47 protein-coding genes and 1 pseudogene (1 of these 48 only partly in view) are annotated in these 56,481 nt (G+C 66.8%); 29 read left to right on the top strand and 19 right to left on the bottom strand.

Annotation, left to right across the window (positions count from 1 at the left end; translation table 11 throughout):
* On the bottom strand, positions 1 to 402 hold the 5' portion of the coding sequence (locus tag ACR9ZH_RS04855; RefSeq protein WP_481289623.1) for a hypothetical protein. The gene continues 117 nt to the left of window position 1, outside the view; 402 of the gene's 519 nt are visible here — the first part of the coding sequence; the start codon lies at positions 400 to 402; its stop codon lies beyond the left edge, outside the window.
* A gap of 167 nt (positions 403 to 569) precedes the next feature.
* Between ACR9ZH_RS04855 and ACR9ZH_RS04850 the strand changes: the two genes are divergently transcribed.
* Positions 570 to 1,343, top strand: a complete 774-nt coding sequence (locus tag ACR9ZH_RS04850; RefSeq protein WP_481289622.1) for a GIN domain-containing protein — start codon at positions 570 to 572, stop codon at positions 1,341 to 1,343.
* 148 nt (positions 1,344 to 1,491) lie between these two features.
* On the top strand, positions 1,492 to 2,595 hold the full coding sequence (locus ACR9ZH_RS04845; protein ID WP_481289621.1) for an SLC13 family permease: 1,104 nt from the start codon (positions 1,492 to 1,494) through the stop codon (positions 2,593 to 2,595).
* Positions 2,596 to 2,723: 128 nt separating this feature from the next.
* On the opposite strand, the gene ACR9ZH_RS04840 is transcribed toward ACR9ZH_RS04845, so the two are convergent.
* The 5 genes from ACR9ZH_RS04840 to ACR9ZH_RS04820 form a co-directional block, all read right to left on the bottom strand.
* Entirely contained in the window at positions 2,724 to 4,007 is a 1,284-nt protein-coding gene (locus ACR9ZH_RS04840; protein WP_481289620.1) for a polyhydroxyalkanoate depolymerase, read from the bottom strand.
* A gap of 83 nt (positions 4,008 to 4,090) precedes the next feature.
* The gene (locus ACR9ZH_RS04835) at positions 4,091 to 4,855 is read right to left on the bottom strand and encodes a class I SAM-dependent methyltransferase (protein WP_481289619.1); all 765 of its coding nucleotides are present in this window, start codon (positions 4,853 to 4,855) and stop codon (positions 4,091 to 4,093) included.
* A gap of 26 nt (positions 4,856 to 4,881) precedes the next feature.
* Positions 4,882 to 7,158 carry a xanthine dehydrogenase family protein molybdopterin-binding subunit gene (locus ACR9ZH_RS04830; RefSeq protein ID WP_481289618.1) on the bottom strand — a complete coding sequence of 759 codons (2,277 nt, stop codon included), beginning with the start codon at positions 7,156 to 7,158 and terminating at the stop codon, positions 4,882 to 4,884.
* The gene (locus tag ACR9ZH_RS04825; protein WP_481289617.1) at positions 7,155 to 7,706 is read right to left on the bottom strand and encodes a (2Fe-2S)-binding protein; all 552 of its coding nucleotides are present in this window, start codon (positions 7,704 to 7,706) and stop codon (positions 7,155 to 7,157) included. The genes ACR9ZH_RS04830 and ACR9ZH_RS04825 overlap by 4 nt, the downstream gene beginning before the upstream one ends.
* Positions 7,707 to 7,753: 47 nt before the next feature.
* Positions 7,754 to 9,067: an APC family permease gene (locus ACR9ZH_RS04820; protein ID WP_481289616.1), complete on the bottom strand. Its 1,314-nt coding sequence runs from the start codon at positions 9,065 to 9,067 to the stop codon at positions 7,754 to 7,756.
* 149 nt (positions 9,068 to 9,216) lie between these two features.
* On the opposite strand from ACR9ZH_RS04820, the gene ACR9ZH_RS04815 reads away from it, so the two are divergent.
* The 3 genes from ACR9ZH_RS04815 to murD are packed head-to-tail and all read left to right on the top strand — an operon-like array spanning position 9,217 to position 14,463.
* On the top strand, positions 9,217 to 11,778 hold the full coding sequence (locus tag ACR9ZH_RS04815) for a bifunctional aspartate kinase/diaminopimelate decarboxylase (RefSeq protein WP_481289675.1): 2,562 nt from the start codon (positions 9,217 to 9,219) through the stop codon (positions 11,776 to 11,778).
* A complete protein-coding gene (gene murL, locus ACR9ZH_RS04810; protein WP_481289615.1) occupies positions 11,775 to 13,124 on the top strand; it encodes a UDP-N-acetyl-alpha-D-muramoyl-L-alanyl-L-glutamate epimerase in 1,350 nt (449 codons plus the stop codon). Before ACR9ZH_RS04815 ends, murL begins: the two co-directional genes overlap by 4 nt.
* Entirely contained in the window at positions 13,111 to 14,463 is a 1,353-nt protein-coding gene (gene murD / locus ACR9ZH_RS04805; protein WP_481289614.1) for a UDP-N-acetylmuramoyl-L-alanine--D-glutamate ligase, read from the top strand. Before murL ends, murD begins: the two co-directional genes overlap by 14 nt.
* A 410-nt stretch (positions 14,464 to 14,873) precedes the next feature.
* Here the strand turns inward: murD and ACR9ZH_RS04800 are convergent, their stop codons facing one another.
* Together ACR9ZH_RS04800 and fliK are read right to left on the bottom strand one after the other, a co-directional pair.
* A complete protein-coding gene (locus tag ACR9ZH_RS04800) occupies positions 14,874 to 15,137 on the bottom strand; it encodes a flagellar biosynthesis protein (protein WP_481289613.1) in 264 nt (87 codons plus the stop codon).
* Positions 15,134 to 16,291 (bottom strand): flagellar hook-length control protein FliK, encoded by a 1,158-nt coding sequence (fliK, locus tag ACR9ZH_RS04795; RefSeq protein ID WP_481289612.1) that lies wholly within the window; start codon positions 16,289 to 16,291, stop codon positions 15,134 to 15,136. The genes ACR9ZH_RS04800 and fliK overlap by 4 nt, the downstream gene beginning before the upstream one ends.
* Positions 16,292 to 16,476: 185 nt before the next feature.
* Here fliK and tgt point away from each other — a divergent pair, with 185 nt between their 5' ends.
* The 5 genes from tgt to ACR9ZH_RS04770 all read left to right on the top strand — a co-directional run bounded on the left by tgt (position 16,477) and on the right by ACR9ZH_RS04770 (position 22,418).
* The gene (gene tgt / locus ACR9ZH_RS04790; RefSeq protein ID WP_481289611.1) at positions 16,477 to 17,607 is read left to right on the top strand and encodes a tRNA guanosine(34) transglycosylase Tgt; all 1,131 of its coding nucleotides are present in this window, start codon (positions 16,477 to 16,479) and stop codon (positions 17,605 to 17,607) included.
* Between the two features lie 222 nt (positions 17,608 to 17,829).
* Positions 17,830 to 18,177 (top strand): preprotein translocase subunit YajC, encoded by a 348-nt coding sequence (yajC, locus tag ACR9ZH_RS04785; protein ID WP_481289610.1) that lies wholly within the window; start codon positions 17,830 to 17,832, stop codon positions 18,175 to 18,177.
* A gap of 63 nt (positions 18,178 to 18,240) precedes the next feature.
* Positions 18,241 to 20,115: a protein translocase subunit SecD gene (gene secD, locus ACR9ZH_RS04780; protein WP_481289609.1), complete on the top strand. Its 1,875-nt coding sequence runs from the start codon at positions 18,241 to 18,243 to the stop codon at positions 20,113 to 20,115.
* Positions 20,116 to 20,128: 13 nt separating this feature from the next.
* A complete protein-coding gene (gene secF / locus ACR9ZH_RS04775) occupies positions 20,129 to 21,094 on the top strand; it encodes a protein translocase subunit SecF (protein ID WP_481289608.1) in 966 nt (321 codons plus the stop codon).
* Between the two features lie 1,057 nt (positions 21,095 to 22,151).
* A complete protein-coding gene (locus ACR9ZH_RS04770; RefSeq protein WP_481289607.1) occupies positions 22,152 to 22,418 on the top strand; it encodes a hypothetical protein in 267 nt (88 codons plus the stop codon).
* Positions 22,419 to 22,938: 520 nt separating this feature from the next.
* Here ACR9ZH_RS04770 and ACR9ZH_RS04765 read toward each other — a convergent pair.
* Positions 22,939 to 23,178, bottom strand: a complete 240-nt coding sequence (locus ACR9ZH_RS04765; RefSeq protein WP_481289606.1) for a hypothetical protein — start codon at positions 23,176 to 23,178, stop codon at positions 22,939 to 22,941.
* A gap of 204 nt (positions 23,179 to 23,382) precedes the next feature.
* Here ACR9ZH_RS04765 and ACR9ZH_RS04760 point away from each other — a divergent pair, with 204 nt between their 5' ends.
* The 5 genes from ACR9ZH_RS04760 (at position 23,383) to ACR9ZH_RS04740 (ending at position 27,461) form a co-directional block, all read left to right on the top strand.
* Positions 23,383 to 23,646 (top strand): hypothetical protein, encoded by a 264-nt coding sequence (locus tag ACR9ZH_RS04760; RefSeq protein ID WP_481289605.1) that lies wholly within the window; start codon positions 23,383 to 23,385, stop codon positions 23,644 to 23,646.
* An 89-nt stretch (positions 23,647 to 23,735) separates the two neighbouring features.
* Positions 23,736 to 25,049 (top strand): two-component system sensor histidine kinase NtrB, encoded by a 1,314-nt coding sequence (locus ACR9ZH_RS04755; RefSeq protein WP_481289604.1) that lies wholly within the window; start codon positions 23,736 to 23,738, stop codon positions 25,047 to 25,049.
* A 77-nt stretch (positions 25,050 to 25,126) separates the two neighbouring features.
* Positions 25,127 to 25,981, top strand: a complete 855-nt coding sequence (gene motA, locus ACR9ZH_RS04750; RefSeq protein ID WP_481289603.1) for a flagellar motor stator protein MotA — start codon at positions 25,127 to 25,129, stop codon at positions 25,979 to 25,981.
* 5 nt (positions 25,982 to 25,986) lie between these two features.
* Positions 25,987 to 27,006 (top strand): flagellar motor protein MotB, encoded by a 1,020-nt coding sequence (gene motB, locus ACR9ZH_RS04745; RefSeq protein ID WP_481289602.1) that lies wholly within the window; start codon positions 25,987 to 25,989, stop codon positions 27,004 to 27,006.
* A gap of 227 nt (positions 27,007 to 27,233) precedes the next feature.
* Positions 27,234 to 27,461 carry a hypothetical protein gene (locus ACR9ZH_RS04740; protein ID WP_481289601.1) on the top strand — a complete coding sequence of 76 codons (228 nt, stop codon included), beginning with the start codon at positions 27,234 to 27,236 and terminating at the stop codon, positions 27,459 to 27,461.
* A gap of 109 nt (positions 27,462 to 27,570) precedes the next feature.
* Here the strand turns inward: ACR9ZH_RS04740 and murU are convergent, their stop codons facing one another.
* Both murU and ACR9ZH_RS04730 read right to left on the bottom strand, forming a co-directional pair.
* Positions 27,571 to 28,251 carry an N-acetylmuramate alpha-1-phosphate uridylyltransferase MurU gene (gene murU / locus ACR9ZH_RS04735; protein WP_481289600.1) on the bottom strand — a complete coding sequence of 227 codons (681 nt, stop codon included), beginning with the start codon at positions 28,249 to 28,251 and terminating at the stop codon, positions 27,571 to 27,573.
* The gene (locus ACR9ZH_RS04730) at positions 28,248 to 29,261 is read right to left on the bottom strand and encodes an aminoglycoside phosphotransferase family protein (RefSeq protein ID WP_481289599.1); all 1,014 of its coding nucleotides are present in this window, start codon (positions 29,259 to 29,261) and stop codon (positions 28,248 to 28,250) included. Before ACR9ZH_RS04730 ends, murU begins: the two co-directional genes overlap by 4 nt.
* Before the next feature lie 165 nt (positions 29,262 to 29,426).
* Between ACR9ZH_RS04730 and ACR9ZH_RS04725 the strand changes: the two genes are divergently transcribed.
* The 3 genes from ACR9ZH_RS04725 to ACR9ZH_RS04715 are packed head-to-tail and all read left to right on the top strand — an operon-like array spanning position 29,427 to position 31,907.
* A complete protein-coding gene (locus ACR9ZH_RS04725; RefSeq protein ID WP_481289674.1) occupies positions 29,427 to 31,004 on the top strand; it encodes a flavin monoamine oxidase family protein in 1,578 nt (525 codons plus the stop codon).
* Entirely contained in the window at positions 31,001 to 31,414 is a 414-nt protein-coding gene (locus tag ACR9ZH_RS04720; RefSeq protein ID WP_481289598.1) for a c-type cytochrome, read from the top strand. The genes ACR9ZH_RS04725 and ACR9ZH_RS04720 overlap by 4 nt, the downstream gene beginning before the upstream one ends.
* A gap of 4 nt (positions 31,415 to 31,418) precedes the next feature.
* The gene (locus ACR9ZH_RS04715; RefSeq protein WP_481289673.1) at positions 31,419 to 31,907 is read left to right on the top strand and encodes a RidA family protein; all 489 of its coding nucleotides are present in this window, start codon (positions 31,419 to 31,421) and stop codon (positions 31,905 to 31,907) included.
* Between the two features lie 10 nt (positions 31,908 to 31,917).
* Here ACR9ZH_RS04715 and ACR9ZH_RS04710 read toward each other — a convergent pair whose 3' ends face one another.
* Positions 31,918 to 36,120 carry a dermonecrotic toxin domain-containing protein gene (locus ACR9ZH_RS04710; protein ID WP_481289597.1) on the bottom strand — a complete coding sequence of 1,401 codons (4,203 nt, stop codon included), beginning with the start codon at positions 36,118 to 36,120 and terminating at the stop codon, positions 31,918 to 31,920.
* Between the two features lie 624 nt (positions 36,121 to 36,744).
* Between ACR9ZH_RS04710 and ACR9ZH_RS04705 the strand changes: the two genes are divergently transcribed.
* A complete protein-coding gene (locus ACR9ZH_RS04705; protein ID WP_481289596.1) occupies positions 36,745 to 38,988 on the top strand; it encodes a dermonecrotic toxin domain-containing protein in 2,244 nt (747 codons plus the stop codon).
* 23 nt (positions 38,989 to 39,011) lie between these two features.
* Here the strand turns inward: ACR9ZH_RS04705 and ACR9ZH_RS04700 are convergent, their stop codons facing one another.
* Positions 39,012 to 40,268 carry an ammonium transporter gene (locus tag ACR9ZH_RS04700; protein ID WP_481289595.1) on the bottom strand — a complete coding sequence of 419 codons (1,257 nt, stop codon included), beginning with the start codon at positions 40,266 to 40,268 and terminating at the stop codon, positions 39,012 to 39,014.
* Positions 40,269 to 40,420: 152 nt separating this feature from the next.
* Here ACR9ZH_RS04700 and ACR9ZH_RS04695 point away from each other — a divergent pair, with 152 nt between their 5' ends.
* The 9 genes from ACR9ZH_RS04695 (at position 40,421) to ACR9ZH_RS04655 (ending at position 47,997) form a co-directional block, all read left to right on the top strand.
* Complete coding sequence (locus ACR9ZH_RS04695) at positions 40,421 to 40,855, top strand: SUF system Fe-S cluster assembly regulator (protein ID WP_481289594.1); 435 nt, start codon at positions 40,421 to 40,423, stop codon at positions 40,853 to 40,855.
* Between the two features lie 14 nt (positions 40,856 to 40,869).
* Positions 40,870 to 42,330 carry a Fe-S cluster assembly protein SufB gene (gene sufB / locus ACR9ZH_RS04690; RefSeq protein ID WP_481289672.1) on the top strand — a complete coding sequence of 487 codons (1,461 nt, stop codon included), beginning with the start codon at positions 40,870 to 40,872 and terminating at the stop codon, positions 42,328 to 42,330.
* Positions 42,330 to 42,740: an ACT domain-containing protein gene (locus tag ACR9ZH_RS04685; RefSeq protein WP_481289593.1), complete on the top strand. Its 411-nt coding sequence runs from the start codon at positions 42,330 to 42,332 to the stop codon at positions 42,738 to 42,740. Before sufB ends, ACR9ZH_RS04685 begins: the two co-directional genes overlap by 1 nt.
* A gap of 18 nt (positions 42,741 to 42,758) precedes the next feature.
* Positions 42,759 to 43,544: a Fe-S cluster assembly ATPase SufC gene (sufC, locus tag ACR9ZH_RS04680; RefSeq protein ID WP_481289671.1), complete on the top strand. Its 786-nt coding sequence runs from the start codon at positions 42,759 to 42,761 to the stop codon at positions 43,542 to 43,544.
* Entirely contained in the window at positions 43,541 to 44,860 is a 1,320-nt protein-coding gene (gene sufD / locus ACR9ZH_RS04675; RefSeq protein ID WP_481289592.1) for a Fe-S cluster assembly protein SufD, read from the top strand. Before sufC ends, sufD begins: the two co-directional genes overlap by 4 nt.
* Before the next feature lie 17 nt (positions 44,861 to 44,877).
* The gene (locus ACR9ZH_RS04670) at positions 44,878 to 46,125 is read left to right on the top strand and encodes an aminotransferase class V-fold PLP-dependent enzyme (protein ID WP_481289591.1); all 1,248 of its coding nucleotides are present in this window, start codon (positions 44,878 to 44,880) and stop codon (positions 46,123 to 46,125) included.
* Positions 46,126 to 46,201: 76 nt separating this feature from the next.
* Positions 46,202 to 46,792: a GNAT family N-acetyltransferase gene (locus tag ACR9ZH_RS04665; protein WP_481289590.1), complete on the top strand. Its 591-nt coding sequence runs from the start codon at positions 46,202 to 46,204 to the stop codon at positions 46,790 to 46,792.
* Complete coding sequence (locus ACR9ZH_RS04660) at positions 46,789 to 47,103, top strand: non-heme iron oxygenase ferredoxin subunit (protein WP_481289589.1); 315 nt, start codon at positions 46,789 to 46,791, stop codon at positions 47,101 to 47,103. The genes ACR9ZH_RS04665 and ACR9ZH_RS04660 overlap by 4 nt, the downstream gene beginning before the upstream one ends.
* Before the next feature lie 114 nt (positions 47,104 to 47,217).
* Positions 47,218 to 47,997: a CPBP family intramembrane glutamic endopeptidase gene (locus ACR9ZH_RS04655; protein ID WP_481289588.1), complete on the top strand. Its 780-nt coding sequence runs from the start codon at positions 47,218 to 47,220 to the stop codon at positions 47,995 to 47,997.
* A gap of 12 nt (positions 47,998 to 48,009) precedes the next feature.
* Here ACR9ZH_RS04655 and ACR9ZH_RS04650 read toward each other — a convergent pair whose 3' ends face one another.
* Positions 48,010 to 49,020 (bottom strand): YeiH family protein, encoded by a 1,011-nt coding sequence (locus ACR9ZH_RS04650; protein ID WP_481289587.1) that lies wholly within the window; start codon positions 49,018 to 49,020, stop codon positions 48,010 to 48,012.
* 90 nt (positions 49,021 to 49,110) lie between these two features.
* Between ACR9ZH_RS04650 and ACR9ZH_RS04645 the strand changes: the two genes are divergently transcribed.
* Positions 49,111 to 49,986 (top strand): LysR family transcriptional regulator, encoded by an 876-nt coding sequence (locus ACR9ZH_RS04645; RefSeq protein WP_481289586.1) that lies wholly within the window; start codon positions 49,111 to 49,113, stop codon positions 49,984 to 49,986.
* 282 nt (positions 49,987 to 50,268) lie between these two features.
* Here ACR9ZH_RS04645 and ACR9ZH_RS04640 read toward each other — a convergent pair whose 3' ends face one another.
* The 5 genes and pseudogenes from ACR9ZH_RS04640 to ACR9ZH_RS04620 form a co-directional block, all read right to left on the bottom strand.
* Positions 50,269 to 51,249 (bottom strand): response regulator, encoded by a 981-nt coding sequence (locus ACR9ZH_RS04640; protein ID WP_481289585.1) that lies wholly within the window; start codon positions 51,247 to 51,249, stop codon positions 50,269 to 50,271.
* A complete protein-coding gene (locus tag ACR9ZH_RS04635) occupies positions 51,246 to 51,815 on the bottom strand; it encodes a chemotaxis protein CheB (protein ID WP_481289584.1) in 570 nt (189 codons plus the stop codon). Before ACR9ZH_RS04635 ends, ACR9ZH_RS04640 begins: the two co-directional genes overlap by 4 nt.
* Positions 51,812 to 52,648 (bottom strand): CheR family methyltransferase, encoded by an 837-nt coding sequence (locus ACR9ZH_RS04630; protein ID WP_481289583.1) that lies wholly within the window; start codon positions 52,646 to 52,648, stop codon positions 51,812 to 51,814. Before ACR9ZH_RS04630 ends, ACR9ZH_RS04635 begins: the two co-directional genes overlap by 4 nt.
* A 1-nt stretch (position 52,649) precedes the next feature.
* Positions 52,650 to 56,174 (bottom strand): response regulator, encoded by a 3,525-nt coding sequence (locus tag ACR9ZH_RS04625; RefSeq protein WP_481289582.1) that lies wholly within the window; start codon positions 56,172 to 56,174, stop codon positions 52,650 to 52,652.
* 96 nt (positions 56,175 to 56,270) lie between these two features.
* A pseudogene (locus ACR9ZH_RS04620) lies at positions 56,271 to 56,481 on the bottom strand (CPBP family intramembrane glutamic endopeptidase); the annotation flags it as partial.

The following is a 56,481-nucleotide window of genomic DNA, read 5'->3' as shown; positions in this document are numbered from 1 at the left end:
GGCATCCACGTTCTGCGGCTGCATCTGCGCGCGGGCGAGGTGGCGGTACGCGTATTCGCGGACCCTCGGGTTCTGCGACTTGGCCAGGACCTCGTTGTACAGCGCCGGCAGCTCCTTGGTGCGTCCGTTCATCACATACAGGCGCTCGAGCGCGCGCAGGTTGCCGATCACGCCGGCGTCGCGCATGCCGCCGCGGCCGTGGCCCCATCCGCCGTGCTGGCCACGTTCGCGGTCGCCGCGATTCCATTTCATGCCCTGATGGTCATGGGCCTGGGCGGACTGCGCGGACTGGGCTGCCGGGGCGTTGGGGGCCTTGGGCGAGGCGTCCTGCGCGAACGCGAAGGCGGCCGAGCCGGCGAGGAGGAGGGTGGCGGCACTGGCGAGGAGGGTCTTGCGTTGCATAGGGTCGTCTCCGGGTGGGTGTTGCACGGGGGAAAACGTGCCGCCCCGGCACCGGTTGACGGACCCGTTGCCTTGCGGTCAGCTTCGCGTGAAGACGCGGGCTGCAACCTTTTGCGGGCGGCGTGCATCCACTACCGGTCTATCGTATTCATCCGAAGGGGAGACTCATGCGCAAAACGATCCTTGCCTCGCTGCTTCTGTTGCCCGCCGCCGCCATGGCCGATCCGGCCCAATGCAAGTTCCACGCGGACCGTAACCTCGACCTCGACCTGGGCGGTGTCCGTACCGTCCGTTTCGTCACGAACTCGTACGACCTTCTCGTCTCCGGTGGTGCGCCCGCCGGCAAGGGCACGGCACGCGGCAAGGCCTGCGCCTCCGACCAGGAGACCGTGGACAACCTCGTCGTCACCCAGCAGCGCGACGGCGACACCCTGGTCGTGGAGCTGAAGGACAAGCGCGAACACGGCTGGTTCGGTGGCTGGGGCAACCACTACGCCGACCTGAAGGTGGAAGCCACCATACCGGCGGGTATCCCGGTGAAGATCGACGTGGGTTCCGGCGATGCGAAGGTGCGCAATGTGGCCTCGCTCGATGCCGACGTCGGCTCGGGCGACCTCGAAGCCCACGACATCAAGGGCGCCGTGCGCGGGGCGGTGGGGTCCGGCGACTTCAAGCTGGAGAACACGGGCGACGTGGAGATCGACACCGTCGGCTCCGGCGATTTCGGTGCGAAGCATGCCGGCAGGGTGCGCATTGGCACCATCGGCTCGGGCGACGCCACCATCAGGGACGCCCAGGGCAGCGTGCAGGTCGGAACGATCGGCTCGGGCAACCTCGACGTCGACAATGTGAAGGGCGACCTCACCGTGCGCACGGTCGGCAGCGGCGACGTCAACCACCACGGCGTCACCGGCAAGGTCGACGTCCCGCGCGACGACTGATCCTGTGTAGGAGCGCGCAACGCGCGCGACATCTCTTGAGGCCATGACCTGGAGCTGGCGCGCCAGCTTCCGGAATGGCGCGAAAGGCGGTCGCGCGCAGGGCGCGCTCCTACCAGTATGATCCCGCCATCATCGGCGGGATTTTTTCATGACGTGGTTGCCCGAATCGCTGCGCCAGTTGCGCCGCGACATCCTTTTCCTCGTGCTGTCCGGCGCTGCGCTCGTGTTCGCGATCGCCATGCCGTCGCGTCTTCCGGCATGGCCCGGGCTCGTCGACTGGCCGACCATCGCCGCGCTGACCGGCCTGCTGGTGCTCACCAAGGCCGTGGAATCCAGCGGCGCGCTCGATGTCGCAGGGCACTGGTTGATCGACCGCACGTCCACGCGCCGCGTGGCCGCGCTGGGCCTGGTGGCATCCGCGGCACTCCTCTCCATGTTCCTGACGAATGACGTGGCATTGTTCGTGGTGGTGCCGCTCACCTTGCGCATGTGCCGCATCGCGCGCATGCCCGCGATGCGGATCGTGGTGTTCGAGGCGCTGGCGGTGAACGCGGGATCGATGCTCACGCCGATCGGCAACCCGCAGAACCTCTTCCTATGGCAGCAGTGGAACAACGGTTTCGGCGGCTTCGTGTGGGCGATGCTGCCGCTTTCCGCCGCGGCGCTCGTCCTGCTGCTCGCGCTCACCGCGTTCGCTTTTCCGGCCACGTCGCTGGAAGTGCACGAGCGTGTCGACGGGAACGTCGATCGCACGATGCTGCTGGTCGCCGCGTTGCTCTATGTTCCCTTCGTCGTGCTGGCCGACCTGGGCCACGTGGCATGGGGACTGCTGGGCGTGGCGATCGTTTTCCTTGCCCTGCGCCGGCGCGTCGTGGCGAGCATCGACTGGGGGCTGCTGCTCACCTTCGTGCTGATGTTCATCGACCTGCGCCTGCTGGCCGGCCTGGACATGGTGAAGTCGTTCGTCGGCGGCCTCGGCCTGCAACAGGCAGCGCATCTTTACGCGACGGGCGCGCTGGCTTCGCAGGCCGTGAGCAATGTGCCGGCCGCCATTCTCCTCGCCGAGTATTCGCACGACTGGCGCACGCTCGCCTGGGGCGTGAACGTGGGCGGGTTCGGTTTCGTGCTGGGTTCGCTGGCGAACCTCATCGCCCTGCGGCTGCTGGGCGAGCGCGGTGCCTGGAGCACGTTCCACCTCTGGTCCGTGCCGTTTTTCGTGCTCGTCGGATGCGCTGGCTGCCTGCTGCTGTAGGAGCGCGCCCTGCGCGCGACAGCTCTTCGCCCCGGTCCTGGAGCCTGCGCGCCAGCTCCAGGCCACGGCCTCAAGACATGTCGCGCGCAAGCGCGCTCCTACAGTGGCGACGTCGAGCCTGTGGCGTCTCAAGCCTTGCGGGTGCCCTGCGCGCCGGTGTTGCTGTTGCCGCGGTCGAATGCCTTGATGAAATCGCGGACGTCGGGGTAGACGACGTCGCGCCAGCGGCGGCCGCTGAAGATCCCGTAGTGGCCGGCGCCCTCGACGGTGATGTGTTTGCGGCACTTCTTCGCGATGCGCTTGCACAGGCCATGCGCGGCCTCGGTCTGGCCGAGACCGGAAATGTCGTCGAGTTCACCCTCGATGGTGAGCAGGGCGGTGTCCTTGATCTTCGCCGGACGGACCAGCTCGCCATGCACCTCCCAGGTGCCCTTGGGCAGGCGGTGCTCCTGGAACACGGTCTCGATGGTGTCGAGGTAATACTCGGCCGGCATGTCGAGCACGGCGTTGTATTCGTCGTAGAACTTGCGATGGGCCTCGGCGTCGTCGAGGTCGCCCTTGCGCAGGTTCTCGTAGAAGTCCCAGTGCGACATGACGTGGCGGCTGGGATTCATGGCGATGAACCCGGCGTGCTGGAGGAAACCCGGATACACGTCGCGCCCGGCACCCGGATACTGATATGGCACCTTGTGGATGAGCTGGTTGCGGAACCACGAGAGCGGACGCGTCGTGGCCAGGTTGTCCACGCTGGTGGGGCTCTTGCGCGTGTCGATCGGGCCGCCCATCAGTGTGAGCGTGGCCGGCGTGGGTTCGCCACGCGCCGCCATGAGCGACACCGCCGCGAGCACCGGCACGGTCGGCTGGCAGACGGAAACCACGTGCGCGCGGTGCACGCCCACGTGGCGGATGAATTCCTCGATGTACGAGACATAGTCCGCGAGCGAGAACGAGCCCTGGTCCAGCGGGATCATGCGCGCGTCGACCCAGTCGGTGATGTACACCTTGTGGTCGCGCAGCAGCGTGCGCACGGTGTCGCGCAGCAGGGTGGAGTGGTGGCCGGACAGGGGCGCCACCACCAGCACCGCGGGGTCGTGCTTCATGCGGTCCACGGTGGCCTGGTCGTCGGAGAAGCGCTTGAAGCGCTTCAGCGTGCAGAACGGCTTCGTCATGGCCACCTGTTCGACGATGGCGACGTCGTGCCCGTGGGCGTGGACGCTATGGATGTCGAACTCGGGCTTCTCGTACGCCTTGCCGAGGCGATACATCAGCTCGCAGCCTGCCGCCGCCCGGTCGGCGCCCGGCATGCGGGCGAACGGGCTGGCGATGTCGCCGAACATCTTCGCGCCCGCCTCGGCCCAGTAGGAAAGCGGGCTGAGCATCGAGCGTTGCCATTCGTGCATGAGGTAGAGCATGCAGCTGCATCCGAGACCGGGGAGTGGCGCGCATCATAACCAGTTGCGCCGCGCCATGTGTAAAGCCCCTGTTTTTGCTCGATTTAAGCGCCAGTCTTGCGGCAGACCAGCAGAACTTCGTCCACCCCGGGCGCCGGCTCGAAGCCGGGCGTGAAGGCCAGGGCCTTCTGGAAGCGCACGCCCAGCGGCATGAACACGCGGTTGTACCACCACATGGCGCGGGCCCGGCGGTGGGTCAGGAACCACTGGCCCAAGTCGAGCAGCTTCGAGGATTTCGGCTGCATGCCGTACACCGCGCTGCGTTCGATGACGAAGCCGTGGCGGGCAAGCAGGTCGCGAATCGCCTCAGGCTCGTAGCGCCGGTAATGGCCGACGAAATCGTCGAACGCGGTCCAGGCGTGCGGGTGCAGCGGCACCGAGATCAGCAGGCGCGCGCCGGGCTCGGCCACGCGGGCCAGTTCGCCAAGGGCGCCCTCGTCGTCCACCACGTGCTCGAGGATGTCGAAGGCGCAGACGAAGTCGAAGCTGGCGTCGCGGAAGGGCAGGGCGCCGATCATGGCGTTCGCCACGCGGGCCCCGTGGCGGCCCAGTTCGGCGAGCGCCGGGCGGCTGAGGTCGACGAACTGCGTGTCCGCCAGGGGCAGCCGCGGACGCAGCCCCGGGGCGACTTCGAGCCGCCGCGTGGTTTCGGCCACCAGTTCGGCCACGAGCGGCCAGGTATTGAAGCGATCGGGCGAAAAGAGCTTTGCCTCGGACCACAGGGCGTCGTAGAAGCGTTTGTTGCTGCCGATCAGGTCGGCGTCGGTCCGCTGCGCCGACGGGCCCGAGGTGAACGATGCGATGGTCATGCGGTACCTCGGAAGGACAGGAGGAGCTAGCGCAGCCGCGCCAGCTCGCGCAGCAGGGGCAGGCGCCGTATGCGCACGGCCGTGGCGCGGAACACGGCGTTGGCCAGTGCCGGCGCCGCCGACGGCACGGCGACCACGCTGGCTCCGGCGGGTTCGGCGGAAGACGGCACGATCACCGTCTCCACCTCGTACGGCATGGGCTGGGTCGCAGCCATCGGGTAGTCGCGGAAGCCGGTCTGCTGCACCTTACCGTCCTTCACCGTGATGGCGAGGTTGAGGGCGGTGGAAAGCGCATCGATCGTGGCGCCTTGCAACTGCGCCTCGAGCCCGAGCGGATTGATGACACGGCCCACGTCGGCCGCGCAGACCACGCGGCGGATGTCGATGCCGTCGGCGGTCGGCGCCACTTCGACGGCATGCGCCACATAGGCGCCGAACACGTAGGCGCAGGCGATGCCGAGGCCATTCTCGCTGCGCAGCCAGCGGCTCCAGTCGAGCTTGTCGGCGGCCAGTTTCAGCACGTTGGCCATGCGGCCCGTGTCGATGGGGCCGCCGCGCCCGTTGTAGGGCAACTGTCGCGGATCGCCGAGCAAGGCCAGGCGGAAGTCGAGCGGATTCGTCTTCGTGGCGTGCGCGAGCTCGTCGATGAAGCTTTCGCTGGCGAAGGTCGGCGTGACATGGGGCGAGCCGCGCCAGTCGCCGCGGGCAAGCCGCGACGACAACGGATACCAGTCGCTGCGGAAGTTCGGCACCAGGCCGGCCGGCAGCGCGTCTGGCACGAGCTCGGACTGCCACAGGCGGTTGTCCGGCGTACCGCGGCCGGCCGCCGCCGAGGGACTCGCCATGCGCTGGTGCCAGCCGACGATCTTTTTCCTGCGGTCCAGCGATGCATTGAGCCTGTGCACGGCCAGGGGGCGGTAAAAGTCGCGGGCGAGGTCGTCATCGCGCGTCCAGAGCAGCTTCACCGCCCGGTTGCGGATCTCGTCGGGTTTCTTCGCCAGCGCGATGGTGACGGCCTCGGCGATGTAATCCGGCTCGAGACGACGGCCGAAGCCGCCGCCGCCGCGCGGGACCTGGACGTCGATCTGCTCGGGGCGGAAGCCGGTCATGCGCTGCACCACCGTATAGACCTGGCGTGGCGACTGTGTCGCGGCGATCACCGTGATGCTCGTGCCGGGATCGAGGCGCACGACGCAGCTCGGGGTTTCCGCCGTGGCGTGCGCGACCCATGGCTGGAAATAGGTGGCTTCGAGCGCGCGCGCCGCCTTCTTGCGCACAGCGGCGATGTCGCCGTCGTTGCGCACGGTGGCGGGCGCGACGGTTTCGTCGTCGAACGCCTGGACGGCCTGCTGCTCGAGCACGGAAGCGGCCGGCTCGGGATTCGCGTCGGCCTTCCACGTGGCCTTCAGCGCCGCGCGTCCGCGCAGCGCCGACCAGGTATCGCGGGCCAGCACGGCGAGCGCGGGTGCCTGGACGCCCATGCCGGGCGGCTGGTCCGGCTGCGGCGTGAGGTCGAGGACGTCGTACACGCCCTCAACCTTCTTCGCAGCCTCGCGGTCGGCATGGTCGAGCGTGCCGCCCGGGTAGGGGCAGCGCGCGAGCACGGCGATGACCGGGTCGCCGATGCTCTCGTCGAAGGTATAGCGCAGCGTGCCGGTGACGACCGCGCGGGCGTCGACATCGCCGGCGGGCTGGCCGACGAGACGGTAGCGGTCGGGCGACTTGAGCGGCGGCGGCGTGGCCGGCGGGTCGATGGCGGCGGCAGCGGACGCCAGGTCGGCGTAGGAAAGACGCCGGCCGTCGGCGGTGACGACGATGCCGTTCTCGCCACGCAGTTGTTCCGCCGGTACGCCGAGGCGCCGCGCCGCGGCCTGCAACAGCAGCCAGCGGCCGAGCGCGCCGGCCTGGCGCAGGTCGGCCCAGGCAGCCGGAATGCTGGTGGCGTCCCCGCTGCGCTGGCGTCCGTAGATGAACTTCGGTTCGCCGTTGCCCGTGGTCACACCGAGGCCCAGGGGCTCGACGATCACGCGGGTCCAGTCCGCATCGAGTTCCTCGGCGATGATCCGCGCGAGCGAGGTGGCCGTGCCTTCGCCATTGTCCGGATCGCGGACGCCGATGAAGACACGGCCGTCCGCGGCGATGCGCAGGTAGGGACCGAGCTGCGCCCAGGCGTCGCCGAGCAGGCCGAGCGGGGGCGGACGGTCCACGGCGCCGGCCACGCCGATACCGATGATCAGCCCGCCTGCCGTGCCGGCGGCGTACTTCAGGAAGCGGCGGCGGGAAAGGCGAACCTCACCGCTCATGCCTTGCCATCCTTCATGCTGCCGGCGGCGCGCTTGATCGCCTTGCGGATGCGGCCGTAACTGCCGCAGCGGCAAAGGTTGCCGATCTTGTCGATGTCCGCGTCGGAGGGATTCGGCTGGCGCGAAAGCAGGTCCACCGCGGCCATGATCTGGCCGGGCTGGCAGTAACCGCACAGGATGGCGTCCTCGTCGATCCAGGCCTGCTGCACGGGATGCAGCTTGCCGTCGTCGCCGGCGAGGCCCTCGACCGTGGTGACGCGCTTGCCGCGCATCTTCTCCATCTTCGTCTGGCAGGCGCGCGTGGCCTTGCCGTCCACGATCACCGTGCAGAAGCCGCAATCGCCCTGGTCGCAGCCGTATTTCGCGCCCGTGAGGCGCAGCACGTCGCGCAGGTACCACAGCAGGGGCAGGCCCTCGTCGCCGGTGTGGCGATAGCGCTTGCCGTTGACGATGACGTCGATGCCCTCGCGCACCGGCTTGGCCGCGGGCTGGCCGGCCTCCTGCCGGGGGGGAACGGGTACGGGCGACGTCGGGCCTTGCTGTGCCATCTGCTTTCCTCAGGGTATCCCGGGCATTGTGGCATCCGGCCCCGGGATCAGCGAGCGACTTTACTGAACAGGCGTCGCCATACCGCGTACACGGGGAGGCCGGCGAACACCACGAGGCAGACCACGCCCGCGCTGAGCGGCTTGTCCCAGGCATACGCGACCACCACGGCGATCACCGTGAGGAGGAAGGCCAGCGGCAGCAGCGGGTAGGCGGGGGTGACGAAGGCCGGCCGTCCCTTCGCGTGGCGGCGATACCAGAACAGCGTGGCGATCGTCACCGCATACGCGGCCCAGTCGCCGAAGGTGGCGAAATCGAGCAGCTGCCCGTAATTCGCCGCGAGGACCAGCACGATGGCCCATAGCGAAAGTGCCATCAGCGCGATGTTCGGCGTGCGGTAGCGCGGGTGCAGCTTCGCCACGCTGGCGAAGAACAGGCCATCCTCACCCATTACCTGGAGCACGCGCGCGCCGGCCACGAGGGTGATGTTGCAGAAGCCCAGCGTGGAAATGGCGATGCCGATGGCGATGATCTTCGCACCGGTGTCGCCGAACACGCGGCTCATGACGTCGGCGGCGGGCGCCTGGCTGGCGGCGAGGCCGTCGTGGCCGAGGACCGCGAGGTAGGCATAGTTGGTGAGCACATACGCGGCGATCACCACCAGCATGCCGAGGACGAGGGCACGCGGCAGCGTGCGCTGCGGATCGCGCACCTCCCCGGCGAGGTTGTTGAGGTAGCTGAAGCCGGAGAACGCGAACAGCACCGGGAGCAGGGCGCCGGCAAGGCCGCCGGCCACGTGGGCGGGGCTTGGCGTGAGCGCCTGCGTGGTGCCCGCGCCGGCGAAGGCGAGGCCGGTGACCACCAGCACGGCGATGGCGGTGAGCTTGAGGATGGCGAAGACGTTCTGCACCTGCGCGCCGAAGCGGATGCCGAACAGGTTGAGCCCGGTGACGAAGACGAGCGCACCCACGGCGAGCGGCTTCACCAGCGCCGGCGACAGGCCGAATACCGAGGTGGCATAGCTGCCGAAGATCGTCGCCACGGCGGCGCTGCTGCCGCTGTAGATCACCAGCAGCATCGTCCAGCCGAAGAGGAAGCCGGCCAGCCGTCCGAAAGCCTCGCGCAGGTAGACATAGCTGCCGCCCGCCTCCGGCCGCCGGGCGCCGAGTTCGGCGTAGCAGAGGCAACCGATCAGGGTGAGCAGGCCGCCGCCCACCCAGAGGGCCAGCAGGACGAGTCCGGAGTCCGTGCGCTGCGCGGCAATCCCCGGGTTGAGGAAGATGCCGCCGCCGATAATGCCGCCTACGACGATGAGCGCGGCGTCCATGAGGGTGAGGCGTCGGGCGTAGCCTGGGTTTTCCATTAGCGCTCGCGGTGGCGGCCAAAGGGTGCAGTTTGCCTTTTTCCCATTGCGGCGCAACACTTTCTCGAATTTACCTCCCCACCAACCCAAAGAGTCCCGTGAGCGAAAACGCAAACGCGTCGTTGCCCGTCAACGCGCCCTGGATCGTCATGAAGTTCGGCGGCACCTCCGTGGCCACCGCCGCACGCTGGCGCAATATCCTCGAGCTGGCCGCCAGCCGCCGCGCCGAAGGCGCCCGCGTGCTGATCGTGGTCTCGGCCCTGTCCGGTATCACCGACGGCCTGAAACAGCTTTGCACGCACACGGAACCCAAACGCCGCTCGGAAGCGGCCTCCGCCCTGGCCGATCGCCACCATGCCCTGCTTGCGGAAATGTCGCTGGCGATGCCGGGGACGCTCGGTGCCCGGCTGGCCGACATGGCCCGCCTGGCCGAAGACGGTGCCGCCGAACTCGGCGAACTCGCCTGGCAGGCCAGCGTGCAGGCGCACGGCGAGCTGATGTCCAGCGCGCTCGGCGCGGCCTTCCTTTCCGCGAACGGCCTGGCGACCACCTGGGTCGATGCGCGCGAATGCCTGCGCTCGATCGTGTTGCCGAACCAGAACGAGCGCACGCGCCTGCTCTCGGCCATGGTGGAGCCCCGCCACGACGCCGCGTTGTCTGCCGCGCTGGCGGAACGCGGCGAGGTGTTCATCACCCAGGGCTTCATCGCGCGGGACGACGCCGGACGCACCGTGCTGCTCGGTCGCGGCGGCTCGGACACCTCCGCGGCGTACTTCGGCGCCCTCCTGGCGGCGGCGCGCGTGGAGATCTGGACCGACGTGGCCGGGATGTTCAGCGCGAACCCGCGACAGGTGGCAGGTGCGCGCCTGCTCCAGCGCCTCGATTACGAAGAGGCCCAGGAAATCGCTTCCACCGGCGCGAAGGTGCTGCATCCGCGTTGCCTCTCGCCGCTGCGCGAGCCGCGTGTGCCGCTGCTGATCAAGGACACCAACCGGCCCGAGCTGGAAGGCACGTCGATCGGTCCGGAGGTGCGCGAGCACGCGCCGAGCATCAAGGCGATCAGCGCGCGCAAGGGCATCACCCTCGTGTCCATGGAGTCGGTAGGCATGTGGCAGCAGGTCGGCTTCCTCGCCGACGTGTTCGATGCCTTCAAGCGCCACGGCCTCTCGGTGGACCTGATCGGTTCGGCGGAAACCAACGTGACCGTCTCGCTGGATCCCACCGAGAACCTGCTGGATTCCGACGCCATCGCCGCGCTCGCCGCGGACCTGGCGCGCGTGTGCCGGGTGAAGGTGATCGCGCCTTGCGCGGCGATCACCCTCGTCGGCCGCGGCATGCGTTCGATGCTGCACAAGCTCTCGGGTGTACTGGCGGAATTCGGCCAGATGCGCGTGCACCTGATCTCGCAGTCGTCGAACAACCTCAACCTGACCTTCGTGGTCGACGAAGACGTGGTGGACGACATGTTGCCTCGGCTCCATGAGTTGCTGATCGGCGCCGGTGCCCTGCGCACCGACGACAGCATGGTGTTCGGTCCTTCCTGGCAGTCGCTCTACGGCAAGGGCGAGCAGGCCGCGCCGGGGGCCGAATGGTGGCAGGGCGAACGCCCGGCGCTGCTGCGGCTTGCCGGGGAACGCACGCCGCGCTACGTCTACCACCTGCCCACGGTGCGCGCGCAGGCGCGCCGCGTGAAGTCGCTGAAGGCGGTGGATCGCGCGCATTACGCGGTGAAGGCGAACACGCATCCGGGCATCCTCAAGGTGCTCGCGGAAGAAGGCTTCGCCTTCGAGTGCGTCTCGCCGGGCGAGCTTGCCGCGGTGGCCGCCGCGGTGCCGGCCGACGTGCCGCTGCTGTTCACGCCGAACTTCGCCTCGCGCCGGGACTTCGCGGCCGCGTTGCAGACGCGCGCCACGATCACCATCGACGCGCTGCATCCCATCGAGCACTGGGGCGAGATGTTCGCCGGGCGCGATATCGTGCTCCGCGTCGACCTCGGTCGCGGCCTGGGCCACCACGAGAAGGTGAAGACCGGTGGCACCGGCAGCAAGTTCGGCGTGCCCATCGAGCACATCGACCGCTTCCTGCGTCTCGCCGACGCGGCCGGCGCGCGGGTCATCGGCCTGCATGCGCACCTCGGTTCGGGCATCCTCGATGCGGGTCACTGGGGCGAGGTGTACTCGCAGCTGGCGGCGCTGGCCGAGCGCATCGGCACCATCACCGTGCTGAACATCGGCGGCGGCCTCGGCGTGCCTTCGCATCCCGGCGAATCGCCGCTGGACATTAACGCGCTGGACCGCGTGCTTACCTCGGTGCGCCAGGCGTATCCGCAGTTCCAGCTGTGGATGGAGCCGGGCCGGTACCTGGTCGCGGATGCCGGCGTGCTGCTGGCGAAGGTGACCCAGGAGAAGGAGAAGGGCGCCAACACGCGCTATCTCGGCCTCGATACCGGCATGAACAGCCTCATCCGCCCGGCGCTGTACGACGCTTGGCACGACATCGTCAACCTGTCCCGCTACGACGAGCCGGCGACCATGATGTACCAGGTGGTCGGACCGATCTGCGAATCGGGCGACATCCTGGGCTCCGACCGCCGCCTGCCGGAATCGAAGGAAGACGACGTGATCCTCGTGGCGCAGGGCGGTGCCTATGGCGCCGTGATGTCCTCGCGTTACAACCTGCGCGACGAAGCCGACGAGGTGCTGCTGCCGTGACGGCCACGCTTACCGATCCGCGCGCGAGCAAGCGTTTCCGTTTCGTCCGTCATTCGTTCGCGGACGGCGTGGCCGAGCTTGTCTACGCCTTCGACGACGGCGGGGAGCTGATCGAGCGGGTGACCTTCCCCGGTGCGCCCGCCGTGCCCGCGGAACGTAGGGCCGCCTTCGAGGCGGCGCTGAGCCTGCTCCATCTCGTCGCCGGCGTCAGCTATTACAAGGCGGGCATTCCCGAGACCATCGTCGTCGAGGGCGAGCCGCTGGACGAGGCCACGGCGTACCTGCTGGACGCGCTCTACCTGCATGGTCTCGCCGAGTTCGCGTATCGCAACCGGCTGGACCTGCGCGGCCGCATCGCCTTTCCGTTCGAGCGGCGCACGCTCGCGCCGGCACCCGCCGTCGGCCTGCCGCAGCGTTCGCTGCTGCCGATCGGTGGCGGCAAGGATTCGGTCGTGGCGGTCGAAGCGGTGAAGTCGATCGGCGCCGACGCGACGGCGGCATGGGTGGGCAATTCGCCGCTCATCGCCGAATGCGCAGCGCGCACCGGCCTGCCGTTGCTGAACATCTCGCGTGAACTCGCGCCGGGCCTGTTCGAGTTGAATCGCCTCGGTGCGTGGAACGGGCATATCCCGGTCACCGCGATCAACTCCGTGATCCTCGCGGTGGCGGCGATCCTGTACGGCTACGATTCCATCGTGTTCGCGAACGAGCGTTCCGCCTCCGTCGCCACGCTCGAATACGAAGGGCAGGAAGTGAACCACCAGTGGAGCAAGGGCTTCGGTTTCGAGAAGACCCTGCACGACTACCTGCATGCCCACGTGGCCGCCGACCTCGACTACTGCTCGCTGCTGCGGCCGTGGTCGGAACTGGCGGTGACCAGCGCGTTCGCCAGGCTGGGCGGCGAGTACTTCAACGTATTCTCCAGCTGTAACCGCAACTTCCGTATCCTCGGCCCGAAACCGGCGGATCGCTGGTGCGGGCAGTGCCCGAAGTGCCACTTCGTGTTCCTCGCGCTGGCGCCCTTTATGGCGAAGCCGCGGCTGTTGTCGATCTTCGGCCGCAACCTGCTGGACGACGACGCGCTTGCCGGTGCGTTCGACGCCTTGCTCGAGTACAAGGACCATAAGCCGTTCGAATGCGTCGGCGAGGGTGCCGAGGCACGCGCTGCGCTGGCAGCACTGGCGGAGCGGCCGGAATGGCGCGAAGACGCGCTGGTGGCACGCTTCCGCAGCGAAATCCTTCCGCAGCTCCATCAGGGCGACCTGGCCCTGGAGCCGTGGCTGAAACCGGGCGCCTCGCATCTCGTGCCGAAGCGCCTGCTCGGAGCGCTGGATGCGCTGGGCTGAACTGCGCGGCAAGCGCATCGCCGTCTGGGGTTTCGGCCGGGAGGGGCGCGCCGCCTTGTCGGCGCTGGCCCGTCATCTGCCGGGACAGCGGGTCACCTTGTACTGCCTTCCGGGCGAAGTGGAACCGGCACGCAACGCGTTCCCCTCCGTGGGCGTGAGCGATGTCGTTCCCGATGCCGATGCGCTGGCTGCGCACGATGTGGTGATCAAGTCGCCGGGCATCTCGGCGTACAAGCCGGAACTGCTCGATGCGAAGCTACGCGGCACCCGCTTCACCTCGGGCAGCGCCCTGTGGTTCGGCCAGCATGTCGAGGCCCGCACCATCGCCGTCACCGGAACCAAGGGCAAGAGCACCACGTCCGCCCTCATCGCTCACCTGGCGCGTTCGCTCGGCGTGCGCACCGCGCTGGCGGGCAACATCGGCATGCCAATGCTCGAGCTCGACGATGCGACGGCGGAGCTCTGGGTCATCGAATTGTCGAGCTTCCAGACCGGCGAGGCGATGGGCGTCGACCTGGGCGTGGTGACCAGCCTTTACGAAGAACACCTCGACTGGCACGGGTCGCGCGAGCGCTACGTGGACGACAAGCTGAAGCTGCTCTCTGCGTCGGCCAAGGTCCTGGTGAACGCGACGCAACCGCTGTTGCTGACACGGGCGATCGATCACCCCGGCCTGCATACCTTCGGCGACAGCGCCGGGTGGCATGTGGCCGACGGGTGGATCGTCCGCGGGGAGGAGCGCATCGTCGAGGCCGCCCGCCTGTCCGCGCCGGGACTGCATAACGCCGTCAATGCCAGCGCCGCGCTCGCCGCGCTGGAGATCATGGGTTACGACGCGCGCGCCGCCGCGCCGGCGCTCGCTTCCTTCACACCGCTGCCGCATCGCCTGCAACCGCTGGGCGAGCGCGACGGCCTCGAGTGGATCAACGATTCGATCAGCACCACGCCGCTGGCCAGCCTCGCCGCCCTGGAAAGCGTCGGCGTGAAACGCACGGCTTTGCTCGTCGGCGGCCACGATCGCGGTCTGGACTGGTCGCCCTTCGTCGAGGCGATGCGTGGGCATGCGCCCGAAGCGATCGTCTGCCAGGGTGCGAACGGGCCGCGCATCGCCGACGCGCTGGAAAGCGCAGGCGTCGCCGGCGTGTACCGCGCCACCGACCTGCCGGCCGCCGTCGCGGCCGCACGTGCCGCGCTCGACGGAAGCGGCTGCGTCCTGCTATCCCCCGGCGCCCCCAGCTTCGACCAGTTCCACGATTACACCGAACGCGGCAAACGTTTCGCGGAACTCGCTGGCTTCGAGGCAAGCAGCGCGAGCATCCAGGGCCTCGGCATCGCCTGAAGCCTCCATCGTCGCCCCTGCGGAGGCAGGGGCCCAGCGACTGCACGCACACGTAGGAGCGCGCCTGCGCGCAACATCTTTTGAGGCCGAACCTCGCAAGCTGGCGCGTTGTAGGAGCGCGCCCTGCGCGCGACATCTTTTAAGGCTAAACCTCGCAAGCTGGCGCATTGTAGGAGCGCGCCCTGCGCGCGACATCTTTTAAGGCCAGACCTCGCAAGCTGGCGCATTGTAGGAGCGTGCCCTGCGCGCGACATCTTTTAAGGCCAAACCTCGCAAGCTGGCGCATGTGGGAGCACGCCCTGCGCACGCTGAGCCTTTCGCGCCAGTCCACACGCTGGCGCACTAGCTTCCAGGCTCGGCCTCAAAAGATGTCGCGCGCAAGGCGCGCTCCTACACCGGCACGGGACAGCTCAGTCTTCTACGGCCGCCAGCAAGGTGCCCACGACAGCGGCGAGCGCCGCGTAAAGCTCCGGCGGCACATCGTCGCGCAGGCGCACCGCTGCGAGCAGGGTGGCGATCTGTGGATCGAGTTGCGGCGCCAGGCCGAGCGCCTGCGCGCGCTCGAGCATCGACTTCACGCCTTCGCTGTCGATGCGCTGGCCGTTGCCGCTGCTGGTCGGCGACGCGAGGCGGAGCGTGACGCTGCGCCTCGGCGAGGGAAGGGACGGGTTCACGCGCGTGCTTCCAGCAATACCGCGCTGTAGGCGCTGGTCGGCACGGGCAGGCCGTGCATGCAGGCGAAGTGATCGAGCACCAGGCCGCTCTTTTCCAGCAGGCGGCGCAGCGATACGAATTCGTTCTCCAGGCGCGTGACCGTGGCGGCGTGCTGAGCCCACAGCCGCACCGAGACGCGCGGCACGCGCAGCTGGATTTCGCCCTGCACGGCACCGAGCGTGGGCGGGTCGATGGCGAAGCCGACCGTCCATGGGCCGTCCTGGTCGCCGGGTCCTGGCTTGCCTTCCTCGATGCGCAACTGCAGCACGTCGTAGCCACGCACGCCGGCCAGCGGGATTTCGATCATCCACAGCCCCGCCTGAGGTTGCGACTCGAGCTGAGCGATCTCGACGCGCGACAGCGCGGCGCGGGTATCGATGCGAAGCTGCCCGACGAGGCCGTCGAGGTCGTCCTCCGCGACCGGCGGCAATTCCGGTGCGCGCGACTGCGCCACCAGCGGACGCTGGGCCAACGGTGGCGGCGTGTCCGCAGTGGGACGGGGCATCGTGGCACCCGGCCGTGCGGCCGGAAGATCGGCGAGGGTGCGGCGCAGGGCGAGCAGGGCGGCCTTGAAGTCGTCAGCGGCCGGCGTCGGTTCCTTGGGCTCGGCCAGGTGGGCTTCCAGGAAGGTGCCGCTGCGGGCGATGGCTTCCTTCATGCCCGAGGGCGAACTGACGTCGGCAGGCTTGTTGATGGCGGCTTCGAGCGTAGCCAGGGCAGCGCGCAGCGGCGCCGGAAGCAGGCGCGCCACCGGCCGGCGCCCCAGCGCGGCCAGCACGCCGAGCAGCGGCGCATAGCCGTTCTGCTGCGGCAGGCGCTCGCGCAGGCCCTGCATGGCCACGCGCTCGTCCACGTTGCCGGGCAGCACCTCCAGTTGCGGCTGGGCGCCCTGGGTGAGCACGCGCACCTGGAACTGAGGAGGGAGCTGGGTACCGGAGGCATCGGCCTCCACGGTGAGGCCGCCAATCTCGAGCAGAAGCTTGCCGAGGTCGTTCTGGCCCATCACCCGCGCCGTGAGCAGGGCGCCGACCCGCCAGCTGTCCGCCGCGGCCGTGGTGCCCGCGGCCGCGCCCGCCCACAACTGGGCAGCGAGACTGGTCGGCTGGATGATCAAAGGGGATGTCCTCCCACGGCCTGGCGGGCCCCCGGATGGGCACGCTCCTGTGACTCAGGACATCGGCGGAAACTTGCGAAACTTTAGAGGGCGGGGCGGTGTGGCGGTCACTGTCGGCCGGCGGCGGTGGGGGCTTTTCTCAGCTCTTACAGGCCCCAGTGCCTGACTCACGCTAAACTAACCCAATGACCCAGCTTCCTTTTGAACTCCTCGCCACCGACGGCGAGGCACGGCGCGGCCGTCTCCGTTTCGGCCGCGGCACCGTGGAAACCCCTGCCTTCATGCCCGTGGGCACCTACGGCTCGGTGAAGGCGATGACCCCGCGCGATGTCCTCGACACGGGCGCCGAGATCATCCTCGGGAACACCTTCCACCTGTTCCTCCGTCCCGGCCTCGAGATCGTCGGCGAATTCGGCGGCCTGCACCGCTTCATCGGCTGGGACAAGCCGATTCTCACCGACTCCGGTGGTTTCCAGGTGTTCTCTCTGGCGCATAAGCGCAAGATCACCGAGGAAGGCGTCACGTTCGCATCCCCTGTGGACGGTTCGAAGGTGTTCCTGTCGCCCGAGGAGTCGATGCGGATCCAGAAGGTGCTGGATTCGGACATCGCTATGATCTTCGACGAGTGCACACCGTACCCGGCCACGGAGAAGGTGGCCTCCGACTCCATGGAGCTCAGCCTCCGCTGGGCCGAGCGCTCCCGCAAGGCTTTCGACGACCTGCGCAATCCCAACGCCCTGTTCGGCATCGTCCAGGGCAGCACCTTCGAGAACCTGCGCCGCCGCTCGGCGGAGCGGCTGGTGGAGATCGGTTTCGACGGCTATGCGGTAGGCGGCCTCGCCGTGGGCGAGCCCGAGGCGGAGCGCAACCACACGCTGGACTTCACCCTGCCCATGCTGCCCAGGGACCGCCCGCGTTACCTCATGGGCGTGGGCCGGCCCGAGGACATCGTGGAGGCCGTGCGCCGTGGCGTCGACATGTTCGACTGCGTGATGCCCACCCGGAACGCCCGCAACGGCTTCCTGTTCACGGCCGGGGGCACCCTGCGCATCCGCAACGCGAAGTTCGCCGCCGACACCCGGGTGATCGAGGAAGGCTGCGACTGCTACGCCTGTGCCAATGGTTTTTCCCGTGCGTACCTGCGCCACCTGGACCGCTGCAACGAGATCCTGGGCAGCCAGCTGGCCACGATGCACAACCTGCGACACTACCAGCGGCTGATGGCCGGGCTGCGCGGCGCCATCGAGGCCGGTAAGCTGGAGGACTTCGTGGCCGCCTTCTACGAGGCGCGCCGCAAGGCCGAAAGCGGCGGCTGAGCCGGGGAGGCTCTGTGCGGGAGCTGCTTCAGCGGCGATGGGTGCTCGCGGCAAGGGTGCCCGCTGCGCGGGATCGCCGGCGTAGCCGGCTCCCACAGGGAAAGATGCCGGCTTCCACAGGTGGCCCTATATGCATGAGCGCCAAGGGGCGTGGCATAATCCACGATCTTTTTACGTGAATGGCGCTTTTCCTTGGCCGTTCCATGACTTGCGAGAAATCCGATGAGCCTTCCGACATTCGCCGCCATTGCACAGGCCGCCGCTCCCGCCGCTGGCGCTCCCCAGGGTGGGGCCCTCGGTCTTTCGCCGCTGATCATGATGGCCGTCCTGTTCGGCATCTTCTATTTCATGATGATCCGCCCGCAGATGAAGCGTCAGAAGGAGCATCGCGCCCTGCTGGCCGCCCTAGCCAAGGGCGACGAGGTCGTCATGAGCGGCGGCATGGCCGGGCGCATCGAGGACGTGGGCGAGTCCTTCGTCCGGGTCGAGATCGCGCCGGGCGTGGTCGTCCAGGTGCAGAAGGGCTCGATTACCCAGGTTCTGCCCAAGGGCAGCCTCAAGAAGTCGTAAGACTTCCATCCGACAATGCGTCAGCCGCGGCCGGCGCACGGCCGCTCCCACGGAATGTAAGGCATGAGTGATTTTCCACGCTGGAAATACGCGCTGGTCGTGATCGTGTTGCTGTTCGGCATCCTGTATGCGCTGCCGAACGCCTTCCCGCCGCAGCCCGCGGTGCAGATCTCGGGCAACCGCGGCGCGGCCGTCGACGCCTCCCTGAAGAGCAGGGTCGAAAGCCTGCTGGCCGCGGCGAAGGTACCGGCCACGTCGGTCGAAGTGGACGAAAAGGGCACCCGCCTGCTCGCCCGCTTCCCGAACGTCGATACCCAGGCCAAGGCCTCGGACATCCTGCGCCCCGAACTTGGCGACAAGTACACGGTGGCCCTGAACCTGGCGACCACGGTGCCTGCCTGGCTGCGCGCGATCAACGCGAACTCGATGCCGCTCGGCCTCGATCTCCAGGGCGGCGTGCACTTCCTGATGGAAGTCGACCAGAACGCCGTCATCGATGCGCAGGAAACCCGTTACGCCGACGACATCCGCTCGCTGCTGCGCGAGAAGAACGTCTCGTACGACGCGGTGAACCGCAATGCGCGCGGTAAGGGTGTCAGCGTGGTGCTGCGCTCCGAAGCCGATCGCCAGCAGGCGGCGACGCTGATCGCCACGGACTACCCGGACCTCGTCATCAACGACGGTCCCGCCACCGGCAACCGCTTCATCCTCAACGCCACGGTGAAGCCCGACAAGCTGCGCGAACTGGCACAGAGCACGATCAGCCAGAACGTGACCACGCTGCGCCAGCGCGTCAACGCGCTGGGCGTCTCCGAACCGCTGATCCAGCAGCAGGGTCCGAACCAGATCATCGTCGAACTGGCAGGCGTGCAGGACACGGCCGAGGCGAAGAAGATCATCGGCGCCACGGCAACGCTCGAATACCGTGCGGGCCTCTACACGCCGCAACAGGCCGTGGACGCCGCCCGCTCGGGCAGCGTGCCGCCGGATGCGAAGCTCTACTACGGCCGCGACGGCCGTCCGTACCTGCTCAGCAAGAAGGTCATCGCCAAGGGCGACGAGCTCACCAGCGCGGTTTCCGGCCGCGACCAGCAGAACGGCACGCCGAACGTCAGCGTCACGCTGAACAGTGCCGGCGCGCGCAAGATGCAGGAGTTCACCAACGACAACGTCGGCAAGCCGATGGCGGTGCTCTACATCACGCGCACGGTCGAGACCAAGACGGTGGACGGCAAGGAAGTGAAGACGCCGAAGATCACCGAGGAAGTGATCAACTACGCCAACATCAGTTCGCCGTTCGGCAAGCAGTTCTCCACTAACGGCCTGCCCAGCGACGCGGAAGCGTCGGAACTGGCCCTGCTGTTGCGCGGCGGTTCGCTCGCCGCCCCGGTCGACATCGTCAGCGAAAGCGTGATCGGCCCCAGTCTCGGCGCGGACAACATCGACAAGGGCTTCAAGGCGGTGATGCTCGGCCTTGGCCTCGTGCTGGTCGCTGCGGCGATCTACTACAAGCTCTTCGGCCTCGTTGCCGACATCGCGCTGTTCTTCAACCTCGTGTTGCTCGTCGCCGTCATGTCGCTGATCGGCGTGACCCTGACGATGCCGGGCATCGCGGGTATCGTGCTCACCCTGGGCATGGCGATCGACGCGAACGTGCTGATCTGCGAGCGCGTCCGCGAGGAACTGCGCAACGGCTCGTCCCCGCTGGCGGCCATCCGCACCGGCTACGACAAGGCCTGGGCGACCATTCTCGACGCGAACGTCACCCATCTGCTCGCCGCGCTCGGTCTCATGACCATGGGCTCGGGTCCGATCAAGGGCTTCGGCGTCACGCTGTTCATCGGTATCCTCACCTCGATGTTCACCTCGGTGACGGTGACCCATGCCATCACGGCGCTGATCCACGGCGGCCGCAAGCTCAAGACCCTGTCGGTCTGACGGGAGGGACGCCATGGAAATCTTCAACCACAATTCGAACTTCAACTTCCTCGGTCTTCGCAAGTTCAGCATCGGCCTTGCCGTGCTGCTCATGCTCGGCTCCATCGCGCTGATCATGACCCGCGGCTTCAACTACGGGCAGGACTTCCTCGGTGGTGTGGCCGTCCAGGTGGAGTACCAGACGCCGATCGATCCGTCGGATGTCCGCTCCGCCCTGGAGAAGGGTCACCTGGAGAACCCGCTGGTACAGGCCGTGGGCGGCACCCGCGAGTTCACCGTCCGCCTGCAGCCCAAGGGCGATGTGGCGGCAGCGGGCAACCTCTCGAACGACGAGGCGGCCACCAAGGTGGCGAACGACATCATGGCGGCGCTCAAGGCCTCGCGGCCCGACGTCACGATGAAGAGCAAGTCCTTCGTCGGTCCGCAGGTCGGCGAGGAGCTGCGCAGCGACGGCATTGTCGCAGTGATCTTCGTGATTGTCGGCATCATGGGTTACCTGTGGATCCGCTTCGAGAAGCGCTTCGCGATCGCGGCGCTGGCAACGGAAATCCACGACGTGCTGGTGACCCTCGGCATCTTCGCCCTGACCCAGCGCGAGTTCGACCTGACCGTGTTGGCCTCGGTGCTGGCGGTGGTCGGCTACTCGATCAACGACAAGGTGGTGGTGTTCGACCGTGTGCGCGAACTGTTCCGGTCCAGCCGCAATGCCACGCCGGAGGAAGTGCTGAACCGCTCGATCAACAGCACGCTGTCGCGAACCATCATCACGTCGCTGTTCACCGGCATCACCATGGCCGCGCTGTACTTTATCGGCGGCCCGGTGGTTCACGGCTTCTCGATCACCATGCTCATCGGCATCGTGGTGGGCACGCTGTCGTCCATCTTCGTCGCCAGCCCGATCCTGTTGTGGCTCGGCGTGTCGAAGCAGGACCTGATGCCGCGGTCGAAGGAAGACCCGGAACTGGCCCGCCGGCCATAAACCAGTAGGAGCGCGCCTGCGCGCGACATCTTTTCGCGCCGGTTGGCCCGCTTGCGCGTGCCCATGTCTTGAGCGGCTTCGCCGCAGGGAGCGTGACGGCTCGGCGTTCGCCATCGCGTTTTGCTTTTGGCGTGGCGGCGGGTCGCCGGCGGCTGCCATTTTTGTCGCTAAGTCCTCGTCCGGCCTACGCCTCCCTGCGGAATCGCTCCAAAAATGGCAGCCACCGGCTCCTCCCAACACCGCGGTTGCATGCGGCAAAAGCCAGAGCAACGGCTCGCCCGCTTTGGCGACCACACCGCACGCCGTCCTGTAGGAGCGCGCCTTGCGCGCGACATCTTTTCGCGACCACCTACACGTACGCACTGAGCGTTTTCGCAACCCTGCAGCAAGAGTCACTAGGCTCCCGCCTCCGCGGGAGCGACGGGTAGGAAGGGAGGCGACAACTTTGCAGGTCGCGCTTCGCGTTGCAGGCCGCGCTTCGCGGGCGATTCCCGCAGCGCGTGCGCACACGCGCGCGTCGTTTGAGTTCCGTCGTACAGACAAGCCCGGATCGACTTGCTATGTTCGGCCCGTTGCCTGCTGCTGATCGAATCTCGTCGCAGGCAACCATCGCATCGAAGCGGTGAGAGCGCGGCCCAAGGGTGCAGCTAACACCCAGAGGCCGCTGACCTAACCAACTCCGAAACAGTTGATGAGGCTGCAGCCATGGTAAATCACTCGCTCGCCCGCCGGTTCCCCACCGGCGGCACCTCCACCGGTTACCGGGCCTTCGGCACCCATTGTCGATCCGGTTGACGAACCGGCGGCCTCGCCGGTCCTAAGACGTTTCTCATCTTTCGCCCTGCCGTGCGACCCGGCGCGTCCGTGCACGCGTGGCAGAAAGGGACCGTCGTAGCTGCCTTCCACTTCGACAATCGAACCGTCCGGCGCCCGGTCACGGGCTGCCGGTGATCCCGCGAGTCCGCAGCTCATCGCCTCGAGGCGATGTTTTGCCCGTGGCACGTCGCCTTGTGCGGCGTGCCACACCTGCGGGCGGCGGCACAGCAAGGAGCACAGCATGAATGCGATGAACGAGCGTACCGAGGGTTCGGTGCATGAGTTGATGAATGAGGCGACCGAGTGGTTGCAATATGCGCAGCGGTTGACTCTGTTCGTGGCCGAGGTGATCGGGGAGGCGGATGAGCTACAGGGCAAGGAGATGGCTAGCGTCATGACGGTCATCGAGGCGTTGATGAGCCGGGGTTTGGATTACGCCATGCAGGCGCACACGCAGTTAGTGAGGGAGCAGTTGCGCTCCGTCACCGGCACGCTCGCGGGTGATTAGCGAAAAGCGGTTCGAGCGCCTTTCATCTGGAATCGCGCAATGAAGCCTCCCATTGGCTTGCGCGAGGATGGGAGGTGGTCGCGAAAGGCTGTCGCGCGCAGGCGCGCTCCTACAGGGTGCGCGCGTTTTTTGCGGGAGCCGCGGGAAATGCGCAGCCTGCGAGCAGGCTGGATGGCGCTTTGGCTTTTGCCGCATGCGACCGCAGTGTTGGGAGGAGCCGGTGGCTGCCGTTTTTGGAGCGATTCCGCAGGGAGGCGTAGGCCGGACGAGGACTTAGCGAGAAAAATGGCGGCCACCGGCGACCCGCCGCCACGCCAACGCAAAACGCGATGGCGATAGCCGAGCCCGGCCCAACGCTCCATGCGGCGAAGCCGCTCAGAACATGGGCACGCATAAGCGGGCCAACCGACGCGAAAGGCGGTCGCGCGCAGGGCGCGCTCCTACAAGGGCGGGGTGCGCCGTATAACGAAGAAGCCCGCCGTTGCCGGCGGGCTTCCTATCGCGATCCTCATCCCTGAGCTTAGAAATCGTCGCCGTCCTCGGCGGCGCCTTCCGCGTCGTTGGCCAAGGTGACCACGACGTAGGCGGAGCCGACCAGCGAAGCGCAGAGCCATGCGTAGACCATCTGGATCGCCGTCTTCGGAATGGCGGCGGCCACGCGAGGTGCGAGGGCCAGGCCAATGATGCCGGCGAGGGCCAGTACGGTGGCGACGATCCACGCGACGCGCCGTGACGGCGACGCGGTGGTGATGAGGTTCATGCTGCTATTACCCCTGTATTCCCCTGTTTCGCGGCCTTCGTGAAGTTGGTGTGAGGCCGCTTGTTGTAGGAAATACCCTACAAACCGGGGAGCAGGCAAGTGCCGAATTGTGATGATTTTCCTGTACAGATAAGGACTTCCATGCAAGAGGATCGGCAAGCCCGCGGCTACGTTAGACTTTCGTTCCCCAACGAGATCGGACCCATGGCAGAGCGCGAATTCCCCGGCTTCACCTTGCGCAGCGGCGCCACCCGCGAGGGGTCGCGCTACACGGCCCTGCTGTCCTCCCACCCGGCGGACGGCAGCTTCCCAAGCTACTTTGCCGTCTATGAAAACCGCAGTTTCCGCGACGAAGCGAGTGCCGCCCAGGCCGCGGAAAAGGCGCTGGGCCTCGTGCTGGGCGTGGAAGAGGACGGCGCGCCGGTGTTTGCCGAGGGTGAAACAGGCTTCGACGACGAACCCGCCTGAGCCTCGGCCACAGGTATGGCTTGACAGTTGCCCATGCCGCGGCGCGTCATAAGCGTCACACGACGCGTGACATAGGGGACGGCGGCGCCATGAGCGATGGAGACGGTCGGTACCGGCAGTTTGTCGAGGCATCCTCCGATTGCATGAAGGAACTCGACAGGGACGGAAACATCCGTTTCGTATCCGGACTGGGTTGCGCGGCGCTGGCGCCGGGGGGTGTGGAACGGCTGGTCGGGACCCGCTGGCTGGATCTGTGGCCGCCGGAGGCGCGGGACATGGTGGCGCGCGTGCTCGACCGCGCGGCGACGGGCGAGCGAGTGGACTTCGTTGGCGCACGGCGGCCGGGGGACGGCCCCTCGCGCTGGTGGGAGGTGATGGTCGCCCCCGTCGTCGCCGGCGACGTGCTCGATCATTTCATCGTCATCAGCCGAGACGTCACCGAACGGGTCGAACTCCAGGCCTCGCTGGAGGCGATCATCGAGCTCCTCCAGGATCGCCTCAACGAGACCGTGGCGCGCTCCGCCAACGCCAGCACGCGCTACGGCACCTTGATGGAGCGGCTCGAGTCGGAGCATGGTGCGCGGCGCGACGCCGAGAGCCGCCTTGCCGGCATCCGCGAGCAGCTGGAGATGGCGAACCGCGCCCGCGAGCTGGCCGAGGCCGGCGCGCGCCAGGCGCAGAAACAACAGGCCATCGGCCAGCTCGTGAGCGGCATCGCGCATGATTTCAACAACATGCTGCAGACGGTGATCGTCAGCCTGTCCGGCCTGCAGGACGATTCCGATGAACTGTCGCCCCGGCACCGCCGGATGATCACGTATGCCGTGGAAGGGGCCCGCCATGCCACGGCACTCACGCGGCGCCTGCTGGCGTTTGCCCGGAACCAGTACGCGCAGCCGGAGGCCGTCGACCTGGGTGATCTGGTCGCGACCCTTGCCGATTTCGCCCGGCATGCGCTCGGTGGCCGGATCGGGCTCGAGGTGCTGCGACAACCCGTGGCGTTGCCCGTCTGGGTGGACCGCCATGGCCTGGAGCAGGCGCTGATGAACGTGTGCCTCAACGCGCGCGACGCCATGGATGGTTTCGGTCATATCGTGATCGAAGTGGGTGAGCGGATAGGCGGCGGCCTGCTGCATGGGCTCCCGCACGAGGCCGGCGGGTTGCGCCAGGTTTTCGTCTGCGTGACGGATACCGGCGGCGGCATGTCGGAAGAGGTACGGCAACGGCTGTTCGAGCCCTACTTCACGACGAAGGAGGGCGGTTCAGGACTCGGGCTCGCTCAGGTGTACGGCACCGTCGCACAGGCCGGCGGGGTCATCGAGATCGAAAGCGAAACCGGCGTGGGGACCCGCTTGAGGCTCGTGTTTCCGCGCTACCCGGGGCCGTGCGGGCCGGAGGAATAAAGTTCGGAAAACGTGACGAATTTCCTCAATTTGTCGCCGCCCTGGCCGATAAGGAGGGCGACTGGAGGAAGCAAGTCATGTTGGTCATCATCGGCTCGATCGTCGTCCTGGTATCCGTACTGGGCGGTTACGTACTTTCGCACGGCGAGCTCGCCGCGCTCTGGCAACCCTACGAACTGCTCATCATCTTCGGTGCGGCACTGGGTGCCTTCGTCAGCAGCAATTCCATCGACGTGGTGAAGGGCGCGGGCCGCGAGGCGCTCGCCTTGTTCAAGGGGCCGCGGTACCGCAAGCAGGACTACGTGGACCTGCTCTCCCTGCTTTACGACATCTTCGTGAAGATGCGCAAGGAAGGGCAGCTCGGCATGGAGGCGCACATCGAGGACCCGACGAACAGCTCGCTGTTCTCGGCTTATCCGCGCCTGGTCGCAGAGCACCACCTGATCGACTTCACCACCGACTGCCTGCGCCTCATCGTGGGTGGCAGCATGGACCCGCATGAACTCGAGCAACTGCTCGACGTGGAGCTCGACACGCACCATCACGAAGCGCTGGTGCCGGCGCTCGCGGTCCAGAAGATGGCCGACGCCTTGCCCGGTTTCGGCATCGTGGCAGCGGTGCTGGGCATCGTCATCACCATGAAATCGATCGACGGCGACGCGGTGGTCATCGGCCAGCATATTGCCGGCGCGCTCGTGGGCACCTTCCTCGGCATCCTGCTTTCCTATGGCTTCGTCGGTCCGCTGGCGGCCGCGATGGAAGCGCGCGTGGCCACCGACGGCAAGGCCTTCGAATGCGTGAAGGTGGCGCTCCTCGCGAACCTGCGCGGCTACAACCCCATGGTCGCCGTGGAATTCGCCCGCAAGTCGCTGCAATCGTCGGCGCGTCCGACCTTCCAGGACCTGGAAACCCACCTGAAGGCCGCCCGGTAAGCCGCATGAGCGATCTGAAACAGATCATCATCGTCCGGAAACGGCGAAGGGCGGGACATACCCACCATGGCGGCGTGTGGAAGGTCGCATACGCGGACTTCGTGACGGCGATGATGGCGTTCTTCCTGGTCATGTGGTTGGTCGGTGCGGGCACCAAGCAACAACGCGCCGCCATCTCGGAATACTTCAAGAACCCCAGCATGACCCAGGGCCAGTCCACCATGGCCTCCTCGGGCAAGATGGGGCCCGGCGGCGCCAGCACGAGCATGATCAAGCTGGGCGGCGCGCTCGACCTGCCCAAGGGTCCGGGCGACCAGCAGGCGTTCGCGAAACCGAGTGCCGCGGAAGTCGACAAGCTCGCGCGCGAGCAGGAAAAGCGCCGTCTCGAGCAGCTCATGCAGGACCTGAAGGAGGCGATCGACAAGAGCCAGGCGATGGCGCCCTACAAGGACCAGCTGCTGCTCGACATCACCTCGGAAGGCCTGCGCATCCAGATCGTCGACAAGCGCAATCGGCCGATGTTCGACACCGGCAGCGGCGTCATGAAGTCCTATACCGTGCAGATCCTCCACGAGCTGGCGGGCTTCGTGAACCAGGTGCCGAATTCGATCAGCATCTCGGGCCATACCGACAGCGCGCCCTATATCCGGGCCGACAGCGCGTACGGCAACTGGGAACTGTCCGCCGATCGCGCCAACGCGGCCCGGCGCACGCTGGTCGAAGGCGGCATGCAGCCGGGCAAGGTCGCGCGCGTCGTCGGCCTCGCCGCGTCGGTGCCGTTCGACAAGGCCGATCCGGCGGCGGCGATCAATCGCCGCATCAGCATCGTCGTGATGACGAAGGAAGCGGCGCGCGCGGCGCTGTCGCAGGAAGTCGCCAACCAGCCGGATGCGCCCGACGCGCCGTCGACGCTGCATCCGGCCGAGCAGGAGCACCTGGGCGCCGGTGTGCCCGGCATGCCTGCCGCGGAAGATTCGACGCTGGGCAGCGCGGTACCCCCGGCGCGCGCACTGCGCCGGGGCTGACACGGGGACGACCGTCTTCACGCGGTCCTCCCGGCGTGAGGCATCCACTGGAGTCCCACCCGATGAGGAACCCGTCATGCGTGTTCGCGATCCAGGCAGGAGCGGCTGGCAGACCGTGCCATGAGGCCCCGGCCAGGCTGTCATATTGACCGTGGGCTGTCACGGGAGTCACTTGCAACGGTCATCCCACACCGGCAGTATCCGGAGGACAGGGGAGGGACGACGTAGTGGAAAATCACAGTAAGTACCGGGTGGTCGCCAAGGCGGTGAAGCATCATGGCGACGCGGGTGAACAGGTCTACCGCGCCAGCTACCGCATCCTCGACCACATCGGTGAAGAGATCGAAGCCAGCACCGGCACCAACGATTTCACGGACATCACCAGCGCCTTCAACGAGGCCTTCGCCCTGGGCCACGAGCGATTGCGCGAAATGGGCGTCGAAACCATCATGTAGGAGCGCGCCCTGCGCGCGACATGTTTTGAGGCTGTGACTTGGAGCTGGCGCGCAAGGTTGGGGATTGACGCGAAAAGATGTCGCGCGCAGAGGCGCGCTCCTACAGAAGCTATCGCGCAGACAGACTTCGTCGCAGATCGTCCAGCTGCGCCGGCGTCCCCACGTTGCGCCAGAACCCGTCGAAGCGCTCGCCGGTAAGCCGGCCCTCCGCGATGGCACGCCGGTACATCGGCAACAGTTTGAACCGGCCCGGCGTTTCCTGCGCCACGATCTCGCGGCGATACACGCCGACGTTACCGAAGGTCAGTCGTTCCGCCCCCGCCGGACCGTCGCCTTCATGCAGCTTCCCGTCGGCCAGCGCGAAATCGCCTGCCGCGTGGAAATCCGGGTTCGAAACCATCACCAGATGGGCGATACCTTCCGGCTCCCGCGGTAGTGCCGCGTAGTCGATGTCGCTCCAGATGTCGGCGCTCACCGCGATGAAAGGCTCTGGCCCCAGCAACGGCAGCGCCGCATGCATGCCTCCGCCGGTTTCCAATGGCGTGGGACCTTCGTAGGAATAGCGCAGGCGTACGCCCCAGCGCGAGCCGTCGCCGAGTTTCTCGGGAAACTGTTCCGCGAGGTGCGAGGTATTGATGACGATATAGCGCACGTCGGCGGCGGCCAGCTTCTCGATGTGATGCACGATCAGCGGCTTGCCGTTCACCTCGAGCAGGGGCTTCGGGGTCTGCGCGGTCAGGGGACGCATGCGTTCGCCGAGCCCGGCGGCGAGGATGAGCGCGTGCCTCATGCGTCGTTCGCCACGCGGATGTCGCGGTCGCCGATCTTCGCTTCGATGTAGTCGGCCAGCGGCGCGACGTCGGCATGCCGGCGCGCGGTATCGAGCACGTAGCGGAGCACGCGGGGTAGATCGTTAAGATAACCCGGCTTGCCGTCGCGGTAGCACAGCCGGCAGAACAGGCCGAGGATCTTGATGTGCCGTTGCAGGCCGGTCAGGTCGAACCAGCGGCGGAAGCGGTCGGTGTCCACGCTTTCGTCGAGAAGGCGTGCATCGAGCAGGCGAAGCCGATAAGCCTCCACCCAGCCTGCCACCCGCTCATTGTCCCAGACGATGTACGCGTCGCGGAGCAGGGATGCGAGGTCGTAGGTGATCGGCCCGGACATCGCGCCCTGGAAATCGATGATGCCGGGCGAGCGTTCCGTGGTGACCAGCAGGTTGCGGCTGTGGTAATCGCGATGCATGAAGGCGCGCGGCTGTTCGGCGATCGTGTGCATGATCGCGGTGAACGCGTTTTCGATGATGTCCCACTCCTCGCATGCGACCGTCACGCCGAGGTGCTTCTGCAGCAACCAGGCCGGCATGATCTCCATCTCCATGGTCTGCCAGGCGTGGTCGAAGGCGGGGAGGCCCTTGGTGTCGACGCGCATCTGCATGCGAAGCAGCGCATCAAGGGCGTCGCCATACAAGGCATCCACTGTCGCGTCCGTCAGTTCATCCAGGTAGGTGCGGGTGCCCAGGTCCTCGATCAGCAGGAAGCCAAGGGCCATGTCGGCGATCATCACCTTCGGGACGTGGAGCCCTGCATCCGCCAGGCGCCGGCCGATCTCCACCCACGGCGCCGGGTCTTCCTTCGCCGGCGGGGAATCCATCACGATCACCGGCTGACCGTCGACGTAGCCGCGCAGGTAGCTGCGGAAGCTGGCATCGGCGGAGGCGGGTTCCAGGACGAGGTCGGGCTGGCCGGTGACCTGGCGGGCCCAGGCCAGGCGGGCGGCGGTACGGTCTGCGGAAGAAGTCATGCTCGGTTGGTGAGGCGAAGTCGTTCGCGAGCTTAGAGCCTTTGCCACACGCTGTCATGGCACCCGCCCCGTCGCCCGCTGTTGTTGTGGTTCGCAACATGTGCCTATGCTCAGCCAGGTGTTCTGTGGGGGACGGAAGGCATGGGCCACGACATGGCGGCACCGATGACGCGCCGCGAGCTCCTGCGAATGATCGGCCTCGCCGGGGGCGGCGCGCTGATGTACCAGGCGATGACCGGCCTCGGTTTCGCCGCCGAATCCCCCTACCGGAAACCCGAACCGCTGCAGGGTACCGGCCGCGGCAGCGTGCTGGTCCTCGGCGCCGGCCTGGCGGGACTCGTGGCCGCGTATGAGCTGGGCAAGGCGGGGTACAAGGTCCAGGTGCTCGAGTACAACGCGCGCGCCGGCGGTCGCAACTGGACCTTGCGCGGCGGCGACGAGTACACGGAACTGGGTGGCTACAGGCAACAGTGCCGGTTCGACAAGGGCCAGTACTTCAACCCTGGCCCATGGCGCATTCCGTACCACCACCACGCCTTGCTGGATTACTGCCGGCGCTTCGGCATCGCGCTGGAACCGTTCGTGCAGGTGAACCACAACGCCTATGTGCACGGCGCGAACGCCATGGGCGGCAAGCCGCAGCGCATGCGCGAAGTACAGGCCGACTTCAGCGGCGGCGTCGCCGAGCTGCTGGCGAAAGCATCGGTCAGCGGGCGCCTCGATGGCCTCGTCGGCAAGGAAGATCAGGAGATGTTGCTCGAGGCGATGCGCGGATTCGGCGGGCTCGACAACGACTATCGCTACGTGGCCGGACATGCCTGCAGTTCGCGGCGCGGATATGCGAAGGATGCAGGTGCCGGGCCGGACGGCGCGCCCGCCTTTTCGCAGCCGGTGCGCCTGCACGACGTGCTCGGCAGCCATCTCTGGAAGTCGCTGGGCATGAGCGGCATGTACGAGTTCCAGACCACGCTGATGCAGCCGGTCGGCGGCATGGATGCGATCTCCAGGGCCTTCGTACGCGAGATCCGCCCTGATGCCATCCGATACAACGCGAAGGTCACGGCGATCGCGCAGGACGAACGCGGCGTCACGGTGGATTACGAAGACACGACGAAGCCTGGAGACGTGCGACAGGCAATGGCGGACTGGTGCGTATGCACGATTCCGCTGTCCGTCCTCAGCCAGATCCCGATCCAGGTCTCCGAGGCGAAGGCCGCCGCCATCGGCGCGGTGCCCTACTGGGGCTCGGTGAAGGTCGGCCTCCAGTTCAGGCGGCGCTTCTGGGAGGAAGACGAGGCGATCTATGGCGGCATCACCGCCACCGACCTGCCCATCGGCATGATCTCCTATCCCAGCCACGGCTTCGGCACGCAGAAAGGCGTGCTGCTGGGTGCGTATACCTTGTTCCTCGAGGCCTACGAATACACGGCCATGCCGCCCGACCAGCGTATCCGCCGCGCCGTGGAAGACGGCGCGAGGATCCATCCGCAATATGCCCGCGAATTCGAGAACGGCATGGCCATCGCATGGCATCGCTCGCCGGGCACGCTGGGGTGTTTCGGCTGGTGGACGGAAGAAGCGAGGGCGAAGCACTATGCTGAGCTCTGCTCGATGGATGGTCGCATCGTCCTCGCGGGCGAACATGCGTCCTACCTGCCTGCGTGGCAGGAGGGGGCCATCCTTTCCTCCCTCTCCGCGATCGACGCGCTGCATCGCCGTGCCGTGACGGGAGCGAGCGCATGAAGAAATGGCTTTTCATATCGTGCCTGGCGATGTGCGCGACGCCGGCACATGCGCAGCGCATCGAGATCGCTCCGCGCGAAGACGTCGCGCACCTGACCGGCGAACAGATCTACACCCGCATCTGCCAGGGTTGCCACATGCCCGATGCGAAGGGTGCGGTCGGTGCCGGGCATTACCCGGCGCTGGCGCACGACCGCAACCTCGCTTCCGCCGCGTATCCCGCCGTCATGGTCATGAATGGCCGGGGCAACATGCCCGCCTTCGGTCCCATGCTCACGGATGCGCAGGTAGCCGACGTGGTGAATTACGTCAGGACGCATTTCGGCAATGCCTACGCTGATTCTCTGAAGCCGGACGACGTCAAGGTCTTCCGGCCACCACCGCCAAACAACCAGCCGGAGAAACACTGACATGATGAAGTCCGCTCTCCTCGCCGCCCTCCTCATCGCCGCTACCGCGCCGGTCGCCGCTTCCGAGGTCGTGCGGCACAAGATTCCCGGCAGCGATTTCCCGATCTCGGCGGCGGTGGAAATACCCGCCGGTAAAACGTTGGTGTTCCTCAGCGGGGTGGTGCCCCCGGTGGCGGATGCCAACGCGCCGAAGGGCAGCCTGCAGGCTTACGGCGACACGAAAACCCAGACCGTCGGTGTGCTCACCTCCATCGAAAAACAGCTCAAGGGCATGGGGCTGACGATGGGCGACGTGGTGAAGATGCAGGTCTTCCTCGTCGGCGATCCGGCCAAGGGCGGCAAGATGGACTTTGCCGGTTTCATGGGAGGCTATACGCAGTTCTTCGGTACAAGGGAGCAGCCGAAGCTGCCGTCGCGTTCGGCGATGCAGGTGGCGGCGCTGGCGGCGCCCGGTTTTCTCGTCGAAATCGAGGTGACCGCGGTTCGTCCCTGATAGCGTTCCCCTACCTTGCGACCGGGGAAGGCCGGGGAAGAAGGTTCATGCGAATGACGGTATCAGCGAGGCGCTGGACGTCAAACGCCGGGAGCTTCGTTGCCGCCGGGTCCTGTCCGTTTGGCATCACCTCGTGAGGTGGAGCGAAGTAGGCCATGTAGTCTTGCCGTGCCTTACGCGTTCCCAGCCAATCCAGGCCTGCATGGCGTACCGGCGTGTCATGGACGTAGCGGTCGCGAAGGTATTTGCCGTACTCCAGTTCGGAAATGGGATCATGCAGGGGATTCCACAGATTGGAACGCACAGGCGTCGACAGCATTCTGCGGGTGAACTCCACCGGAGATTCCCACGCTTCGGCGCCGTCGGGCTTAAGCGATTTCATCCGGACCCCGGAGGCTTCCCATTGGTGGGCGACCTCCATGGCGCGCGAAGGGTAGTCCGCTGCGCTCGTCGTGATGTCATACATCTCATCGACGATGACTGTTCCTTCTTGCAGTCCACCGATGACTTGTCCGTTGCTACCCCCCGGCACCGCGAATGCCAGTGAGTCGGCATCGAGCGGCATGATCAGGGTGAAGACGTGCTCCGGCGTTCCGCTGACGAGCGCAACGTGGGCATCCTCGCGCAACATGCCTCGCAACCGCCTGGTGGTCATCAACGCTTTGATATGGCGATCGGTTGGCTCCAGCTTGAGGAAGGCGCTGACGGGGCGTTCTTCTCTTACCAGCTCGGCATAGGTTTCGGTATCTGTTGGGGAGGAGCTTCCGCCCTGTCGTGCTCCATCGGGTACGGGCAGAACGAGCTGCCGGTCCGCGTGGGGCGATACCGGAGGCTCGGGTAGCGGCGTTTGCGGCCGTTCGGCTGGAACCGGGCGGCCTTCCATGTCGATACGCGTCGCGAATGCCATGGGTTCGTGCGAACCCGGAGGCCGCAGGATCAACTCCAGGCCACCGTCGGCCGCCATGCCGGTCGACGCGAGGAAGGCCCGGAAGGAGCGCAGCATCGGTTGCGGAATACTGTCCACGACCCGCTCGAGGCCAGCGGGGCCGGCCCTGAACGTGGAAGGCAGTTTTTCGGAAATCGCGGCGAGGGTCTCGAGGTACTCGCCGGGGGCGGCCGGGGCGAGACCCTCGCGCACGCCCGTGTCCGGGAACCACAAGCCGCCGCGGTCGACCACGAAGCGGCCGGTGCCGCGGCTCACGCCATCCCTCGTTACGAGGATCTCCCGTGTGCCGTCCTCCCGATCCGGCCCGGTCTCGACCAGGTGCGTACGCCCGTCCAGGTGTCTCAACCGAACGTAATGGCGGCCATCCTCCGTCCACTGATCGTATCGCCGGACGCCTTCGCGTTCCGAGGGAGGAACGTCATCGAGCGTCAGATGCCCAAGGCTCGCCGGCAGGAGCGCGCTTTCCTCATCCACGATTTCCCGCAGAAGATCCGTGAAGTCGATCGTCTCTTGGCGAAGGTTGGTTTCCGCCTGGCGTAGCCAGCGACGCTGGTCCGCCGTCAGCTCTTCGTGCTCGTCGACGAGCGCATGGCGAAGGCGCGACAGGCGTCTGAAGACTTGTCTTTCCTTAGGCGTGCGTAGCATCGGATCGATCCAGGATCGATGCATGCGCTGGAGTATGCCCCGGGTCGACCTTGCGTCGATCGCGTCGGCAAGGAGTGCGCGGAAGTCGGCTTCTTGCTGCGGGCGTTCCGGGTTCCCGGCTATCGCCTCGAAAATCGTGGGATACCTGACCGGCTTAGCCCTTGGATCGGCGGAGAGGGCATAACCGTCGCCTACGCGTTGCAATCCCAGGGTGGAAGGGGGAAGGGCGTTGGAGGCGTGCTCCGTGCCGTCGGGCGATACAGCCATCTCGAAGCTGCCGTCCTGACGGTACAGGGCCAATGGCCGGCCGTGCTGCTTGGCAATGAGCGGCGCTATCAGCCTGACCTCGGCAGCGCTCCATCTGCCCGCGTCCGCATCCCGCAGGCGGGAGGGCAAGGTCTCGATGAAACCGTGTCCCAGGGCGAGATTCAGCAGCGGCGAAGACGGCGTCGCATTCGGTCCGGAACGGGGCAGTTCGGCCAGCTGGTTTTCCGACGCGCCCAGTTCTTTCAGGATCCGTGCCGCCCGATGGAAGGTACGCGGATCCGCGGTGAGGTCGTGCCTGACCAGTTCGGCAAGGACGCTGCCCTCGAGGTAGTTCTGCGCATCGAAGGCAAGCTGCCAGGTACCGTCCGCTTCTTTTGCAATGAGCGGCCCGTCCGTGCCGTCCTGCAACACGATCCGGTATCCGCGGCTGTCCGCGGCGAGCTTGAATGTCCGATTGCGGCCTTCGCGGATACGTATGCGGTTATAGATCTGCACGTATCTATCGCCGTTGTCGATGAAGATGCCGTCCGCTCTCAGTGTCGCCGTTTCCGGAAGCCGTACCGTGTGTCGCTCTGACTCTGCATGCACCCATAGGCCGGGCGTGTCGTTGCGCTTGCGGTATAGCCGGTTGGATTGTCTGGGCCGCCAGCCGGGCGGAGTCACAGGACCCAGGGGATAGCCGAGCCTTCCATTGACCCGCCGCGGCGGTACGAAAGCCGGCGTGTCCGTCTCTGCGCTACCGGCGCGGGGACGGCCAAAGACGCTGCCCACCGGAACGCTGTAGAGAAGCGTTCCGGCCACCTGCTCGACACCTTCCTCCCTCGCTTCGGCCGTGCGGCCATCGATTCCCTGCTCGATTCCGGTCGCGGTGCCTTCGACCGCGGTAATCCCCTGGATCGTCAACGCCAGCGGACGCAGCAGGCCCAGGGGCGAGAGTAGCGCCGCGGTACGGTTGAGCGTCGTGCGCCAGGCTTCCCACGCCGTGCTGGTCTGCATCCTGGCATCCTCGCGCAGCCGCCGTTCCACCTGCGTCCGCATGTCTTCGAAGACGTCGCCGGCGATGGTTTCGTTCGCGTGGTCGATGCCCATGTCGCCGGCGTTCCAGGCCCCGCTGCCGATCTTCTCCAGTCCGTGCGCCACGCCCGTCCAGAACGTACCGTCCTGGCTTTCATAGGTGGAGAAGTGCGAGAGCAGCGCATCCAGCGTTCCCGGATTCCCTGCCCGCGCCCGCACCCACTGGCGAAGCGCCTGCTCGCTGCCGGCCGTCACGAAGGCCGGATGTCCGCCCGGGATGTACATCACCTCGCTGCCGTCGGTGTCGACGAAGCGGACGAGATCGGTAGCCGTGTAACCATTGATGTCGAAGCGCCTGGTCTCGACGCCGCCATCGCGTGCGGAGCTGCGTAACTGGGCCAGCGTCAGGGGACCGTCGAGCGGCACCTGCGGCGCGCCTCCGCGCATGACCAGCGTGTACTGCTCGTGGGTCAGTTCTTCCGCATCGCGCGCCTGTCGTGCCACGGTGACGAACTCGTAGCGTGCAAGTACCGGCCAGTTCGCGCGGTTCGCGGCCCAGTAACTTTCCAGCTCGGCGTTCAGCCGGGTGACGTAGGGCAGCTCCGCGAACGTGGTGGGGGCTCCGAAGGCCTCAACCAGTTGTGACAACCGCCATGGACTGGCGTAGTCCGCAGTGAAGCCGCCCCTGCGATAAATGCCGAAGGCCTCGTCCAGGGCTCGCGTGTCCTCGCCCACTGTCTCGACCACATTCCCTGGGGCGAAAAAGGTGTTGTAGATATACCCCGGGCCTGTCCTGCTCCACAGGAACCGGCCCACGGTGGCGAAGAAGCTTCGCGCGTCGCGGCTGTGCCCGAGCTTCTTGCCGAATGCTATCGGGCTGTCGCTGCCCTGGCCGCCTGACATGACCCCGCCGGCGGAATCGGCAGCCCTCGCGAAGAGGGTGTGCCGGGAATGTTCCGGAAAGGCTTCCATCAGCGCATCGACCAGCGGCATATGGTGGTCGGGGTTCCCGCTGGTCCGATCGGACGCCGTCGCGAAATGAGCGACCACGTAGGCGTCGCCATCGATTCCGAGGTGGACCTGGATGAACGCCGTCGCGACGCTTCGCGCATCCGGCACGGGCGCTGCCAGCGTGCGTGTCGACAGCGTCTGGAAGGCAGTCACATCGGCGGCACGGGCGAACTGAGGAGCTATCGAGAACCTGGGCGATACCGCGGACGACCTTTCGTGTTCGTCCAACCGGTCGACGGAGAAGTCGGCGGCCGCCACCTCACCTGCTGCGTTGACGGAAGCCAGAGCGGCGAGCGCGACGAGAACAGCGATGGAGGACGAGCGGCTCATTCTCGAGTGATGGGCGGGAAATCCGGCGCCGCAAACGATAGCCAAGTCCCATGAGCGACGCTGTCAGGGAAGGACCATGCAGGGTAAGAATTGCTCGTGCGTCCGCGCGCCGAGGGACCACAACAAGCTCAGGCCGACGCAGAGTCTGCAACCGGACAGGATTCTCAGCGCGTCCCTACGCGCATGTACGCAGGCCTCGAACTGCGTCGTCTCGGGATTTGACGCAGACTTTTCTTTCCCGAGTTCCATCCGGACGGCATCTGACCCGCTGCGCCCTGAACAACTGCGGCGTCAGCGATCCCATCGTTGCGCATCTATACAAGGAAGGTATGCATGACCTCTTTTTCCTCCATGGCGCGAGTGAGGTTCGCCACCGCTTTGCTGGGCGCCATGCTTCCATCGGTGGAGGCCACTGGGCAGGTAGCGATCAACTATTACCCGGACACGGATGAGGAAGCGCCGGTTGCGAAGAGAGAAATCGAGCAGGTCCTGAACCTGCCACTGTTCGTGCCACTGTTCGCCACGCAGGAGGACGCGGAGGCATTCTGGGACATCTCCCTGGACGCTTACGGCATGCCCGCGCCGAGCGCGCGGACGGTGGCCAAGGCATTCCTCAAGCACCACATGGGCGTCGACGGCGACGCGCTGGTGGTGGCGCATTTCCCTTCCGCGGAGGCACGCCAGCAAGGTAAGCCGGACCATCAGACGAGCCTGACGGACGCGCTGATGGAGGCGTTCCCGGAGCACTCGCGGCATACCTTGTTCGCCTGGGCGGCCGATGGCGTGGAGGGACTCATGACCGGCGGCGAGGAAAGCCCCGGCGTGCTGGCCTTCGCGGAAGATCTTGTCCATGGAGGAAACGCCGGGATCTTGTTCAAGAAGATCGGGGCCTTCCTCTGGAGCCGGACGATCGGCGGGTACGTCCAGAATACGTTCTTCGCGCGGGGCAACGTGCGCGAAACCACGAACGAGGACGCGCGCCCGCTGGACGAAGCCTTCGGCATCTTTGTGAAGGGCGGTGGCTTCATGCCAGCCGGTTCCAGCCGGCTGCGCCTGTCGCGAGTAGTGGAAATGCTTGGGGTACCCAATGCCTTCGCGGAGCTTCCCTATGTAAACGAACTGAACAGGGCGCTGGACAGCTACTGGGATGCACACCGGTCGACGTGGCCGGTGGTGGCGCGGTACCGGTTCGTGGGTGAGGCCCGCAGGGCGCACGCGACCGGGGTGCTGGATTGGAAACAGTTCGAACAGGTAATGCGCGACGGGGCCCGCCATGTGCCGCTGGAAGGCCCGATCACGCTGGAGCAGTTGCGACAGACCACGCCGACTGCCAACAGGGTACGCCGCTTCGATATCAATGGTTATGCATCCGACGACATCGTCCGCTTCGTGGCGGCGGATGGTAGCGAAGTGATGTACATCCCGGGCAGCGATCGTCCATTCGTGGCATTCCGCAACGAAAAGGCGCTTCGGCAATGGGTCGTGGAGCAGGCGAAAACCGCGGCATCCTTGCACGCGCTGCTCTCGCACTTCTCCATCTACAACAACAAGGACGGGACGTTCTGGACAGGCGTGGCAAACTCGCTGAAGAAGATCGCCGATGGAGTATGGGCTGCCGATGGCCGTTCGATAGACCATGTCGGGCAGGCCATCGCGGGCGATCTTTTCGAGGACATGGGCGCGCGGACGGAGGCGCGCATGCGGGACGACGCGCGGATGCAGGTGAGCACGGCCTGGGAGGCATGGCGAACCACCATCGATCGTACGATCGAGCTGCTGGGCCCGCTGGGCTTCGTACCGGTGCTGGCGATTCCGGTGCAGGTGGGATCGGGGCTGGTGGGTCTGGGTACGGGGATCGAGCAGGGCATCGACGGGAGGACCGTGGAAGAGCGACGGGCAGGATTCGGGCAGGCGGTGTTGGCGGCGGTGACCACGGTTCCGCTTGCTGCCGCCTTCTCTCGCCCGGGCAAGAGCGCGGCCACTGCCAAAGGAACCAAAGGCGGGTCGCCTTCATTCGTATGGCCGAAGCGGGTCAATGGACGGATCGGCTATCCCATGGGGATGAGGCGGCCGCCGCGCTGGCCTTCCGCGGCGAACAACACACTCGAGCCGCGCCGCGAGTTCGATCTGTTGATGGCTCCGGAAGAGGAAGTCCGGCCAGCCGCCATCTACAAGGACCCCGTGCAACAACTCGTCGTCAGGGGCTATACCGTTGCCGCCGTTCCCGATACCGAGGCGGTCAGGGTCGACAAGGTCATCGCATTGAAAAAAACGCAGATCGACGGGCTGCGCCACCGGCTGGATGATTTCCGGCTGGACGGCATCTTGGATGAAAATGGCAAATGGCCCCGGAACAGCCGGGGTTACCGCACGGCGAATCATTCCATCGTCTATCGCGTCGACGCCAGATCGCCATCGGAGCTGCTGGCCCAGGGAGAATTCGGAGTCAGCCCTCGTTTCGATGCGCTGGAAGAGATGCTGCCGGGACGCGCCACCATAGGAAGCGGATCGCTTTCGGCGAGTGAGCATGTATTCCGGGGGTGGGAGAACAGCGGCTTTGCCGGTCATGACAGCTTCAACCAATATGCCGTCTGGGCCGAAGGACGCGAGGTCGCCTCCGCATCGGACAACCTGTCGCCCAGCCAGCATGAGGCCAGCCTGGACGAAGTTCACTTTCCGGCAGACATCCCCGCGAAGGATATCTTCATCATCGATTCCCATGACCCTGCCGTTCGCAGGGCGATCGCCGCGATCGTCGAATCCAGGCACGTTTCGACGCCTTATGGCGTTCCCCTGGAGGCTTTCGTGAAGTACGTCGAAGGCCGGCTCGATATCAACGCCCCGAACGAGTTCTCCGACGTGCGTTAGACCGGCACCCCGGATCGCGGCGACTACGACAGGTTGTAGCCGCGCTCCTCGTGCAATGCCAGGTCGAGTCCGAGCTGTTCCTGTTCGTCGTCGACGCGCAGGCCCATCGTTACGGCGATACCCTTGAAGATCGCGTAGCTGATCGCCGCGCTGTAGACGATGGTGAAGCCGACGCCCTCGAACTGGATCCAGAGCTGCGACCATGGCCGCGTCACATCCCCGAAACCGCCCAGAGCAGGCGATGCCAGCGGCCCGGTAAGCAGGGCGCCGAAGATGCCTGCCATGGCGTGCACGCCGAAGACGTCCAGCGAATCGTCATAGCCAAGCCGGCGCTTCAGCCGCGTCGCGCAGAAGAAGCACACGATGCTTGCGGAGAAGCCGAGGACGAGTGCGCCTCCGGGTCCGCACGTGCCCGCGGCGGGTGTGATCGCCACGAGTCCCGCCACGGCACCCGACGCGATGCCGAGCACGCTGGGGCGGCGATGCAGGATCCATTCGATGGCCGTCCAGCCCATGGCCGCGGCCGCCGTCGCGATCTGCGTCACCAGGATCGCCATCGCGGCGCTTCCGTTCGCGGCGACCGCGGAACCGGCATTGAAACCGAACCAGCCGACCCAGAGCATGCTCGCGCCGATCAGCGTGTAACCGAGATTGTGCGGCGGCATCGGCGTGGACGGATAACCGCGGCGTTTGCCGATGACGAGGCAGCCGACGAGGCCGGCGATACCTGCATTGATGTGCACTACGGTGCCGCCGGCGAAGTCGATGACGCCCAGGTCGCCGAGGAATGAGCCGGGACCGCCCCACACCATGTGCGCCAGCGGCAGATAGGCGAAGGTGAACCAGAGTGCGGTGAAGACGAGCATCGCCGAGAACTTCATGCGTTCGGCGACGGCGCCGACGATAAGCGCCGGCGTGATGATCGCGAAGGTCAGCTGGAACGCTACGAACAGCGCCTCGGGTATCGTGCCGTGCAGGCTGCCCGGTTTCAGCCCGGCCAGCATGGCGTGCCCCAACCCGCCCACGAACGAATGCAGTCCGGTGTCGCCGGCGGCCATGCCGGCGTCGTCGAAGGCGACGGAGTAGCCGTACACGACCCACAGCACGGTGACGACCGCGGTGATCGCGAAGCATTGCATCAGCACCGACAGCAGGTTTTTCGCCCGCACCATCCCGCCGTAGAAAAGGGCCAGGCCTGGAATGGTCATCAGGAGCACGAGCATCGTCGCCGTCAGCATCCAGGCTGTGTCGCCGGAATCGAGCAGGATCTCGGAGCGCATCAACATCGACCTCCCGGGTACGGACCAGCGCGTTCGATCGATGTTACGCATGAGGCGCCGCCGACCGGCAAATGCACCGGATTGGTGCATTTGCATTCAGGGCGCCAAATCAGTACCATTTTAGTCCGGTATTGACGACCCACCCCTTCCCCATGCTCCGTGTCAGCCGACTGACCGACTACGCGACGGTGGTGATGACTTGCATCGCCGCCCACCCTGCCGACGTTCTGAGCACCGCCCAGATCGCGGAGGAGACGCGCCTCGAACTTCCCACCGTGTCCAAGCTGCTGAAGCTGCTCGGCCACGCAGGGCTGGTGGACTCCTTCCGCGGGGTCAATGGCGGCTACCGCCTGGCGCGGCCGGCGGAGGCGATCAGCCTTGCCGATATCGTCGAAGCCATGGAAGGGCCGATCGGCCTCACCGAGTGCAGCCTGGCCGAGGGCCACTGCGAGCGGCAATCCACCTGCGGGATCAGCGGCAGCTGGCGCTCCGTATCGGGAACGATCGATGGGGTGCTGCGCGCCATGACCCTGGCACAGATGCTGGCCGGGCGCCCCACGGCGCCGGCCGTACAGGCAAACGCATGAACGAGAGCGAGAACATGACACGCGAAGTGGCAGCGCCGGTACGCGACAACGCCGAAGTCGAAGCGGCCCTCAATCGCCGCTACGAAGCCGGCTTCGTTACCGACATCGAATCCACCACGCTTCCCCCGGGTCTCGACGAAGACACCGTCCGCCAGCTGTCGGCGATCAAGGGCGAACCGGAATGGATGACCGAGTGGCGCCTGGCCGCCTACCGGCATTGGCTGACCATGCCGGAGCCGGACTGGGCGAAGCTGGACATCGCGCCGATCGATTACCAGGCGGTGAGCTATTACTCGGCGCCGAAGGCCGGCCCGAAATCGCTGGACGAGGTCGATCCGAAGCTGCTCGAAACCTACGAGAAGCTGGGCGTGCCGCTGCACGAGCGCGCGCGCCTCGCCGGGGTGGCCGTGGATGCGGTGTTCGATTCGGTGTCCGTGGGCACCACCTTCCGCAAGGAGCTGGCCGAGGCCGGGGTGATCTTCTGCTCCATGTCCGAGGCCATCCGCGACCACGGCGACCTGGTCCGCCAGTACCTGGGTAGTGTGGTGCCGGCGGGCGACAATTATTTCGCCGCGCTGAATTCGGCGGTGTTCTCCGATGGCAGCTTCGTGTTCATTCCCAAGGGCGTGCGCTGCCCGATGGAGCTGTCCACGTATTTCCGCATCAACGCGATGAATACGGGACAGTTCGAGCGCACGCTGATCGTGGCCGAAGACGATGCCTACGTGTCGTATCTCGAAGGCTGCACGGCGCCGATGCGCGACGAGAACCAGCTGCACGCGGCCGTGGTGGAACTGGTCGCTCTGGAGCGCGCGCAGATCAAGTACTCCACCGTGCAGAACTGGTATCCCGGCGACGAGAACGGCGTCGGCGGCATCTACAATTTCGTGACCAAGCGCGGCGACTGCCGGGGTGCGGATTCCAAGATCTCGTGGACCCAGGTGGAAACCGGTTCGGCCATCACCTGGAAGTACCCCAGCTGCGTGCTGCGCGGCGACCGCTCGGTGGGCGAGTTCTACTCGGTGGCGCTCACGCACCACCGCCAGCAGGCCGATACCGGCACCAAGATGATCCACATCGGCAAGGGCACGAAGTCCAAGATCGTGTCCAAGGGCATCAGCGCGGGGCGTAGTTCCAACAGCTACCGCGGGCTGGTGAAGATCGAGAAGGGCGCCGACGGTGCGCGCAACTACACGCAGTGCGATTCCCTGCTGATCGGCAAGAAGTGCGGTGCGCACACTTTCCCCTACATGGAAGTGAAGAACCCGAGTGCCATCGTGGAGCACGAGGCCACCACCTCGAAGATCTCCGACGACCAGCTGTTCTACTGCCTCTCGCGCGGCATCGGCGAGGAAGATGCGGTGTCGATGATCGTCGACGGCTTCTGCAAGCAGGTGTTCCGCGAACTGCCGATGGAATTCGCCGTGGAGGCGAAAAAGCTGCTCGAGGTGTCCCTCGAAGGCGCGGTGGGCTGATGGGCATCATCGGCTCCGCGCCCGGTCTCACCGACCTGCGTGTACTGCTCGCCGCGCTCGATCCGGAGATCGATCCGGTCGCGAAGCGCTTCCTGCACGTGTCGCACGAGAAGGCGCGCGAGCGCATGGGCGATGCCCTGATGATGTTTCGCGAAGCCGAAGGCACCACGCTCATCGTCGACGTGGATGAGGCCGATGCCGCCGGCAGCGAGCGCATGCTCTGGGCGCGCATCACCTTGCGCGTGCAGTCCAGCCTCACCGCGGTCGGCATGATGGCCGCCGTTTCCGCCGCGCTGGCCAAGCGCGGCATTCCCTGCAACCCCGTTTCCGCGTTCCTGCACGACCACATCTTCGTGCCCTGGGAACGCCGCGACGACGCGCTCGACGCGCTCTCGCACCTCACGCCCTGATTGGACCGCGCCATGCACATGCTCAAGATCGACAACCTCCACGCCCGCGTCGAAGGCAAGGAGATCCTCAAAGGCCTTTCGCTCACCGTGAAGCCGGGCGAAGTGCACGCCATCATGGGCCCGAACGGGGCCGGCAAGTCCACGCTCGGCAACGTGCTCGCGGGCCGCGACGGTTACGAGGTCACCCAGGGCACGGTGGATTTCGCCGGCCGCGACCTGCTCGCGCTGGAGCCCGAGGAGCGCGCCGCCGTCGGCGTGTTCCTCGCCTTCCAGTACCCGGTCGAGATCCCGGGCGTGAACAACACCTACTTCCTGCGTGCGGCGCTCAATGCGCAGCGCAAATTCCGCGGCGAGGAAGAACTGGATTCCATGCGCTTCCTGAAGCTGGTGCGCGAGAAGCTCAAGGTGATGCAGATCTCCGACGAACTGCTTCACCGTGCGGTGAACGAAGGCTTCTCCGGCGGCGAGAAGAAGCGCAACGAGATCTTCCAGATGGCCGTGCTGGAGCCCAGGCTGGCGATCCTCGACGAAACCGATTCCGGCCTGGACATCGACGCGCTGAAGCAGGTGGCCGAGGGTGTGAATGCCCTCCGCTCGCCGGACCGCTCCTTCGTCATCGTCACCCATTACCAGCGCCTGCTCGACTATATCGAGCCGGATTTCGTCCATGTGCTGGCCGGCGGCCGCATCGTCGAAAGCGGCGACAAGGACCTTGCCCTCAAGCTGGAGGAGCAGGGTTACGCCTGGCTTGCCGAGACACACCCGGAATTGCGCAAGGCCGACCTTGCAGGAGCGCCGGCATGAGCAACGCGCCGTCCCCCTTCGTGCGGGCGGCCCTGGATGCCGCCGGCGCACTGCCGGCCAGCGGCATCGCCTGGCTGGACGCCGCCCGTCGCGAGAATCTCGACGCCTTCGCCGAGGCCGGCCTGCCGGAAGGACGCAACGAGGCCTGGAAGTACACCCCGCTGCGCGCGCTGGCGCAGCGCGCGTTCGCACTGGCGGATCGCGGCGTCGCCACGAAGACCGCCATCGACCCGTCGCTCTACGCCCTCCCGGGCGTCGAGGGTGCGCGCATCGTATTCGTCGACGGCATGTTCCGCGCCGACCTGTCCTCGCTCGACGCGGCAGGAATCGAACTGGCTCCGCTCTCCGTTGCGCTGGCTGCTAACGCCGAACCGCTGCGCTTCGCCCTCGCCAGCCGCTATCGCCGCGGCGCAGCGGATGCGTTCGTACACCTCAACGCCGCCCTAGCGGGCGATGGCTTCGTGCTGCGCGTCGCCGATGGCATCGCCGTGGAGCGCCCGCTGCACGTCGTGCATGTGTCGAGCGGTGCCCAGGCGGACACCGCGTGGCATGTGCGCCTGCTGGTCGAGCTCGGCAAGGGTGCGGCGGCCGACATCGTCGAGCATTTCGTTTCCGCCGGTGAGTCCGCCCAATTGGGTACGGTCGTTTCCGACGTCGTGCTGCGCGAGGGAAGCCGTCTCGGTCTCGTCGTGTTGCAGGATGCTTCGGTGGCGACGACCCTGGTCCGCCGCAGCCAGGTCCGCCTGGACGCGAATGCCGGGGCGACGCTGCACGCGCTGGAACTGGGTGGCGCGCTGGTCCGCCACGAACTGCATGCCGACCTCGAAGGCGACGGCGCGCGCTTCGACTCGCGCGGCGTCTTCGCGCTCGCCGGCCGGCAGCACGCCGACACCCAGCTGGAAGTCCGTCACAAGGCGCGCGACACGGCATCCGACGCCTTGTGGCGCGGAATCGCCGATGGCCGCTCGCGCGGCGTATTCCGCGGCGCGATCCTCGTCGCCGAAGGTGCCGACGGCGCCGATGCCGCGCTCAGCAACAAGAACCTCCTGCTCTCGGGCATGGCCGAGATCGACACCAAGCCCGAGCTCGAGATCTACGCCGACGAGGTCAAGGCCGCGCACGGCGCGACCATCGGCCAGCTCGACGAGCGCTCGCTGTTCTACCTGCGCTCGCGCGGCATCCCGCTGGCGAACGCGCGCAGCCTGCTGACCCTCGCCTTCTGCCGGGCGGCGCTCGAATCGTTGCCGAACGACGCCTTGCGCGAACACCTTGGCGAGCTGCTGGTCGCCCACCTGCCGACCGAGCCCGCCGAATAAGCCTCCGGAGCCAAGCCATGAATGCCAAGCCCGCGCCAGTCATGTCGCCGCTGGATGTCGAGCGCATCCGCGCCGACTTCCCCCTGTTGTCGCGCACGGTGCACGGCAAGCCGCTGATCTACTTCGACAATGCCAACACCGGCCAGAAACCCCGCTCGGTGATCGAGGCGGTCGACCGGCACTACCGCGAGCACAACGCGAACGTGGCGCGCGCCGTGCATCAGCTCGGCGAGGAAGCCACCTCGGCCTATGAGGGCGCGCGCGATGCCATCGCACGCTTCATCAACGCGCCGTCGCGCGACGAGGTGATCCTCACCTCGGGCACCACGCAGTCGATCAATCTCGTGGCGTACAGCTACGCGTTGCCGAAGCTCAAGCCGGGCGACGCCATCCTCACCACGGTGATGGAGCACCATGCCAACATCGTGCCGTGGCAGCTCGTGGCCGGGCGTAGCGGCGCCACGGTCAAGGCCGCGCCGATCGACGAGAACGGCGAGCTGATCCTCGAGAAATATTTCGCCATGCTCACGCCCGACGTGAAGCTGGCCTGCGTCACCCATGTCTCGAACGTGCTCGGCACGGTGAATCCGGTGCGCGAGATCGCGCGCGAGTGCCGCAAGCGCGGCATCCCCCTGCTGGTGGACGGCTCTCAGGCGGCGCCGCACCGGGCCATCGACGTGCAGGCGCTGGGTTGCGACTTCTACGCCATTACCGGGCACAAGATGCTTGGCCCCACGGGTACCGGCGCGTTGTGGGCGAAGCGGGAACACCTGATGGCGATGCCGCCGTTCTTCGGCGGCGGCGAGATGATCCGCGAGGTGCGCTTCGAGGGTACGGTGTTCGCCGATCCGCCGCACCGCTTCGAGGCGGGCACGCCGAACATCGCCGGTTTCGCCGGCATCCCGGCCGCCATCGATTACATCGAGGGTATCGGCTTCGATCGCCTCCACGCCGCCGAGCAGGACCTCCTGGCCTACGCCATCGACGCGATGGAGAGCGTGCCGGGCATCCGCATCTTCGGGCGTGCGAAGGAGCGCGAACCGGTCGTCTCCTTCCTCATCGAAGGTGCCCACGCGAACGACATGGCCACCCTGCTGGACCTGCAGGGCGTCGCCGTCCGCTCCGGCCACCACTGTGCCCATCCGCTGATGCATTTCTTCGGTGTGCCGGCCACCCTCCGTGCCTCGCTCGCCTTTTACAACACGAAGGCCGAGGTGGACGGTTTCATCGAGGCGATCGCCAAGGTTCGCAAACTGCTGTTGTAGGAGCGCGCCTGCGCGCGAAGCCTTTCGCGCCGGTCCGGAAGGTGGCGCGCCAGCTCCCGAGTCACGGCCTCAAAACATGTCGCGCGTAAGACGCGCTCCTACACCAGGCCGTCGCCGCATTAGACTCTTTGCCATGAGCCCTAAACACACCTTCCGCATTGCGACCCAGGCCGATGCCCCGGTCATCGCCGCCCTGGTCGAATCCGCCTATCGCGGCGAAGCCAGCAGGGCCGGCTGGACTACCGAAGCCGATTTCCTGCACGGCCGCCGCACGGATGTGGCGGAAATCGAAGAATTGCTCACCAGCGAGAATGGGCGCTTCGTGCTGTTCGAGCGCGACGGGCTGGTCGCCGCGTCCTGCTATATCGAGCGCCAGGGCACGGTCTGCTACTTCGGCATGTTCTCCGTGCACCCGCCGTTCCAGGGCACGGGTATCGGCCGCATGGTGATCCAGGAAGTGGAGCGCATCGCCCGCGAGGAGTGGCAGTGCGACCGGGTGGAGATGACTGTCATCGACATCCGCGCCGAGCTGATCGCGTGGTACGAGCGCCGCGGCTACGTCCGCACCGGCCGCACCAAATCCTTCCCTTATGGCGACGAACGCTTCGGCATCCCGCAGCGCGACGACCTGCGGTTCGAATACCTGGTGAAAGAGTTGCGCTCATGAATGGATGGGTCAAGGTCGGCACGCGCAGCGAGATCCTTCCCGGGGAATTCAAGGTGGCCTGGGACGGCGACACGGCCATCGCCGTCTACAACATCGACGGCGACCTCTACGCCATCGAGGACGTCTGCACGCACGACGGGGGCGAACTGGCCGGCGGCCCCCTCCATGGCTTCGAAGTGGAATGCGTGCGCCACGGCGCGCGCTTCGACCTGCGCTCAGGCGAGGTCACCTGCCCGCCGGCCTACGAGCCGGTGGCCGTCTTTCCGGTGAGGGAAGAAGACGGCTTCATCTGGACGCGCGACGACCGATAACAGGAGCGCCCTGGGGCAGCCGGGCGAACCGGTAAGCGCCGACGCATTCGTTATAGCGTGCGAGGCACGCCGGCCCTAAGCTTTCCGGGCGTCTGCCTACCTACCGGGACATCCATGTTCAAGGACCACCGTTGGCGTGCTGCGCTCGCCTTCGTGCTCCTGTTCTTCCTGTACCAGGGCGCGGAAGGCATCGGCGCCCGCCTTCTCGACAACCTCGCCGTCCAGGCCGCCTTCATGCTGGCCATGCTTGCCGCCGCGTGGCCGCTTGGCCGCTGGCTCGGCTTTCGCGGCTACGACGCGTACGCGTTGGAGTGGCAGCGGGCAACGCCCGTGTTGCTGGCCGGCGGCCTGGTCCTCGCCTTGCTGGTCAAGTACGTCGCCGTCTGCATCGGCATGGCGTTCAATGTCTACGTGGCCCGTGCGCCGGCCGTGCCTTCGGTCGCCTCGGTATCGTTTCTCTCGTCCATTCCCTGGGCACTGGTCGCCACCTTCGTGCCTTCGGTCGCCGAGGACATCCTCACCCGCGGTTTCCTCTACCGTGCATTGCGCGTGCGCTGGGTGCCGTGGGTGTTCGTGCTGTCGAGCAGCGTCCTTTACGTGCTGAACCACATCTACCGGCTGGGCGCGGGTCCGGCGGAATGGACGATGCTGTTCTGCTTCGGCCTCGCCTATGCCACGGCGGTGGTCCGCACCGGCTCGCTATGGCTGGCCGTGGGCCTGCACTGGGGCTGGAACCTGGCCAACGTGCTGATCGGGGACATCCTCCCCTACCAGGTTGTGTCGCCGGTGTGGTCGCCACTGCTGTCCGCCGGTGCGCATCTCGTGATGCTCGGCCTCCTGTTCGCCGTTCCGCTGCAATTCGAACGGGAAGGGCTGCGTCCCGATCCCGCCTGAGCGGCGTGTCGCCTACCAGCGGCCGATCAGGTGCTGCACCAGCAGGCTGGTCAGCGCTACGGCGGCCCAGACGCCGAGGCCGAGCAGGATCGGCCGCGGTCCCGTGGAGGCCATGCGGCGCAGATCGGCGGACAGGCCGATGGCGGTGAGCGCCACGATGATGAGGCACTCCGCGACGAAGTGGATTACCGGTAACGCCGGGGCGGGGACGATGCCGGTCGTGCGGATCACCGAGGCGACCAGGAACCACAGGATGAACCAGGGAAAGATCCTCGCGATGCTGAAATCCGATGCGCCGCCGCGCTTCTCGCGCCAGGCCACGATCAGCGCGATGGACAAGCTGATAGGAATGATGAGGGTGGCGCGGGTGAGCTTCACGATGGTGGCGTAGTCGCCGGCAGCGTGGCTGTAGCTGTAACCGGCGGCGACCACTGACGAGGTGTCGTTGATCGCCGTGCCGGCCCAGAGACCGAAGCCGAGATCGGACAGGCCCAGCCAATGGCCGAGGGCGGGGAACAGCAGCACGGCGACGAGGTTGAACAGGAAAATCGTGGAGATGGCGAACGCGGTGTCGTGTTCGTCCGGCTTCACGATCGGCACGATGGCCGCGATCGCCGAGCCGCCGCAGATGGCCGTGCCCACGCCGATCAGCAGTTTCAGCGTGTCGTGCACGCGCAGCAGGCGACCGAGGATCCAGGCCGCGAGCCCGGCGGCGGCCACGGTGGCAAGCGTGACCGACAGAGATTCCAGTCCGGTATGCGCCACCTGGGTGATGCTGAGCCCGAAGCCGAGCGCGATGATCGACCATTGCAGCACCTGCTTCGAGGCGAAGCGGATGCCCGGCAGGAAGCGCGCGGAGGGCGGCGCGAACTGGCGCAGGACGATACCCAGGACGATACCCCATACGGCACCGCCCACGAGGGGCATGAGCCGCCCGAGGACGAAGGCGACGGCGGCCACGGCGAAGGCGAGGACGATGCCGGGCAGGCGGGAGGGTTGGATGGCGGCGGCGACGGTCGACACGGGCGGTTTTCCTTGGAGGCTTACGCATTGTCCGCGCGGGCACGCTATAAGCATATTGAAAAAGACTTATGTACAGTATAAACAACGCTTATGCAGTCGGTCAGCCCGCGCCAACTCGAAGTCTTCGTCACCGTCGCCACCACGGGCAGCGTGCGCGCGGCCAGCGAACGCCTCTTCATGAGCCAGCCCGCGGCCAGCATGGCCTTGGCGGAGCTGGAGCGGCAGATCGGTGCCCCGGTGTTCTCGCGCGAGCGCGGCAGGCTGCATCTCAACGACCGCGGCCGTGAACTGCTCCCGCTGGCGCGTGAACTGATCGAGCGCCACGCGGAATTCGCGCGCATGGCCGAAGGAGCGGTGACGGGTCTGTCGGGGGAGATCGGCGTCGGCGCCAGCAACACGGTCGGCAATTACCTCGTCGGCGATCTGCTGGGCCCGTTCGTCGCCGCGCACCCGGGCGTGTCGCTGCGGCTGGGCGTTGCCAATACTGCACGCATCGCGCAGGGCGTGCTTGACCACGATTTCGACATCGGCTGCGTCGAAGGCCCGGTCACGCATCCGGCACTGGAAGTCCGCCCCTGGCGCGACGACCGTCTGGTGGTCTGCGCGCGGCCCGATCATCCGCTCGCGGCGAAGAAGCGCTTGCGCAGGGAAGATTTCGCCGGACAGCGCTGGGTACTACGCGAGCGCGGATCGGCGACGCGCGCCCTGAGCGAGCGAGCGCTGGCGGAACTGCCTGAGGGCAGCACGGTGCTCGAGCTGGACCAGTCGGAAGCGATCAAGCAGGCGGTCATCGCCGGACTGGGCATTGCGTGCCTGCCGGAAGTGGCCGTTGGCGACGCAGTGCAGGTGGGCCGCCTCTCGATCCTGCCGACGCCCTTCCTCGACCTGCGCCGCACGCTGTCGGTGCTGCTGCACCGGCAGCGCTATCGCGGGGCGGTGCTGGAAGCATTTCTCGCGAGTCTCTGAAGGGCTCTGTGTGGGAGATCCTGATGTTCAACTGTATGTAGCCGGGCCCTGTGTGGGAGCAACGGTCTTTTGTGGGAGCCCGCTTTGTGTGGGAGCCGCTTCAGCGGCGATTGGGTGCTTGCGACAAGCTTGCCCGCTGCCGCGGGATCGCCGGCGTAGCCGGCTCCCACAGGGCCTCAGGCTGCTCCCACAGGGCTTCAACCAGCTCCCCCGGGCCCCAGCCGGCTCCCACAAGACTTCAGCCAGCTCCCACGGGTTTTCGTCTGGTTCGTGTGCCGGGCATCAGCCCAGGATGCAGCGGTTCTTCCCGCTGCGTTTCGCGACGTACATTGCCACGTCGGCCGCGATGATCACGTCGTCGTAGTCCGCGCCTTGCTGGAACAACGTCACGCCTATGCTCGCGCCGACGCGGACGGGCAGGCTGCGGTCACCCATGTCGAGGGTGTACGGGTCGGCCAGTGCGTCGCATAGCACCTGGCAGCGGGCGAGGGCGGTTGGGCCGTCCGGCGTGTCGTGGAGGATCACGGCGAACTCGTCGCCACCCAGGCGCGCCACCGTGTCGCTCGCACGTGTGCGTGCGTCGATGCGGCCGGCGATGGCCTTCAGCAGTTCGTCGCCCGCGGCATGACCCTCGCTGTCGTTCACGCCCTTGAAGCCATCGATGTCGATATAGGCGAGCGCGGAGGTGGCCTCGCCGGAGGCGATGGCGGCCTCGAGGCGTTCGCGGAACAGCACCCGGTTGGGCAGGCCGGTCAATGCGTCGTGGGTGGCCTGGTGGCGGACCATCTCTTCCATGCGGATGCGCTCGGCGATTTCGCCGGTGAGCTGGCGGTTGCGCAGGGAAAGCTCGTCGAGCGCCTGCTGCAACAGGGCGCGCGCCCGGTACAGCTCGAGGAAGACCTTCACCTTCGACTGCAGGATCACGTCGTTGATCGGTTTGGCGATGTAATCGACCGCTCCCGAGCGGTAACCCTTGATCCGGTTGATGTCGTCCGCGTAAGCGGCGGTGACGAAGATGATCGGCGTTTCCCGCAGATGATCGGCCTCCGACATCAGCTGGGCCACTTCGAAGCCGTCCATCTCCGGCATGTTCACGTCGAGCAGCACGAGGGCGAATTGATGGTCGAGGCACAGGGCGAGCGCCTCGTTGCCACTGCCTGCTTCGAAGATGTCGGCTTCGGTGCGCGACAGGAGGTGGCGCATCGCGACCAGGTTGGCCGGCGTGTCGTCGACGACGAGGATCTTGGGACGGATCGGGTTCATGGCGGGCACAGCTCGTTCAGGGTTGCAGCGATGGCTTCGATGGGCAGGCAGGTATCGGCGCCCGCGATGCGCAGGCCGGCCAGTGGCATGGCCTTGGATTCCGCATCGTCGGGATCCTGCACGACGGCATGGCCACCGGCCCGCCGGATGGCGGCGAGGCCATGCGCGCCGTCGGCATTGGCGCCGGTCATCAGCACGCCGACCAGGCGTCCGCGCCACGCATCGGCGGCGGTCTCGAAAAGCACGTCGATCGACGGTCGTGCGAAGGATACTTTCGCGTCGACACTCAGGGAAAAATGGAAATTCTCTTCGACCAGCAGGTGATAGCCGGACGGTGCGACATGAACGACGCCGGGATCGGCCGGGGCGCGCTCGCGTGCCTCGGCCACGGGCAGGGAGGAACTCCGACCCAGCAGGTCAACCAGCAAGGAGACGTCGGGAGAGCCCGTGTGGCAGCAGACGACGACGGGAACGCGCAGACGCGGGTCGAGTCCGGGCAATACGCGCTGCAATGCGTTCAGGCCGCCGGCGCTGCAGCCCATCACGATGGCGTCGTACCGGTTCATGACGCGCCGGGACTCGCGCCGCCGCTTGCGCGGTAGATACGCAGCGCGGGATCCACGCTCGCGAATTCCGCAGCCACGGGCGAGAAGTCGAGATTCTCGCGCGAACCGAGGCAGAGGAAGCCGCCGCGAACGAGGCTGTCGCGGAACAGCTCGAGCGTGCGGTCCTGCAGGGCGTTGTCGAAGTAGATCAGCACGTTGCGGCAGAGGATGAGGTGCGCTTCGCAGAAGACCTTGTCGGTCACCAGGTTGTGATTGAAGAAGGTGACATGGCGGCGCAGGCGCTGGTCGATGCGGATGAATTCATAGCGCGCGCTGTAGTAGTCGTTGAAGGAGCGACGGCCCCCGGCTTCGAGGTAGCCACGCGACCAGTCGCGCGCGTCCCTGGCCGGATAGATGCCTTCCGCCGCCACGGCGAGCGCCGCGTCGTTGAAATCGGTGGCGTAGATCCGCGTGCGCTCGTACAGCCCTTCCTCTTCCAGCAGGATGGCCAGGGAATACACCTCCTGCCCATGGGCGCAACCGGCCTGCCAGATATTGATCTGCGGGTAGGAGGCGAGCACCGGAAGCACCTTCTCGCGCAGGGCGCCGAAGACGGGCGGATCGCGGAACATGTCCGATACCGGCACCGACAGCCCCTCGATCACCCTGGCCACGAAGCCTTTCTCATGCAGCACGCGCTGCACGACGCCACTGATGCTTCCCGCGCCGTGGGCGCGCACGAGCTGCTGGAGCCGGCGTTTCAGGGACGCAGGCGCGTAGCCGCTGAAATCGTATCCGTGCCGCAGTTGCATGGCACGGATGAACAGCTGGATCTCGATGTCCTCGACGTCCACGTCAATCCCGAGGCGGCAGCCAGACCCGGATCATCGAGAGCAGGCGGTCGACATCGATGGGCTTGGACAGGTAGTCGTTGGCGCCTGCCTCCAGGCAACGCTCGCGGTCGCCACGCATGGCCTTGGCGGTGAGTGCGATGATCGGCACCTCGGACACGGCAGGCTTCGCGCGGATCTCGCGCATGGTCTCGTAGCCGTCCATGACCGGCATCATGATGTCCATGAGCACGAGCTCCACGCTGGCGTCGTTGTCCAGGATATCCAGCGCCTTGCGGCCGTCCTGCGCCATGGCCACGTCGAGGCCCTTCGTGCGGAGCACCTTGGACAGCGCGAACAGGTTGCGCATGTCGTCGTCCACGATGAGCACGCGGCGGCCGTGAAGATCGGTCTCCGCCGAACCCATGAGCGTATGCGGGGTCCCGGCAGGCGGCACGCTGCCATGGCGGATGGAGTGCAGGAACAGGCTCACCTCGTCCAGCAGGCGATCCGGCGAGCGTGCGCCCTTCACCACGATGCTGTCGGTGTATTGGCGGATGCGCATGCTTTCTTCGCGGGAGAGCTCGCGGCCGGAATACACCACCACCGGCGGGGTCCTGCCGCCTTGCGACATCCGTTCCAGCAGGTCGAAGCCCGACATGCCCGGCAGGCCAAGGTCGAGCACGATGCAGTCGTACGGCTTCCGTCCGCTCATGGCGAGCGCTTCTTCCCCCGACGCCGCTTCGTCGATCGCCACGGCGTCGTCCTTGAGCAGCGTACGCACCGCGGCGCGTGCGCTCGCATCGTCGTCCACCACGAGGAGCTGGCGGGTGCGGCCCTCGGCGAAATGCATCAGCCGCTCGAACGCGGTGGTGATCGATTCGCGGCTCACCGGCTTGGTAAGGAAGCCCACGGCGCCGAGTTCCAGGCCGCGCGTGGCGTCGTCCGTTGCTGAAATGAAGTGCACGGGGATGGGGCGCGTGGTGGCGTCTGCCTTCAGGCGTTCCATCACCGTCCAGCCGTCCATGCCGGGCAGCATCACGTCCAGCAGGATGCCGGTGGGGCGATAGCGGCGGGCCAGCGCAAGGCCCGACTCTCCATCCGCGGCGGCGAGCACGCGATGGCCCTTACGATGGATCATTTCCGCCAGGATGCGGGCGAAGGCGGGGTCGTCCTCGACGACGAGGATGATCGTGTCGCCCGGCTCCAGCGAGGCGCGGTCGTCCTCGATGCCGTCGGGAATCAGGCCGGGCGAGAGCGGCAGCGTGGCTTCGGCGGCAGCTTGCTGGTGGGAGACGGGAACGGGGCGGGCGCCCGTCGCAGGCGTGTCCTCGGGTATGAACAGGGTGAACGTGCTGCCCTCGCCCTGCTGGCTGTGCAGCGCGATGTCGCCGCCAAGCAGCTCGGCGATGCGCCGCGAGATCGCGAGGCCGAGGCCCGTGCCTCCGTATTGCCGGCTGGTGCTGGCGTCCACCTGCTCGAAGGCGTGGAAGACCCGCTCGAACTTGTCCGGGGGAATGCCGATGCCCGAGTCTTCCACGGCGATGGCGATGCAGCGCGCACGATCCATGCCGCGCGGCAGGGGAGCGTCGACGGCAGGGCGCGCGATCTCCACGACGACGCTGCCACTGGCGGTGAACTTGAAGGCGTTGCTCAACAGGTTGTTGACCACCTGTTCGAGCTTGCCCGCGTCGGTACGGATGGTCGGGGGCAGGTCCGGCGACAGCCGCACCTCGAAGTCCAGCTTCTTCTCCCGGGCGACGTGATTGAAGGTGCGGCCGAGCGTGCGCGCGAGATCGGCCAGCGCGAAGCCGTCGACCACCAGTTCCATCTTGCCGGCTTCGACCTTGGACAGGTCGAGGATGTCGTTGATGAGGCGCAGCAGGTTGGAGCCGGCATCGTGGATAATCCGCGCGGACTCCACCTGGCTGGCGTTGAGGTTCTCCTCGTCGTTGTCGGCCAGGCTGCGCGAGAGGATCAGCAGGCTGTTCAGCGGCGTGCGCAGTTCGTGCGACATGTTCGCGAGGAACTCGGACTTGTACTGGCTGGCCCGGGCCAGCTCCTCGGCCTTTTCCTGGGTGTCCCGCTGCAAGGCCTCCAGCGCGTCGTTCTGCCGGTTGAGCGCCGCGCCTTTCTCGCGCAGCTCCTCGTTCGAGGCGTGGAGTTCCTCGGCCTGCACGCGAAGCTCCTCTTCGGAAGCCACCAGCCGTTGCGACTGCTCCTGCAGCTCGGCGGTGCGGCGCAGGTTCTCCAGCGAGAGGGCGACGATCGGCATCAATTCCTCGAGCAGGTTCCGCTGCACGCCGGTGAGGGGTGCGAAGCTGGCGATCTCGAGGACGCCGAGCAGCGTGTCGCGCGACAGCACCGGCAGCAGGACCACGCTGCGCGGCAACGCCTCGCCGCTGGCCGAATGGATGCGCGTATAGTCCTCCGGCACATCGCTGAGGACGATGGTGCGGCGCTCCGCCGCCGCCTGGCCGACCAGTCCCTCGCCGGGCTCGTAGCTTCGCGGCGCATGCTGCCGTTCCTTGTATCCGTAGCTGCCGAGCAGCTCCAGCCTGCCGGTTTCCCCGCGGCGGACATAGAAGACGCCAAGGCCGGCATGCAGGCAGGTCGCCAGCTCCGACACCAGCGTGTCCGCGAACTCGCGGTAGCTGACGGCTTCCTGGAGGCGATTGGAAATGGCCGCCACCGAGGACTTCAGCCAGGTCTGCCCGGCGGTCTCGATGGCCATGTCCTTGAACACCTGCAGCGCCCGTGCGATCTCGCCGATCTCGTCGCCCCGCGTGAGCTGGCGCACCTCGATGTCGTGCTCGTGGTTGGCGAGCCGGGTCATCAGGCCGGTCATCTTCACGATGGGTTGGGTAACGAGGCGGGAGGTCGTGCGGATCACGAACCAGCCGAAGAGCAGGCAGGCCAGCAGGGAGCCGACATCGACCCAGCGCGTGATGGCCAGCTGGCGGTTGAGGGCCCCGTTACGCTCCTGCAGCAGGCCGTGCTCGGTGCTGGACATCTGCTCGATGAGCTGGCGGACGTCGTTCATCCGTACCGAGCGCTGCGTGAAGTAGTCCTGGCGGATGCGCTCCCGCTCCACCACGCCGTCCGCACCGGGCGCGCCGGCGGCGCGCATGGGCGTCAATCCCATCGCCATGGCTTCGGCCTTCCAGCGGTCCAGCATGGTCTCCAGGCGGTCCAGGCGGGATTCCTGGAGCGGGTTGTCCGCCATCAGCCCGCGCAGGCTCCTGAGATGAAGCGCGAGCTCGCCGTCCGCTGCGTCGAAATCGGCGGAGTCGCCGTCGTCCCGCGTGATCAGGTAGCCGCGCAAGGCGGCCTGCCGGGCCTGAGCGGCCTCGCTGGCGTCCGCCAGGGTCAGCAGCACTTCATACGTGTGCGAGGCCCAGTCGCGGCTTGCCTGCTCACGGCCGATCGAGGCCAGGTTGCCGAGGTTCGTGGCCACGAAGAGGAAGAGCAGGGCCCCGATGGCGAGGACGATCTTGCGCTGGAGGGGCTGGTCGGCCAGCCAGGTGTTCCGCTTTGGGAGAGTCTGCATGCTTGGTTGGCGTGTCGCTGGTGGCTGGCCGTGTCTTCGTTGGTACACCCAACGGGCGCGTCCTTCCATGGCGCGCGCCGCGTTATGCGGATCGTGTCACGCGATGGCGGCTTGCTTCCGCCGCCAGGACGGCGCGAGCAGGCTGCCGCGGCGCAGGGCGATGGCGAGGCAGAGGGCGGTCACCACGGAGCAGAGCCCCAGCGCGACCACCGAGGCTTCGGCGCCGCAGGCGCCGCCCGGGGGGCCGTTGGGGGCCGGCATATGCGCCGCCCCGCAGCCCCGCGGCGCGCAACCCCCAACCGGGGTG

This window comes from Luteibacter sp. SVR4-7G (assembly GCF_056755555.1).
Note: the sequence above shows the minus strand (reverse complement) of the source record. Positions and strands in the feature narration are given on the sequence as shown.

What these genes read in the sequence shown, in the direction of transcription:
- ACR9ZH_RS04830 (WP_481289618.1), bottom strand. Translation starts at nt 7,158, where the DNA reads ATGAGCGGTGAGGTTCGCCTTTCCCGCCGCCGCTTCCTGAAGTACGCC.
- ACR9ZH_RS04755 (WP_481289604.1), top strand. Translation starts at nt 23,736, where the DNA reads ATGAGCGATGGAGACGGTCGGTACCGGCAGTTTGTCGAGGCATCCTCC.
- ACR9ZH_RS04845 (WP_481289621.1), top strand. Translation starts at nt 1,492, where the DNA reads ATGACGTGGTTGCCCGAATCGCTGCGCCAGTTGCGCCGCGACATCCTT.
- ACR9ZH_RS04850 (WP_481289622.1), top strand. Translation starts at nt 570, where the DNA reads ATGCGCAAAACGATCCTTGCCTCGCTGCTTCTGTTGCCCGCCGCCGCC.
- ACR9ZH_RS04820 (WP_481289616.1), bottom strand. Translation starts at nt 9,067, where the DNA reads ATGGAAAACCCAGGCTACGCCCGACGCCTCACCCTCATGGACGCCGCG.
- ACR9ZH_RS04685 (WP_481289593.1), top strand. Translation starts at nt 42,330, where the DNA reads ATGGGCATCATCGGCTCCGCGCCCGGTCTCACCGACCTGCGTGTACTG.
- sufC (WP_481289671.1), top strand. Translation starts at nt 42,759, where the DNA reads ATGCTCAAGATCGACAACCTCCACGCCCGCGTCGAAGGCAAGGAGATC.
- murD (WP_481289614.1), top strand. Translation starts at nt 13,111, where the DNA reads ATGCGCTGGGCTGAACTGCGCGGCAAGCGCATCGCCGTCTGGGGTTTC.
- ACR9ZH_RS04770 (WP_481289607.1), top strand. Translation starts at nt 22,152, where the DNA reads ATGAATGCGATGAACGAGCGTACCGAGGGTTCGGTGCATGAGTTGATG.
- ACR9ZH_RS04835 (WP_481289619.1), bottom strand. Translation starts at nt 4,855, where the DNA reads ATGACCATCGCATCGTTCACCTCGGGCCCGTCGGCGCAGCGGACCGAC.
- ACR9ZH_RS04725 (WP_481289674.1), top strand. Translation starts at nt 29,427, where the DNA reads ATGACGCGCCGCGAGCTCCTGCGAATGATCGGCCTCGCCGGGGGCGGC.
- ACR9ZH_RS04660 (WP_481289589.1), top strand. Translation starts at nt 46,789, where the DNA reads ATGAATGGATGGGTCAAGGTCGGCACGCGCAGCGAGATCCTTCCCGGG.
- tgt (WP_481289611.1), top strand. Translation starts at nt 16,477, where the DNA reads ATGACCCAGCTTCCTTTTGAACTCCTCGCCACCGACGGCGAGGCACGG.
- ACR9ZH_RS04840 (WP_481289620.1), bottom strand. Translation starts at nt 4,007, where the DNA reads ATGCTCTACCTCATGCACGAATGGCAACGCTCGATGCTCAGCCCGCTT.
- secF (WP_481289608.1), top strand. Translation starts at nt 20,129, where the DNA reads ATGGAAATCTTCAACCACAATTCGAACTTCAACTTCCTCGGTCTTCGC.
- ACR9ZH_RS04655 (WP_481289588.1), top strand. Translation starts at nt 47,218, where the DNA reads ATGTTCAAGGACCACCGTTGGCGTGCTGCGCTCGCCTTCGTGCTCCTG.
- ACR9ZH_RS04695 (WP_481289594.1), top strand. Translation starts at nt 40,421, where the DNA reads ATGCTCCGTGTCAGCCGACTGACCGACTACGCGACGGTGGTGATGACT.
- sufD (WP_481289592.1), top strand. Translation starts at nt 43,541, where the DNA reads ATGAGCAACGCGCCGTCCCCCTTCGTGCGGGCGGCCCTGGATGCCGCC.
- ACR9ZH_RS04825 (WP_481289617.1), bottom strand. Translation starts at nt 7,706, where the DNA reads ATGGCACAGCAAGGCCCGACGTCGCCCGTACCCGTTCCCCCCCGGCAG.
- murU (WP_481289600.1), bottom strand. Translation starts at nt 28,251, where the DNA reads ATGAGGCACGCGCTCATCCTCGCCGCCGGGCTCGGCGAACGCATGCGT.
- ACR9ZH_RS04730 (WP_481289599.1), bottom strand. Translation starts at nt 29,261, where the DNA reads ATGACTTCTTCCGCAGACCGTACCGCCGCCCGCCTGGCCTGGGCCCGC.
- ACR9ZH_RS04710 (WP_481289597.1), bottom strand. Translation starts at nt 36,120, where the DNA reads ATGAGCCGCTCGTCCTCCATCGCTGTTCTCGTCGCGCTCGCCGCTCTG.
- ACR9ZH_RS04720 (WP_481289598.1), top strand. Translation starts at nt 31,001, where the DNA reads ATGAAGAAATGGCTTTTCATATCGTGCCTGGCGATGTGCGCGACGCCG.
- ACR9ZH_RS04635 (WP_481289584.1), bottom strand. Translation starts at nt 51,815, where the DNA reads ATGAACCGGTACGACGCCATCGTGATGGGCTGCAGCGCCGGCGGCCTG.
- ACR9ZH_RS04665 (WP_481289590.1), top strand. Translation starts at nt 46,202, where the DNA reads ATGTCGCGCGTAAGACGCGCTCCTACACCAGGCCGTCGCCGCATTAGA.
- ACR9ZH_RS04765 (WP_481289606.1), bottom strand. Translation starts at nt 23,178, where the DNA reads ATGAACCTCATCACCACCGCGTCGCCGTCACGGCGCGTCGCGTGGATC.
- secD (WP_481289609.1), top strand. Translation starts at nt 18,241, where the DNA reads ATGAGTGATTTTCCACGCTGGAAATACGCGCTGGTCGTGATCGTGTTG.
- ACR9ZH_RS04670 (WP_481289591.1), top strand. Translation starts at nt 44,878, where the DNA reads ATGAATGCCAAGCCCGCGCCAGTCATGTCGCCGCTGGATGTCGAGCGC.
- ACR9ZH_RS04625 (WP_481289582.1), bottom strand. Translation starts at nt 56,174, where the DNA reads ATGCAGACTCTCCCAAAGCGGAACACCTGGCTGGCCGACCAGCCCCTC.
- yajC (WP_481289610.1), top strand. Translation starts at nt 17,830, where the DNA reads ATGAGCCTTCCGACATTCGCCGCCATTGCACAGGCCGCCGCTCCCGCC.
- ACR9ZH_RS04715 (WP_481289673.1), top strand. Translation starts at nt 31,419, where the DNA reads ATGAAGTCCGCTCTCCTCGCCGCCCTCCTCATCGCCGCTACCGCGCCG.
- ACR9ZH_RS04760 (WP_481289605.1), top strand. Translation starts at nt 23,383, where the DNA reads ATGGCAGAGCGCGAATTCCCCGGCTTCACCTTGCGCAGCGGCGCCACC.
- ACR9ZH_RS04640 (WP_481289585.1), bottom strand. Translation starts at nt 51,249, where the DNA reads ATGAACCCGATCCGTCCCAAGATCCTCGTCGTCGACGACACGCCGGCC.
- ACR9ZH_RS04700 (WP_481289595.1), bottom strand. Translation starts at nt 40,268, where the DNA reads ATGCGCTCCGAGATCCTGCTCGATTCCGGCGACACAGCCTGGATGCTG.
- motA (WP_481289603.1), top strand. Translation starts at nt 25,127, where the DNA reads ATGTTGGTCATCATCGGCTCGATCGTCGTCCTGGTATCCGTACTGGGC.
- motB (WP_481289602.1), top strand. Translation starts at nt 25,987, where the DNA reads ATGAGCGATCTGAAACAGATCATCATCGTCCGGAAACGGCGAAGGGCG.
- sufB (WP_481289672.1), top strand. Translation starts at nt 40,870, where the DNA reads ATGACACGCGAAGTGGCAGCGCCGGTACGCGACAACGCCGAAGTCGAA.
- ACR9ZH_RS04645 (WP_481289586.1), top strand. Translation starts at nt 49,111, where the DNA reads ATGCAGTCGGTCAGCCCGCGCCAACTCGAAGTCTTCGTCACCGTCGCC.
- ACR9ZH_RS04815 (WP_481289675.1), top strand. Translation starts at nt 9,217, where the DNA reads ATGAAGTTCGGCGGCACCTCCGTGGCCACCGCCGCACGCTGGCGCAAT.
- ACR9ZH_RS04705 (WP_481289596.1), top strand. Translation starts at nt 36,745, where the DNA reads ATGGGCGTCGACGGCGACGCGCTGGTGGTGGCGCATTTCCCTTCCGCG.